The organism is Pigmentiphaga sp. YJ18 (genome assembly GCF_038066655.1).
Lineage (GTDB): Bacteria > Pseudomonadota > Gammaproteobacteria > Burkholderiales > Burkholderiaceae_B > Pigmentiphaga.
In genome coordinates this window covers 54608-110612 of record NZ_JBBUKU010000007.1, presented here as the reverse complement: position 1 = coordinate 110612, position 56005 = coordinate 54608, and the positions used below count along the sequence as shown (strand labels likewise).

Below are 56005 nucleotides of genomic sequence, written 5' to 3'. Positions count from 1 at the left end.
TGCAGTCGGCCACGCTGGTCAAGGCCGATGCCGAGGGCAATGCCAACGGCGAATACTGCGCCGTGCGCGGCATCGTCATGCCGGTCGATCCGGCCGCGCCCAACCTGGAGTTCCAGGTGAACCTTCCCACCGCCTGGAACAAGCGCGCGCTGCAACTGGGCGGCGGGGCGTTCAACGGTTCGCTGGTGACGGGCCTGGGCAAGTATCCGCTGCAACCGGCCGATTCCAAGGCGCCGCTGGCGCAGGGCTACGCGACCCTGGGCAGCGACGGCGGCCACAAGTCCAGCGCGGGCTTCGACGCCTCGTTCGCGCTGAACGCCGAGTCGCTGATGAACTTCGGCCAGTTGTCCATCAAGAAGACGCACGACGTGGCGATGGCGCTGATCAAGGCCCGCTACGGCGCCGCGCCCGAGCGCTTCTATTTCATCGGCGCTTCGCAGGGCGGCCACGAGGCGCTGGACGCCGCGGCGCGCTACCCGGGCGACTACGATGGCGTGGTATCGAACTATCCGGCCTACAACGTGACCATGCTGCACCTGGGGTCCCTGAATGCGGGCCGTGCCATGTACGGCAATGGCGGCGCCAACTGGATGAGCGCGGCCAAGGTCAAGCTCTTGACCGACGCGGTCTACGCCGCCTGCGATCCGCTGGATGGCGTGAAGGACGGCGTCATCAGCAACGTGGCCGGCTGCGACGCGGCATTCGGCATCGCCGGCGTGCGCGCCACGCTGCGCTGCGCGGGCGGCGGCGACACGGGCGACACCTGCCTGTCCGATGCGCAGATAGCGGGCGTGGAGACGATCGCCTCGCCCTACAGGCCGGGCGTGGAAATCGCCGGCATGACGCAGTTCGAGCGCTGGCCGATACTGGAAGGCGCGCTGTTCAACGTGTCGTCTTATGGCACGGTGCCCCAGCCGGCCAATCCGCTGTCGGGCAAGGAGGCGCTGCTGTACTCGGTTGGCGCGGCCACGACCAAGTACATCATCACCCGCGACGTCAACTTCGATCCCATGACGCTCGATCCCAAGACCTACGAGACGCGGATCAAGGAAGTGGGCGCCATCATGGACGTGTCCGACGTCGACCTGGCGCCGTTCATCGAGAAGGGCGGCAAGCTGATCATGATCCACGGCACCGCCGACGACTTCATCACGCCGCACAACTCCATCGTCTATTGGAACAAGCTGGTGGCGGACAAGGGCCGGTCCGCGGTCGATGGGTTCGCGCGCTTCTACGTGGTGCCCGGCCTGGGACACGGCTTCGGGCCGTTCAACGCGACCTATGACGCGCTGGGCGCGCTGACGGGCTGGGTGGAGCGGGGCACCGCGCCGGGCGTGCTGACCGCCATCGACGCCAATCCGGGCGCGGCGCGGACGCGGCCGATGTGCCGGTTCCCGGGATGGCCCAAGTACAAGGGCGCAGGGCCGGCCGGCGATGCGGCCAGCTTCGCGTGCGTGACGGAGTAGGAAGGGCAGGGCCGGGATAAACCCATGGGGCGTCCCGGCCCGCCCGCTTACTTCGACGCCGTCAGCGTGTTGTAGCTCGTGATCAGGTTGCGGTAGTCCGGGATGTGGTTGGAGAACAGGGCCGCCAGTCCTTCCACGTCGTTGCGCCAGTCGCGGTGCAGTTCGCAGGCGGCGCCGAACCAGGTCATCAGTTGCACGCCGGCGCGCGACATGCGGTCCCAGGCGGCATCGCGGGTAAGCGGATTGAAGGTACCCGACGCATCGGTGATGACGAAGACTTCGAAGCCTTCCTCGATGGCCGACAGGGCGGGGAAGGCCACACATACTTCGGTGACCACGCCGGCGATGATGAGCTGCTTCTTGCCGGTGGCCTTGACGGCCTTGACGAAGTCTTCGTTGTCCCAGGCGTTGATGTTGCCGGGGCGCGCGATGTAGGGCGCGTCGGGAAACTGGGCCTTCAGTTCGGGAACCAGCGGGCCGTTGGGGCCGTTCTCGAAGCTGGTGGTCAGGATGGTGGGCAGCTTGAAGTATTCGGCCATGTCGGCCAGCGCCAGGACGTTGTTCTTGAACTTGTCGGGGTCGATGTCGCGGACCAGCGACAGGAGGCCGGTCTGGTGGTCCACCAGCAATACGGCGGCATCGTTCTTGTCGAGGCGGATGTAAGGCTTGCTCATGTCATGCTCCTGATCGGATAAGGACTGCGAAAACCCACGGGGAAGCGCGAGGCTCCCCCGTGAGAAGGGGGCCGGGAGCGGGGCTCCCGGGACATCAGGCCGCCGCGCGTTCGAAGCGGCCGGCGTTGTAGTCGTCGATGGCCTGCTGGATCTCGGCCTGGGTGTTCATGACGAAGGGACCGTAGCCCACGACCGGCTCGTCGATGGGTTCGCCCGACAGCCACAGCAGGACGGCGTCATTATTGGCCTCCAGCGTGACACCCGTGCCGTCGCGGTCGAAATGCACGAGCTGTCCTTCGCGCGCCAGCGTTTCGCCGTTCACCAGCACCGTGCCGCGCAGCACGACCAGCGCCAGCGTGTGGCCGGGCGTGCCGTCGAAGTGGGCATAGCCGCCCTGCGTCAGGCGGATGTCCCACATGTCGATGGGCGTATGGGTCCGCGCCGGGCCCTTGCCGCCGCCGTATTCCCCGGCGATCACCCGCACGCGGCCGGCGCCGTCGGGCAGGTCGACCGAGGGAATCTGCGCGTCGAGCAGGGTCTGGTAGCCCGGTTCGCTCATCTTGTCCCGCGCGGGCAGGTTGACCCACAGCTGCACCATTTCTATGGTGCCGCCGCGTTCGGTGAAGGCGCGCGAGTGGAACTCCTCGTGCAGGATCCCGCCGGCCGCCGTCATCCATTGCACGTCGCCCGGGCCGATCAGGCCGCCGGCGCCGGTGGAGTCGCGATGCTCGACCTCGCCCTGGTAGACGACGGTGACGGTCTCGAACCCCCGGTGCGGATGGCGGCCCACCCCGCGCGGCCGGGTGGCGGGCGGAAAAGGCGTGGGCGCGGCATGGTCCAGCAGAAGGAAGGGGCTGAGGTGGCGGCCCAGGCCGTCGTAGCCGAACAGCGAGCGCACGGGGAACCCGTCGCCCACCCAATGGGGCCGGGGAGCGCTGTAGACGCCGAGTATCTTCTTCATGCCGATCTCCTGGTAGGGAACCGTGGTAACGGTTGATGGAGACATCATATGGACGGGACGAAATTCCCGGTAGATGGCAGAATTCGCATGGAGCGTTCTATATAAGGAACGATGATCATGCAAGACCTCAACGACCTTTATTACTACGTGCAGGTGGTGGACCACGGCGGATTCGCCCCGGCCGGCCGCGCCCTGGGCATACCCAAATCCAAGCTCAGCCGGCGCATCGCGCTGCTGGAGGAGCGCCTGGGGGTCCGGCTCATCCAGCGCTCGACGCGCCGCTTCGCGGTGACGGAGATCGGCCAGACCTACTATGGCCACTGCAAGGCCATGCTGGTGGAGGCCGAAGCGGCCGACGACGCCATCGCGGTCATGCATGCCGAGCCGCGCGGCATCGTGCGCCTGGCATGTCCGGTGGCGCTGCTGGGGGCGCGGGTGGCCGAGATGGTGGCCGGATTCATGGTCGCCCACCCGCGCGTGGAAGTCCACCTGGAGGAGACCAACCGGCGGGTGGACGTGGTGGGAGAAGGCATGGACATCGCCCTGCGCGTGCGGCCGCCGCCGCTCGAGGACAGCGGATTGGTCATGCGCGTGCTGGCGAACCGCGGGCAATACCTCGTGGCCTGCCCGGAACTGCTCAGGAACGGCATCCCCCGCGTGCCCGCCGACCTGGCGGGGCTGCCCAGCATGGCGCTGGGCGTGCCGCAGCAGGAATATGTCTGGAACCTGATCGGGCCCGATGGCGCGCATGCCGCCGTGCGCCACCATCCGAGGCTGATCACGCGCGGCATGCCGGCGCTGCGCGCGGCCGCCGTGGCGGGGGCGGGCGTGGTGCAATTGCCGGCGATGATGGTGCGCGACGAGCTGGTCAGCGGCGAACTGGTCCATGTCATCCCCGGCTGGGCGCCGCCGCGCGAGATCATCCATGCGGTGTTCGCATCGCGGCGCGGGCTGCTGCCCGCCGTGCGGGCCCTGGTCGACCACCTGGCCGACCGGTTCGCGGAACTGGACGAAGACTGAGGCGCCCGCCGACCATGGACGACGATCGCAAGGGCGCGGACGCCAGGAATTTTCCCGACTATCGCCAGATCAGCATATTCACCGCGCTGTACGAAGTGGCGAGCATCGCGCGCGTGGCCGCGCGCCTGGGGATGAACCCTTCCACCGTCAGCATGGCGCTGGCCCGGCTGCGCGAGATCTACCGGGATGATCTGTTCGTGCGCAGCGCCGTCGGCATGATTCCGACCATCAAGGCCGAGTCCATCTATCCGGGGCTCAAGCAGGCCCAGCAACTGCTGCAGGCCAGCGCGCTGGAGGGCGACGCCTTCGATCCCGCGGTGGCGACCCGCCACTTCCGGGTGGCGATGAGCGAGATCGGCGTCTATGTGCTGATGCCCGGCGTGCGCTCGCTGCTGGCGGGCGAGGCGCCCGGCGTCAGCCTGGAACAGATCGAGATCACGGCCGATACGCCCTGGCACCTGGAGTCCGGCACGCTGGACCTGGTGCTGGGCCACGTGCCCACCATGGGCAAGTCGGTCATCCGGCAGCGGCTGTACCGCGAGCACTATGTCTGCCTGGGGCGGGCCGGCCATCCGGCGCTGCGGGCCGGCATGCCGGTCGAGGATTTCCTGCGGCTGCCGCATCTGTCGGTGGCCAGCCGGGGCCGTAACCGGCAACGCTGGGAAGACCATGCGGCCGAGAAGCTGGGCGCGCGGCCCAACATCCGCCTGGAACAATCGAGTTTCGCCGGCATCGAGCACCTGCTGGCCGACAGCGACCTGGTGGCCGTCGTGCCCGCCCGGCTCAGCCGCGCGCTGATGCGCTTCGCGCCACTGATGGTGGTGGACCTGCCGTTCGAATCACCCAGCTACGTGGTCCACCAGCACTGGCATTCCCGGCACAGGAAGGATGCCGGCGCGACCTGGCTCAGGAAGGCGCTCGCCCGCGTTGCGCAGGGCTGAGCGCCGGGCACGGGGCTATTCGACCGTGATGTGGTTGCGTTCGATCAGCGATTTCCACATTGCGCGCTCGGCCGTCAACTGCTGGCTGAACCTGGCCGGCGTGTCCGAGACCGGGAGATAGCCCTGATCGATCAGGCGCTGCTTGACCGACGGCTCCTGCATGGCCTTGACCACGGTCTGGCTCATCTTCTGGACGATGGCGTCGGGCGTGCCGGCCGGCGCCATCACGCTGAAGGACTGCGGCACGTCGGGAAGGCCCTTGTCGGTCCACACCGGTACCTTCGGGAACAGTGGCGACTTGTTGCTGATGGCGAGCGGGACGGCCTTGCCCGACTTGATGTGGGGAAGCACCGAAGCGACGTCCGATTGCAGGAAGTCCAGGCGTCCGCCCAGGAAGTCCTGCATGGTGGGCGCCATGCCCTTGTACGGTACGTGCGTGAACGCGGCGCCGGTCTTTTCTTCCATGACCTTCACGCCCAGGAAGGTGGGCGAGCCGTGGCCGGCCGACCCGAACGCCAGCTTGCCGGGCTCGCTCTTGCCGGCGGCCAGCAGGTCGTCCAGTGTCTTGAAGCGCGAGCCGGGCGGCACGACGTAGACCAGGGGCGCGTCCACGCCGCGGGCCACCGGCACGAGATCCTTCTCGGCGTCGTAGGGCAGGTTCTTGTACAGATAGGGATTGACCGCGATCGCCGGCGTGGCCGAGACCAGGAAGGTGTAGCCGTCCGGCGTGGCGCGTGCCGCGGCCGCCGCGCCGATGTTGCCGCTGGCGCCGGGCTTGTTCTCGACCACGACGGTCTGCTTGAGCTGCTTGCCCACGCCTTCGGCCAGCAGCCGGGCATAGATGTCGGTGCCGCCCCCGGGCGACGAGGGCACGACGAAGGTGATGGGCTTGGCGGGCCAGGTGTCGGCCGCCGAGGCGGCCAGCGCGAACGAAAGCGCCAGGCCGCCGCCGATCAGGGCCAGGCCGCGCGCGAGGGGAGTGGGGGGCATGCGTATCCTCCGGATGTTCTCTTCTTGAGACCGAGTATTTCACAGGCCGGGCGCCAAGTCGGTCAGCTGGATTGATGTCGAAGATCAAGAAAATTGATGCATTCTTCGGGTGCACAATACGAAGTCGATACAACGAGCGGAACACGGGGAGCATGCTCATGAACGAAATCGTGCTGGAGGCGCGCCGCAACCTGGCGCGGGCCAACCGCATTCTTTACCTGAAGGGCATCGTCGACGGGTTCGGGCACGTCAGCTGCCGCCACCCCGAGATCGCGGGCCACTACCTGATCTCGTGCAACCGGGCGCCCAACCTGGTCAAGGAAGCGGACATCGTCGAACTGGACGAGGAATCGAACCCGGTGGGCGGCGATACCCGGCGCCTGTACCTGGAACGCTTCATCCACGGCGAGATCTACCGCACCCGTCCCGACGTCCAGGCCGTGGTCCACAGCCACTCGGCGGCCATGATCACCATCGCCGCCACCGACGTGGCTGTCAAGCCCATGTTCCACATGGCCGGGTTCCTGACGCGGACCGCGAAGTTCGACATCCGCGAGGCCACCGGCCGCGAGACCGACATGCTGATACGCGACCACGACCTGGGCCGCCACCTGGCCGATACCCTGGGGCCCGCCAGCGCGGTGCTGATGGTCGGCCATGGATCGACCATGGTGGGGACCAGCCTGGAAGAAGCCATCTACCGGGCGGTCTACGCCGAAGTCAACGCCGGCATGCAACTGGGGGCGATGCGGGTGTCGGACCGCGTGCGCTACCTGTCCGAGACCGAGTCCGACCTCGCCACCGAGACCAACCGCGGCCAGCTCAAGCGGTGCTGGGACCTGTGGTGCGAGGAAGTGGATATCGACGCCTGAGCCGTTGTTCCGGCACCGGAAGCCGCCCGTTCGCGGCGGCTTCCTTCTGATTTTCTCTTGCGTCCCGTCGCGGACGGTTCCCCATCCCCCTTGACTTCTTCCACCGGCGCGCGCACCATTTATTCGTTAATCGAAAAAATATTCGTCTAGCGAAAAAAGGAAGAGGGCATGACCGTACGCAGCACGACGAGGCCGATCGACATGGTCGGGTCCGTCATCGATATCGCCGACGCGGGGCAGGACATCCTGGGCGAGTCCATCGTCTGGGACCATCGCCACCAGAAGCTGTGGTGGGTGGACGGCATCGGGCAGTTCATCCACCGGCTGGACCCCGCCAGTGGCGACAAGCAAAGCTGGAAGCTGCACGAGGAGGTCGGCAGCATCGGCCTGCGTGCCCAGGGAGGCCTGGTGGTGGGAATGCGTTCGGGCTTCTATTTCTTTTCGCCCGAGACCGGAACCTTGTCCGAGATCGCGCGGCCCGATGCCGAGCGCCCGGGCAACCGGTTCAACGACGGCAAGGTCGACCGGCATGGCCGTTTCTGGTCCGGTACGGTCGAGGCCGCCGCCTATACGCCGCGCGGGCGGCTGTTCAGGCTGGATCCCGACCTGCGCACGACGCTGGTCATGGAGGGCATCACCGCCATCAACGGCATGTCGTTCAGCCCCGACAACCGCCTGATGTACATGACCGATTCATTCAGCTGCCGGATCGATGTCTTCGACTACGACTCGGTGGACGGGGCCATCCACAACCGCCGCCATTTCGCCGACGTTCCGCTGGGAAGGGGTATCTGCGACGGTTCGACCGTGGATGCAGACGGCTGCTTCTGGAGCGCCAACATGGATGGCTGGTGCGTGACGCGCTACGACCCGCGCGGCCGCATCGACACCGTCATCAACCTGCCAGTGCGCCGCGTGTCGAGCCTGTGCTTTGGCGGGCCCGATCTCGACATCCTCTACATCACCACCGCCAGGCGTCGCATGCAGGAGAAGGAATTGGCGCAGCAACCACTGGCCGGCAACGTATTGGCCGTCAGGCCCGGCGTGCAGGGATTGCCGGAGCCCGAATTCCTGGGATAGAGACATCAAGGAGGAGACATCGTGAAGACTTCCATCATGGGCCGCGTCGCCGGCGCCGCGCTGCTGGCTGGGGCGTGCGCCGCGCATGCCGAGCCGGCAAGCTATCCGGACAGGCCGGTGCGCATCGTCGTGCCCTATACGCCGGGCGGAGCCACGGACACTGTCGCCCGCAGCATCGCCTCGCAGTTGAGCACCCGGTGGGGCCAGCCCGTCATCGTCGAGAACCGCGGCGGCGCCTCGGGCATGATAGGCGCGGCCGCGGTCGCCAAGGCGCAGCCCGACGGCTATACCCTGGTGCTGGCGGACAGCGCGCCGTTCGTCATCCTGCCCTCGCTGCATGCGGACATGGCGTACGACCCGCTCAGGGACTTCGCGCCCATCACCGTGGTCGCGCGCCAGGTTCCCATCCTGGTCGTTTCGAGCAAGCTGCCCGTGCACAGCGTGAAGGAACTGGTCGCCTACCTGAAGGCGCATCCGAATACGCCGTACGGATCGCTCGGCCCCGGCTCCTATCCGCACGTCGCGATGGAAGAGTTCCAGCAGCTCAGCGGCACGCGCATGCTGCACGTTCCCTACAAGGGGACCGCGCAGGTCACCACCGACATGATAGGCGGGCAGGTCAGTCTCTACATCGGCACGCTGGGTGCATTCCAGCAGCAGGAGAAGGCCGGGACGGTCCGCATCCTGGCGGTGGCCACGCAGCAGCGCGTATCCCTGCGCCCGGATCTGCCCACCGTCGCCGAGGCGGGGGTGCCGGGCTTTGCCGTCAACGTCTGGTTCGGCCTGGCGGGCCGTGCCGGGACGCCGGCCGGCATCCTGGACAAGATCCACGCCGACGTGCGGGCGGTGCTGGGCGACCGGCATTTCGTCGAGGAAGTGCTTCTACCCCAGGCGCTGACGCCGGGGGGCGACAGCCGCACCGATTTCGGCGACCTCATGCGCGGCGACACCGAACGCTGGCGGCAGGCGATCCAGTCCGCCGGCATCAAGCTGTGATGCCTTTTCATCAGCAGGAATGAACCGTGAGCAATTTCGACGACTACGCAAACAAATTCGAGACCATCAGGATGGTCCGCCAGGCGGGGGTGCTGGAGATGCATTTCCACCATCAGGGCGGTCCGCTCCAATGGAACCTGCAATCGCACCGGGAATTCGAGCAAGCCTTCCTGGACGTGGGACGCGACCGCGAGAACGAGGTCGTCATCATGACGGGCACGGGCGATGCCTTCAGCGGTCCGTCCGTGGCGCCGGGGGGGCACGTCAATCGCAATTCGATGACGCCGACCATCTACGATCCGATCTATTGGGAAGGCCGGCACCTGCTCATCAACCTGCTCGACATCGACGTGCCCGTGATCAGCATCATCAATGGACCGGCGGTGCGCCATGCCGAGATTCCGCTGCTGGGCGACATCGTGCTGGCATCCGAGACCGCCACGATCCAGGACACGGCCCATTTCCGGGGAGGCATGGTGCCGGGCGACGGCATGCACCTGGTCATGCCGCTGCTGATGGGGCGGGCGCGGGGCCACTACTTCCTGCTGACCGGGCAGGAAATCGGCGCGCGGCAGGCGCTGGACATGGGCCTGGTGAACGAGGTGCTGCCGGCTGCCGGCCTAATGCCTCGGGCGCGGGAGCTTGCCGCCGAGCTGATGAAGCAGCCCCGGCTGGTGCGGCGCTATACCCGCGTGTGCCTGAACCAGGAGCTCAAGGCGCGGCTGCATGACGTGCTGGGGTATGGCCTGGCGCTCGAGGGCCTGGCCAGGATGAAGGAGCCCGTGGCCTGACGAGCGGTGTTCATGGGGGCGTGGTGGCGGCGCTGCCGGGTAAAATCCGCGCGGTGCAGTGTTCCGGATCAACGCAATCCTCATGAACGAAAGCAAGACCATCAAGGACTCGGGCGAGTTCGTCGCCGCGCTGGCCCGCGGGCTGGAAGTGATCCAGGCATTTACGGCGGAACGCCCGGAAATGAACCTGAGCGAAGTCGCGGCGGTGACCGGCATGGCGCCGGCCACCGCGCGCCGCTGCCTGCTCACCTTGAAGGAACTGGGGTTCGTCGGCATGAACGGCCGCCGGTTCCTCTTGCGGCCCAAGGTGCTGGCCCTGGGGTCCGCGTTCCTGATGTCCATGAACCTGAGGCAGGTGGCACAACCTTTCCTGCAGGACCTGGTCGAGGAGTTCCACGATTCGGCATCGCTGGCCGTCCTGGACGGGAACGACGTGGTCTACGTCGCCCACGCGCCCAGCAAGGAAACCAAGGGCTTTCGCGCCGGCGTGGGCTATCGCTCGCCGGCCTATGCGACCTCGCTGGGCCACGTGCTGCTGGCGAGCCTGAGCGAGCCGTTGCTGCGCGAATACCTGCGGGGCGGCCCGTTTCCCACCTATACGTCCAAGACCTATAGCGATCCCGAGGCGATCGCGCAGGCGCTCGAGGCCACGCGCGAGAGGGGCTATGCACGGATCCAGGACCAGTTCGAATACGGCGTGCTGGCCGTAGCGGTGCCGGTCAGGGACGGCAATGGCCGCACGGTGGCGGCCGTCAACTGCTCCAGCAATATCGCCCGGGTGGACATGGACGAACTGGTGAAGACCCGCTTGCCGCGGCTGCGCGAGACTGCGCGCCAGATCGGCCTCGCGCTGGAACGCAGCCCGTCGCTGATCCACTCCGTCATGAGCGATCCGAGATTCTGAGCCCGTAGCCGGGCGCCTTCACGCGGCGCTACGCCGGCGCCGCCGTCGGTGGTATCGTGCGATCCGGACGGCACACGGGCCGCCGCACAAATAAAACAAGGCAAGGGGACATCGCCATGAAACGGATCGTGGGAGGACTGGCCGCGCTGGTATTGGCGCTGGCCGGGGGGACGGGCATGGCGGCGGAATCAGCCGGCGTGCAGGTCGAAAAGCTGATGGAGAGCGGGGCGTCGTGGGACGGCCGTCCCTACGTGGCCTACCCGTCGGGCGCGCCGATGCTGACTGTGCTCAGGATCACGATTCCCGCCCACAGCGCGCTGCCCTGGCATACCCATCCGATCCCGAACGCGGCCTATGTGCTGTCGGGTGAACTGACGGTCGAGAAAAAGGAAACGGGCGAGACGCGCCTGCTCAAGCAGGGCGACGTCCTGCCGGAAATGGTGGGCGAGTACCACCGCGGCGTGACCGGCGACCAGGGCGTGGTGCTGATCGTGTTCTATGCCGGCAGCCGCGGCTTGCCGCTGTCGCAGCAATAGCGGGTCAGCCCGCCTGCACCGGGTTCCTGAGCTTGCCTATCCCCGCCACGGTCACGCTGACGGGCCCGCCGATCTTGTTGAGGTCGGCGTTCTGGACCGCCCGGCCGGGCTTGCCGCCCGAGGCCAGCGCCGTGCCCATCGACACCACGTCGCCCGGCACCAGCGTCATGTAGCTGGAGACGAAGGCCAGGACCTCGGGCAGCTTGTGGAAGAGGTTGGCCGTGTTGTCGCTGGCGTACTGTTCTTCGCGGACGTGGCACGAGATGTCCAGCGCGTGCGGGTTGGGGATCTCGTCGCGGGTGACGATCCACGGGCCCAGCGGGGAGAACGTGTCCGAACCCTTGTAGCGGCCGCTGTACGAGACGTGGCTTTCGACGTAGCGGATGCCTTCGCCTTCCAGCGCCGGGTGGATGGCGCGGTAGTGGAAGCTGTCCTCGTCGCGCATGGTGGGCGAGGTCAGGTCGTTGTGGATGGTGTAGCCGAATACGTGGTCATAGGCGTCGGCCGCGTCGATGTCGCGTGCCAGCTTGCCGATCACGATCGCCAGTTCGGGTTCGGGGTGCACGCGGCCGTAATGGGGCTTCAGGCGTATCGGTTCGCCGTGGCCGACCAGCGCCGACCAGGGCTTGGTGAAGACGGCCGGGTGCTTGGGGCCCTTGACGATGCGGTCGGTATTGGCGCTGTTGTTCAGGGCCAGGCAGCACAGCTTCGAGGGGCGCGGCACCGCGGGAAGGAAGCGGACCGTGTCCATGGGCAGGCGCGGCAGCCCGGCCTGGCCCAGCGCGGCATGCACCTGCCGGAGCTGTTCCCAGAAATCGGGGCCGGCCTCGATCAGCCGGTGCATGTCCAGGGGGCCCTGGAAGTCGGGGGCGAATTGGCGGCATGCGGTTTCGGCATCGACCAGTTCGGAGTCGGAGATCACGAATCCGACGCGCGCGGTGTCGGGCCGGTCGAAAGTGGCGTAGCTGGCGAGTTTCAAGCGAGGCTCCAGTCCTGAGGAGAATGGGAACGGGGCGGCGCACGGGCCGCCTCGCGGCACGACAGCTTAAGTCCGCGCGCCGGCGGCCCGGTAACGTGCCGCCGCTTCTTTCCGTGACACGGAACGCGTCAGCCTTGCGCCAGCCGCGCGCCGACGGCGGCGCAGATCTCCTGGCGCGTCCGGTCCAGGTGGCCCACGCATTCGCGCAGGCGCTCCGGGGTCAGCAGCGCGCCGAAGGTGGTCAGCGACAGCACGCCCAGTACGCGCTCGCCATGGGCCAGCGGCACCGCCAGGGTGGTGCTGGAGCCGCGGCCCTGGCCTTTGCGCAGGCCGTAGCCGCGCCGGCGCGTGACGGCCAGTTGATGCTGGATGTCCTGTTCCACCGGCGGCCACAGGCCGGGCTCGGGCAGCGAGGCCTGCATCCATTGCAGCAGGCGGTCGCGTTCGGCTTGGCCGCAATAGGCCAGGTAGGCCTGCCCCATGCCGGAATGCACGAGATCGTGGACGTGGCCGACCGTGGTGTGCTCGGATCCGATGGGGCTGTAGGGCATGGAGCTGTAGCGCACGACGATGTGGCCGCGATCCAGGGTGCCCAGGGCCAGCGGCAGTCCGGTGGCGCGGGTGTTCTTGAGCACGATGGGCGCGCCGACCTCCACCACCAGTTCGGGTTCGGAGAAGCCTTCGCTCAGGCACAGGACCTTCTCGGTCAGCGTGTACGTGCCCTTGACCACGTCGGCGCGCACGTAGCCCTCGCTCTTGAGCGTGGCCAGCAGGCGGTGGATGGTGGACTTGGGCAGTCCGGTGGCCTGGTGCAGGGACTGGAGCGAACTCTGCGGCTGGTGATTCAGCGCCCGCAGGATGTTCAGCGCCCGGACTACCGGCCCGATCGCGTTCGTTTCGGACATGCCTGCCGTTTCCTCCGTGTGCTGGCGTCCCGATCATAGCGCCGGGCCGGCCCTTCCTGGAATCGTTCCATTCCGTGGCACGGAATGCGCGCGCGCGGAGTGGCGCCGGCGGCGGGGGGCGCTCCTATACTGCGCCCCGGCGACCCCCCCAGAGGGGCGCGACCATGAAGAATGAAGGAGACCCGATGGGGACTTGCACCTTATCCCGACGCGCCATGCTGGCGCTTGCGGCCGGCTCGATGCTGCGCCCGGTTGCCGCCGCCACCGGCGCGGCTTCCGGCTATCCGGGCCGTCCGGTGCGGCTGATTTCGTCGTTCGCGGCGGGCGGCACCACCGACATCCTCGCGCGCCTGGTGGGCAAGCAGCTGTTTCCGTCCGCGGGGCAGGCCGTGGTGGTCGAGAATCTTCCCGGGGCGGGCGGAACGATAGGCGCGGCGGCCGTCGCGCGCGCGCCCGCCGACGGCTACACGCTGGAGATGGGCGGCGTGTCCACGCATGCGATGGCCGGCGCGCTGTACAAGCAACTGCCGTTCGACCCGGTGGCGTCCTTCGAGCCGGTGTGCATGCTGGTCTATGCGACCACCGCGATCGCCGTGCCCGCCTCGTCGCCGTTCCGCAGCCTGTCGGACCTGATCGCGCATGCGCGCGCGAACCCCGGCAAGATCACCTACGGCTCGGGCGGCATAGGCAGCATCAACCACCTGGCCCTGGCCTCGCTGGCGAGCACGGTGGGCATCGACCTGCTGCACGTGCCGTACAAGGGCGGCGGCCCGGCGGTGACCTCGCTCCTGCAGGGCGAGACCCAGTTGTTCGCGGGCGGCAGCTCGCTGCTGCTGCCGCACGTGCGCGCCGGCAAGCTGCGGATACTGGCGGTGACCGAGGACAAGCGCGCCCGCGTGCTGCCCGATGTCCCCACGGTGGGCGAGACGGTGCGGGGATTCCGCGTGGTCAACTGGTACGGTGTGCTCGCGCCGCGCGGCCTGGCGCCCGAGGTCCGGGAGACGCTGTGGCGGGAACTCGACCGCGTCATGCGCCTGCCCGAGGTCGAACGCCAGCTCGACTCGATGGGCCTGGAGTATCCGGGCATGTCGTCGGCCGCGTTCAAGACCGCCCTGGCCGAGGACAAGGACCGCTGGGGCCGCACCATCCGGGAACTGGGCATCCTGCCCGAATAGGAGATCGATATGCGGACCATCCTGCTTGCCGTCCTGGGGACGGCCATGTTGTCCACGTCGCCCGCGCCGCGGGCGCAGGAGCCGGCCTATCCGGCGCGGCCGATCCGGCTCATCGTGGCGTTCGGGCCGGGCAGCGTGAACGACGCGATGGCCAGGGAACTGGCCAAGACCCTGTACGGCGAACTGGGCCAGCCGGTGATCGTCGAGAACAAGCCCGGCGCCGGCGGCGTGGTCGGTACCGACTATGTCGCCAAGGCGGCGCCCGACGGCTATACCCTGGGCTTCGGGACCAGCTCGCAGCTCGTCATGAACGTCGGCTTGCAGAAGTCGCTGCCGTTCGACGTGGAACGCGACCTGACGCCCATCGCTCTGGTCGCGCGCACGCCGCTGGCGCTGGCGGTGCCGGCGAACGGGCCGGGCTCGCTGGCCGACCTGGTCAAAGCGGCCAAGGGGCGCGCGCAGTCGATGACGTATTCGTCCAGCGGCGTGGGCTCGATCAACCACATCGCCGGCGCCGCGTTCGCGCGCGCCGCGGGCATCGACCTGATGCACGTGCCCTACAAGGGCGCGGCCGTGGCCGCCGCCGACCTGGCCGCGGGCCGGGTCGACATGATGCTGGTGACGCTGCCCAGCATGGCGGGCCTGGTGGAGCAGGGGAAGGTCAAGGTGCTGGCCAACGGCATCGACCGGCGCGGCGCCTCGACGCCCAATGTCCCGACGTTCGCCCAGGCCGGCCTGCCGGCCTTCAAGGGCTACACGTGGAACAACGTGTTCGCTCCGGCGGGCACGCCCGCCGCCGTTGTCGCCAGGCTCAACGCCGCGCTGAACCGCGTCCTGGCCGACCCGCAGGTCGTCCAGTTCGCCCAGCGCCAGACGGCCGAGATCATGGCGCCTTCCACGCCGGCCCAGGCCCTGGCGTTCGAGAAGAGCGAGCGCGCGACCTGGGTGCCGTTCATCCGCAGCCTGGGCATCGAGCCCTGAGCGGCTAGCGCGGCGGGACGCGGGTAGAAAGCGGCGGCGGCTGGTAGCCCACCTGGATGCGGCAGGTCTGCTTGCCGCCGTTGCCGTAGTCCCGTTCATAGCCCTTGCACAGCTGCGCCACTTTCCCGGGGGTCGGCTTTTCCCCCTTGTCCACCCAATCCATCAGCGCGGTGAACAGGGCGGGATACTGGGGCTCGCTCAGATAGCTGTGCTCGGCTTCGTCCGAGAAGGTCTGCACCAGCTTGTCGCCGCTGCCCGCGCGGTCGACGATCTCGCGGTAGGCCGACTCGAGTTCGACGAAGGCCGTCGGATCGTGGATGGAGTGCAGGGTCAGCACGGGCATCGCGAGTCTGCCCGTCGGCGTGCTGTCCACCATCAGCCGCCCCACGGCCAGCGGATCCGCCCGATAGCGGGCCACCCCGGCGTTCAGCGCGGCATCGTCCGGCGAGCCGCCGTACACCACCTTCTCGTTGCCGAAGGGATTGCGGCCGTCCAGCCGTTCCTGCGCAAGGTCCCGGAACAGCCAGGTGGCCCAGTTCATGTTGGACACGAAGGTGCGTTCGGGAATCTTCACGACCGACAGGATGGTTTTGAGCCGGGCCGCCTGCTCGGGACTGCGTTGCGCGGCCGGCATGCCGACTCCCGTGCATGCCTTGATGCGCGCGGCCAGGTCCGCGCGGGTCAGCGTGGAATCCTTGGGCAGGCCCATCCACAGCGGGTATTGCGGCTCGTCGGGGCGCGGATGGTTGCGGCAGACGTACTGGTAGACCACCCGCAGGTCCAGGCGAAAATCGTAGGCGGTATTGCCGCCTCCCAGCACGCCGCTGGTCAGCAGCACGGCATCGTAGGGGCCGGGCCGGCCCTCGACGGTGCCGTACAGTTCGGCGGCCTTGGACGCCACGCCGCCGCCGTAGCTCTGGCCGTGCAGCAGGGTGCGGCGGGGCTGGCCGAATTGCCGGACGAACAGGCGGCGCAGACGCTCGGTGTCCTCGGCCGCCATGGTCACGCCATAGCCGCCGCGGCGGTAGGACGAGCCGGCCCAGGCATAGCCCGCCTTCACGGTCACGGCCCAGCGGGTCAGGTCTTGCTGGCTGCGTTTCAGGGTGGACGGGCCCAGGTCGGGACCGCCGTGGGCATGCATGACCAGCACCCGGTTCCAGTCGCGGGGAATCGCGATCCAGTAGTAGGCGCCTTCGCTGTCCTGCCCGTTATAGCAACGCGCGTCGGCGGGGACGTCCTTGGGGCAGGGGGCGGGCCGCGCGCGGTCGGAGGCGGCGTGGGCCGTGGCGGCGCCCAGGGCCAGCGCGGCCAGCAGGGAGAATCGGGTCAGGGTTTTCAATGGCGGACTCCGGTGGCGAAGATGGCGGTCGATCCCGTATCCGAGGCATAGCCCAGGATGCCTTGGGTGAAAAGGAAATGGTCGTTGCCCGACGCGCCCGCCTGGGCGACGCCCGGCACCGGGGTGTCGTAGGCCACGGCCGTCGTGCCGCCGTCCATGTCCAGCGTGGCGCCGGACAAGGTGGCTTCGAGATTGCGCGCGCCGGTGCCGGCGATGGTGTAGACCCCGTCGGCCGCGCCGGAAGCCAGCGACTGCTGCGGTGCGTACAGGCGCATGCCGTAGCTGGTGGCCGACTCCCGCACCAGTTGCAGCGGCACCGCGTTGCCGTTGACCAGCCCGATCACCATGGAGCCCGCGGGCGTGCCGCCGGTGGTGCTGGCCGGATCGGCGGGCGGGGTCGCCAGCAGGTCGAAAGCCCCGCGTCCGGCGTTGTAGCTGATGTATCCCTTGGCGGTGGACGTGCACGCGGCATCGTAGGTCATGAAGCCGCCGGTGACGGGATCCCGGCACAACTGGAAGGTGCCGGCGTTGCGCAGCCGGCCCGCAGCCTTGTAGGCCGCCGGCGTGCCGCCCGCGCCATGGTGGACGCCGATCAGGTCGTAGATGGCGGCGACCGGGTTGAAGACCGTGGGCGAGCCGGTGTTCTCGAACGTGGTGGCGAAGGCCAGCAGCGGTTCGAAGCCGCCGCCCGACGCCGGCAGCACGCCGCCCTGCAGGACGCCGCCCGCGCCGAACAGGTAGACCGCGCCGCCTTCGTCGCTGGCATAGGCGCAGGCCGTTTGCGCGCGCAGGCTGCCCTCGCGCACGGTGCCGGCCGCGCGTTGCAGGCTGGCGTCTATCGTGACGGTGTAGCGCAGCGAGGCCGGATCCACGGTCACCGTCAGTTCCTCGCCCAGCGTGTTGCCGCCCTTGTAGCGGGTGACCGCGGCGGGCAGGTGGGGGCAGGCCAGCGGGTCGCCCGTTTCCTGCACGCAGCTGTAGTTGACGGCGGCGTCCTGGCTGCCGCTGCCGCGGTATTTGGGCCAGGCGGGGTACTGGCACAGGGGCCGCGTGCGGCCATAGGTCCCGGCCACCGCGTCGGCCGCCACCGGCGTGCCCGGGGGCAGGCCTTGCTCCACCCAGCCTTCCAGCGCGGCCAGCGAATCCCAGTTGGGAATGAACACGCCGGTGCCATGGCCCATGCCGGGCACGGTGTAGAAGCGCACGCCCTTGTCCACGGCCTCCTGCCCCACGGCAGCCACCACGCGCTGGTAGTAGTCGATGGTGGAGTTGGGGCTGATGACTTCGTCGGCCAGGCCGTGCAGCATGATGAGCTTGCCGCCGCGGGACAGGAAGGGACGCAGGTCCGGATCGGTGGCGTCGGTGATCGCGGACACGGCCTGCACGCGCTCGGTGTACGGGCCGGGGTTCCGCGGGTCGAAGCCCCGCGTGTCGAAGCTGGCCGAGCGGGTGACGAAATACTTGACCCACTGGTCGCCGGTCACGTACATGTTGGCATCGGCCGAGGTCGCCGGGTTGCCGGGCGCGCGGCGCGTGCCCAGGTCCCGCGTGGTGTAGGGGCCGGCCACCAGCGCGCCTTCCAGGATGTTGTAGCCGCCCGCGCGGTCGACGCCGTTGGCGAGCCGGTAGGCGGAGAATTCCAGCGGCGCCTCGAGCGTGCGGATCGTCGCCAGTTGCGCGGTGGACAGGCAGTGATCGCCTTCGTCGCCGCCCGAGGGGCAGCGCATGGCCGCCAGGTTGGAGGCGTTCAGCAGCCGGCAGCTTTCCACGTTGCTGACGATGCCGTCGACCGCGCCGTCCAGTTTGTCGCAGGCCTGCTTGACCGTGTTCTGCACCATCAGCGTCTTGGCCACGTTCAGCCAGCCGGCTCCGCCGTTGGCGTACAGGGCGCGGCCGAGCGCGACGTTGGACAGCCGTGTGCCGGAGTAATTCAACGCGGGTTCGTTGGCGATGACGCCGTCGTAGTCGGTCGGCCAGCGCTGGATGTGCGCCAGCGCGTCGCGGCCGCCGGTGGAGGTGCCCAGGAAATAGGCGTGCCTGGGCGCCATGTCGTAGTAGGCCCGCACCAGTTGCGCGGCGACGTCGCGGGTTTTCTTCAGCGACTGGCCGCCGTAGTTGGACAGGGCCTCGTCGTCGGCGGCGAACTTGCCGTCGGTGATGCTGCCGCTCTGGTGGCCGGAGTCGTCGCCGTAGGTGGCGTAGCCCAGGGCCAGCGGGGCGGGCTTGTCGGCGGGACCGAAGCGTATGGTCTCGGTGCCGTCGATGAGCCGGCCGTTGAAGCCGCCGCCGCCGAAGTGGATGGTCTTGCCGTTCCAGCGCAGCGGCAGGTTCAGCGCGAAATTGATATCGGGCGAGCCGGCGTTGACCGGCTTGATGAGGCCGCGGACGCGGCAGTAGGCTCCCAGGTTGTTGCCCTCGGCATCGGCGGGGACGTCGACCGCCTCGGACACCGTCGCGCCGCCCGAGGGCAGCGTCAGCTGGGTGGGGGAAAAGCCGCGCGCGGCCAGCGAGGCGCAGGCCAGCGCGGGGGCATAGGGCGGGCCCGAGGCGGCCGGAGGTTCGTCGGGCGGATTGCCGGCGGGCGCGTCGCCATCGCCGCCGCCGCAACCGGCCAGGGCCGCGAGAGCGGCAAGCAGCAGGGGCAGGGCGGGAAAGGGGCGGGGTGCGGTCATCGTATCGTCTCCATGGCCGGCCCTCTCGAGGCGGGGCGCGTGCACGGCGGGATGATGCGAGCGCGCCGCTCGGTACGTCAAATACAATAAAAGCGGAGACTCGATATATAAAAAATATGGACTTGCGCCACCTGCGTTACTTCGTCACGGTCGCCGAGACCGGCCACATGACGCGCGCCGCCGAGCGGCTCGGCATCCAGCAGCCCCCGCTCAGCCAGCAGATCAAGGCGCTGGAGCGGGAGCTGGGGGTGGAACTGCTGCGCCGTCACCCGCGGGGCGTGGCTTTGACCGACGCCGGCCGGCACTTCCTGCGCGAGGCCGAGAACCTGCTGGAAGGCTATGCGCAGATGCGCCAGCGCATGGCGCGCGTGGCCAACGGCCAGGAAGGGCTGCTGGCCGTGGGTTTCACCAGCTCGGCCGCCGCGCACGCGTTCACGCCCGAGGCCCTGCGCCTGTACCGGCGGGACTATCCGGGCGTGGAGCTGGACATCCACGAGGACAATGCCGCGGGGCTGACCGCGGCCATCGCCGCCGGGCGCCTGCATTGCGGCCTGCTGCGCGTGCCGGTGTCGCGGCCCGACGGCCTGGTGTTCGAGACCCTGCTGACCGAGCCCGCGGTGGCCGCCGTGCCGTGCGACCATCCGCTTGCGCGGGGGCGGCAGGCAAGCCGGCCCGGCGCGATCTCGCTGGCCGAACTGTGCCAGGAGAAGATCATCCTGGTGCGCCAGCCGGGCGCCCCGGGCCTGTACGCCAACCTGCTCGCGCTGTGCGAAAGCCAGGGACTGCGGCCGCGCATCGCGGCCGAGGTCGACCGCATGATGACCAACCTGAACCTGGTGGCGGCGGGGGCGGGCGTGTCGGTCGTGCCCAAGTCCATCAGCGGCGCGCATGCGCATGCCGTGACCTATCTGCCGCTGGCGCGGGCCGAACGGCTGGACGCGCCGCTGACGCTGGTGTCCCGCCATGGCGAGGACAACCTTCCGGCGCAGCACTTCGCCGCCCTGGCGCGGCGGCTGGCGGCGGCGCGATGACGGCCGCGGGCCCGCGCGCGGCGCGCCGCCGCGTCCTGCTGGCCGCGGCCGTACTGCCGCTGGCCGGAGCGGGGGCGCGTGCCGCTGCCCCGGCGGACGGACGGGCCTGGCCGACGCGGGCCATACGCATGGTGGTCGTCTACCCGCCCGGCGGCGTGAGCGACACCATCGCGCGTATCCTGGCCGAGGCGTTGTCGCGCGACCTGGGCGTGCCGGCCTGGGTCGAGAACAAGGGCGGCGCGGGCGGAAGCGTGGGGATGGAGACCGTGGCGCGCGCCGCGCCCGACGGCCACACCCTGGCCTTTTCCGCGTTGACGCCGCTCACGCTCAATCCGCTGCTGAGCCGCCCGTCGGCCGACCATGATCCCCTGCGGGAGATCGCGCCCGTGGCCGCCGTGATGCGCACGCCGGTGCTGGTGGCCGGCACGCCGGCCTTTACCGGCCGCGATTTCGCCGGTCTGGTGGACGAGGCGCGGCGCCGGCCGGGGGCGATCCGCTGGGCCAGTTCGGGCGTCGCCACGACCGGCCACATGGTGATGGCGCAGGTGGCCGCGGCAAGCGGCGCGCGCATCACCCACATTCCGTATCACGGCGGCGGGCCGCAATTGAACGATGCGCTCAGCGGCCGCTTCGAGGTGCTGTCGACCAACGTCGCGGCCCTGCAACTGGACTACGTGCGGACGGGGCGGCTGAAGGCGCTGGCGGTGGGTGCGCCCGCCAGGCTGGGCGCGCTGCCGGCGGTGCCGACGCTGGAGGAGCTGGGCTATCCGCAAGCCAACCTGATGTCGCTGTTCGGCCTGTTCGCGCCCGCCGGCACGCCCCGGCCGGTGCAGGAAAGCATCAATGCCGCGGTCCGTCGCGCGCTGGTGGGCGGGCCGCTGGCCGCGCGGCTCGAAAGCGCCTACAACCTGCCTGCCGTGGGTAGCGTGGAGGATTTCCGCGCAGCGGTTCGGGACGACTACGAGGCGAATCGCCGGCTGGTCAGGGCGGGGGCGCTGGGCAGCGGCCAGGCGCCCTGAGCAGCGGCTTCAACGCCGGGCCGGATGCTCCACTTCCCGCGCACGCAGAACGATCAGCCAGGCCGCGCCATAGGCCGCGGCGACCACGGCCAGGCCGGCAGGCAGGCTGTCCGTCCAGTCGGGCAGTCCATGCAACAGGCTGCCCATGATGGCGACGCCCAGCAGCGTGCCGATCTGCCGGTTGGCGTTCAGGATGGCCGCGGCGCTGTTGGCGTGCTCCTTGCCGCCGGCCTGCATCACGGTCGCGGTCATGGCGGGGATGGCGATGGCCGCGCCCAGGTTGCCGCAGACCAGCAGCGCCATCAGCAGCCAGTAGGGCAGCGCCAGGCCATCGAACGCGGCCGCCGCCGTGGCGAGCGTGGCGAGGCCGGTGCCGGCCAGCATCGGGAAACGCGTGCCGTGCCGGCTGGAGAGCCGGCCGGACAGCAGGTTGCCCAGCACCAGGATGAGCATCAGCGGCATCAATTGGAAACCGGTGTCCAGCGGCCCGGCGCCGCGAGCCCGCTGCAGGTAGAGGCTGAGCAGGAACAGTTGGCCGTACACCGCGAAGCTGGCCAGGGCCCCCAGGGCATTGGCGGGCAGGAAGCGCGGCGCGGCCAGCAGTTGCCGGGGCACCAGCGGCGAGGCGGTCCGTTGCTCGCGCCAGGCCAGCAGGGCGCCGGCCGCCAGGGCCAGGACCGCCGCCAGCAGGATGGGGGGCGCGGCCCAACCCCGCTCGGGGCCCTGGATGAGCGTATAGCACAGGGCGGCCAGCGCCGTGATGCCCAGCGCGTGGCTGGCGGGATTCAGCGCGCGCGGCCGGGCGGGAGCGGGCCGCACCAGCTTCAGGGTAAGCAGCGCGCCGGCGATGCCGATGGGAACGTTGATCAGGAAGACGCTGCGCCAGCCGAAATGCGCGATCAGCAGCCCGCCCACCAGCGGTCCGGCCGCCACCGACAGCGTGACGATGGCCGACCAGAGCGCCACCATCCGCGCCCGGACGCGTTCGTCGGCATAGGTGTGGACCAGCAGGCTGAGCGAGCTGGGAACGAACAGGGACGCGCCAAGGCCTTGCGCCAGGCGCGCGCCGACCAGCGCCAGGCCGTCCTGGGCCAGGCCGCACGCCACCGAGGCCAGCGTGAAGACGGCCAGTCCCGCCAGATACACGGCGCGCGCGCCCAGGCGGTCGGCCAGCGCGCCGCCGACCAGCAGCATGGCGGCGAAGGCCAGCGTATAGCCGTCGACCACCCAGACCAGGCCCGACAAAGAGACCTCCAGGCTGCGCGCGATGTCGCTCAGCGCCACGTTGACGACGGTGACGTCGAGCATGGCCATGATGAATCCCACCGCCAGCGCGGCCAGCGGCATTGGGTCGGCCGATGCCTGGCGCGCGGGCGCCGGGGGGAGGGGAATGTTGGGGCAGGGATACCGCACGATCGTCGTCCGAAAAGCAAGAGAAGGCGTTATCCTAGGCCCGGGAATGATGCGGAAAAAGAGGTGAAAATGCGGTGCCGTGATGCAAAAATGCATTGCCTGGAAAGACGCCCGGCCGGTGCGAAGCGCGCATGATGAACTGGGACGATGCCCGGATTTTCCTGGCCATCCGGCGCGCGGGCACGCTGCGAGGCGCCGCGGCGCTGCTGGAAGTGGACCAGGCCACGGCCGGCCGCCGCCTCGCCGCCCTCGAGGCCGCGCTGGGCGCCCGCCTGTTCCTGCGCACGCCCAACGGTTACGTGCCCACGCCGGCCGGAGAACTGGCCGGCGCCGCCGCCGAACGGATGGAGCAGGCCGCCGACCAACTGCAGCGGCAGATGCAGGGCCTGGACGACAAGCTGTGCGGCGTGGTGCGCGTGGCCACCTCGGACACCATGGCGAGTTTCTACGTGATCCCGGCGCTGCGGACGCTGCGCGAGGCCCACCCCGACATCAAGGTCGTGCTGGGTACGTCCACCCAGGTCACCAACCTGACCCGGCGCGAGGCCGACATCGCCGTACGCACGGTCAAGCCCACGAGTCCGGACCTGATCGCGCGGCGGCTGGCGCGCAGGCAGATAGGCGTCTACGCCTCGCGCGACTACCTGTGCCGCCGGGGCGTGCCGGCGATGGACGCGGCGCTCAAGGGCCACGACGTGATCCGGTACGACCGCGCGATCGGGCCGCTGGACGGCGCCCGGCTGGGCGGGGTGTCGACCGGCAATGCGCGGGTGGCGCTGGAAGTCAATTCGGGTTTGATGATGCTGGAGGCGGTGCGGGCGGGCCTGGGCCTGGGCGAACTGGCCGTGCTGATGGCGCAGGACGATCCGGACCTGGTGCGCGTCTGGCCCGAGCGGACCGAGCGCCTGGACGTCTGGCTGGTGCTGCACGCCGACCTGAACCGCACGGCCCGCGTGCGGGCCGTGGCCGATGCCATCATCGCCGCGTTCAAGGGCGAAGACTGAGCCCTACAAGCCCAGCTGGAAGCGGGGCTCCATCAGCGGGTCGGGCCCGGGATGGTAGCGCGTGACCACGCCCTTGTCGGTGACGTAGACGTACATCAGCGAATTCCACACGCCGTCCTCGCGGAAGCGGTAGCCCCAGACGATCTGCTCGCCCTTCAGGCCGACGCGGGTGATCTCGGCCGGGGGGCCGAACTCGAACAGCAGCCGCTCGGTATCCCAGTGTCCCGAGTCCAGCATGCGGAAACGCTCGCTGGTCAGCGCCTGGGTGGTGCCGATGACCTTGCCGTCGGGGCCGACGTCGGTGATCCAGGCGTATTGCCCCATGGGCTGGCTGGAATAGATCAGGCGCTGGCCGCCGTTCGGCAGGGGGCGCTCGAGCGTGGGCCGGCCCAGGCGGGCCGTGACGGCCGAGCCGGATTCGCCCGGCTGGATGCCGGCCGGGCTGGCGCAGGCCGCGAGCAGCGCCGCCATGCCCAGCAGGCAGGCGCCACGGCGCAAGATGATGGCGATACTCATACAATTCACCTAGTTCTTGGATTGACGACCGGAGATGACCGTGTTTCTGTCACGCAGGCGTGGCTGTGTTTCGCTGATTGTAGGACTTGTGCTGGCTTGCGCGGGTTCCATGCCCGCCTGGGCGCAGGGAGACGCGGGCGCGCCGGTGCGCATCGCCGTGATCGAGGCCATGTCCGGACCCTTCGCCAATACCGGCGAGGCCATCATGCGCAACCTGCGCTTCGCGGTCGAACGCGTCAACGCCCGGGGCGGCGTGAAGCTGGCCGACGGCGCGCACCGGCTCGAGCTCGTCCCCTTCGACAGCAAGAACCAGATCGACGAAGCCCTGCTGCTGCTGCGCGGCGCGGCCGACCAGTCCATCCGCATCGTCATGCAGGGCAACAGCTCGGCCGTGGCGGCGGGGCTGATCGAGGGCGTCAATCGCCACAACCAGCGCAATCCCGGCCAGCGCATGGTGTTCCTGAACTACTCGGCCGTCGATCCCGCATTGACCAACGAGAAGTGCAGCCCCTGGCACTTCCGCTTCGATGCCAGTTCCGACATGCGGATGGCGGCCCTGACCGAGGTCATGCGGCGCGACCGCGAGGTGCGCAAGGTCTACCTGATCAACCAGGACTACAGCTTCGGCCAGGAAGTGGCGCGCAGCGCCCGGGCGATGCTGGCCGGGAAGCGGCCCGACGTCGAGGTCGTGGCCGACGAGTTCCACGCCATCGGCAAGGTCAAGGATTTTTCGCCCTATGCGGCCAAGATCCTGTCCAGCGGCGCCGACACCGTCATCACCGGCAACTGGGGCAACGACCTGACCCTGCTGGTGAAGGCCGCGCGGGAAGCGGGATTCAAAGGCAGCTTCTACACCTTCTACGGCAATGCGCTGGGCGCGCCGGCCGCGCTCGGGGATGCCGGCGTGGGCAAGGTGCGGGCGGTGGCCGAATGGCACTACAACGCCGGCGAGCCCGGCATGGACCGCGCCTACGATGCCTATCGGCGCATGTTCCCGCGGCCGGGCGACGACTACCTGAACGCGCGCATGCTGCACATGACCGATATGCTGGCCGCGGCGCTGGAGCGGGCGGGCAAGGTGGACGCCGCCGCCATCGCGCGCCAGTTGTCCGGCATGCGGTGGACGGCGGAGGGAGCGGACCTGTGGATGCGCCCGGACGACCACCAGGCGATCAAGCCCCTGTATGTTTTCACCATGCAGAAGATGGGCGCCGGCACGGTCAGGCGCGACGTGGAAGGCAGCGGCTACGGTTTCGAGACCACGCTGAAGGTGTCCGCGGCCGACCTGACGCTGCCCACGCGTTGCAAAATGGCAAAAATCCCTGAATAAGGCTATACTTACCGGCTAACTTTCAGTTTTTTCCGATTTTTAAAACTGATGGTTAATCTGCCGGCCGCAGCCAGATGAAAACGCGGCGGCCGGATCATCAACTTTCACGGCAGGGCGCCTCGGCCTTGCCGCCAGTCCGAGAGGAAAAAAATGTCCGTCGCCGACATCAACAAGGCCAATATCGTTACCGAATTCCAACGCGCCCAGGGTGATACCGGATCCCCCGAAGTGCAGGTCGCTCTTCTGACCGCCCGGATCAACGAATTGACCAGCCATTTCAAAGAGCACACCAAAGACCACCATTCCCGTCGCGGGCTGCTGCGCATGGTCAGCCGTCGCCGCAAGCTGCTCGACTACCTGAAGGGCCGCAACGCCGACGCGTACCGCGCCCTGATCGAGAAGCTCGGTCTGCGTAAGTGAATTTCCAGGGGATCGGGAACCTGGCGGGCGCTGCCGTCGCAGCGCCGCTCCGTGTTTCCGGTGGTTGCCGGTTTCGTCGCTTCCTGTTCGGGCGCGACGCAGCCGGCACTCTAGCAACCCCCTCCTGAAATATGAGAGTGCCTGTGTCAGGGACCGCCTGTCACAGGCATTTTCGTTTCAGAAGGGCAATCGCAAAGGATGCCTGTCATGTTCAATAAAGTCACAAAAACCTTCCAATATGGCCAGCATACCGTCACGCTCGAAACCGGCGAGGTTGCTCGCCAGGCTTCGGGCGCGGTAATGGTGTCCATCGAGGACACCGTCGTGCTGGCAACCGTGGTCGGGGCCAAGAAGGCCAAGCCCGGCCAGGATTTCTTCCCGCTCACCGTCGACTACATCGAGAAGACTTACGCCGCCGGCCGCATCCCGGGCGGGTTCTTCAAGCGCGAGGGCAAGCCCTCCGAAAAGGAAACGCTGACCTCGCGCCTGATCGACCGGCCGCTGCGTCCGCTGTTTCCCGAAGGCTTCTACAACGACGTGCATGTGGTCATCCACACGCTGTCGGTCAATCCCGAGATCGATCCCGACATCGCCGCGATGATCGGTTCGTCGGCCGCCCTGGCCATTTCCGGCATCCCGTTCAACGGCCCGATCGGCGCCGCGCGCGTGGGCTGGATCGATGACCAGTACGTGCTGAACCCTACCGCCTCGCAGCTCAAGACCTCCAAGCTGGACCTGGTGGTGGCCGGCACCGACGCCGCCGTGCTTATGGTGGAATCCGAAGCCCAGCAGCTGTCCGAAGAAGTCATGCTGGGTGGCGTGGTCTACGGCCACGAGCAGATGCAGACCGTCATCAACGCCATCAACGACCTGGTGCGCGAAGCCGGCAAGCCCGAATGGGACTGGAAGCCCGCCGCCAAGAACGATGCCCTGATCGCTTCGGTGCGCGCCGTGGCCGAGGACAGCCTGAAGGCTGCCTACCAGATCCGCTCCAAGCAGGAGCGCACCACCAAGCTGCGCGAAGTCTATGCCGACGTGCACGCCAGGCTGGCTGCCCAGGCCGAGGCCTCGGGCGCCGCGGTGGATGGCGTCGAAGTGGACAACATCCTGTTCGACTTCGAAGCGCAGATCGTGCGCGGCCAGATCCTGAACGGCGAGCCCCGCATCGACGGCCGCGACACCCGCACGGTGCGCCCGATCAGCATCCGCCTGGGCGTGCTGCCCCGCGCGCACGGCAGCGCGCTGTTCACCCGCGGCGAAACCCAGGCCCTGGTGATCGCCACGCTGGGCACCAAGCAGGACGAGCAGATCATCGACGCGCTGATGGGCGAGTACCGCGATCGCTTCATGCTCCACTACAACATGCCTCCGTTCGCCACCGGCGAAACCGGTCGCATCGGCGTGCCCAAGCGCCGTGAAGTTGGCCACGGCCGCCTGGCCAAGCGCGCCCTGGTGTCGCTCTTGCCCGCGCCGCAGGACTTCCAGTACACCATCCGCGTGGTGTCGGAAATCACCGAGTCGAACGGTTCGTCGTCGATGGCGTCCGTGTGCGGCGGTTCGCTGGCCATGATGGACGCCGGCGTGCCCGTCAAGGATCACGTGGCCGGCGTGGCCATGGGCCTGATCAAGGACGGCGGCAAGTTCGCCGTGCTGACTGACATCCTGGGCGACGAAGATCACCTGGGCGACATGGACTTCAAGGTGGCCGGTACCGTCGGCGGCGTGACCGCGCTGCAGATGGACATCAAGATCCAGGGCATCACCAAGGAAATCATGCAGGTGGCGCTGGCCCAGGCCCGCGAAGGCCGCCTGCACATCCTGGAAAAGATGCGCGAGGCCCTCGAAGGTTCGCGCGGCGAGCTGTCGGCGTTCGCGCCGCGCATGCTTTCCATGAAGATCAACCCCGAGAAGATCCGCGACGTGATCGGCAAGGGCGGCGCCACCATCCGCGCGCTGACCGAGGAAACCGGCACGCAGATCGACATCTCGGACGACGGCACCATCGTCATCTCTAGCGCCGACCTGGACCGCGCCAAGGAAGCGCAGCGCCGCATCGCCGACCTGACCGCCGACGTGGAAGTGGGCCAGATCTACGAAGGCGCCGTGCTGCGCCTGCTGGATTTCGGCGCCATCGTCCAGGTGCTGCCGGGCCGCGACGGCCTGCTGCACATCTCGGAAATCGCCAACCATCGCATCGCCAACATCAACGATGTGCTGAAGGTCGGCCAGCAGGTTCGCGTCAAGGTCATCGAGGCCGATGACAAGGGCCGCCTGCGTCTGTCGATGAAGGCGATTGCTGCTGAAGGGTAAGTCCCCCCCTACGCGCTGACGCGCCCCCCCCGGGAGGCGGCACTGGCGGACCGGCAAAGCCGGATCCGCTGTGCCCTGGGTTGGGGGAGGGGTGTAGTGCTGACGGCGTCCTGCGGGGCGCCGTTTTTTATTTGGTGGGACGTTTCCGTCCTGTGGGGAGGCGACTTTGGTTTAGGGGACGGTGAGAATCCGAAGTTGGCGTGAACATTCGATACGTCAAGCTCAAAGTATATGTTCTTGTGCTATAGTTTTCTATGCTAGGGAATGCCACTTGCGGATTTTCAAGACCAAAGGCGTATGTCGGTTTGCCCGGCGTGAGCGGATCGCCGATGTCAGTCTGAAAGCCGCCATCGAGCGGGCGGAGCGCGGTTCCATCGATGCGAATCTGGGCGGAGGCTTCCATGGACATCGTTGGGCAAGCGTTGGCCGATGGTGATTTGCAGGAGATTGAACATGACGACGAGCAAGCCTGGCCGCTTGGCCAGTGATCTGCTGGAAATGGCCGACTCCCAGCACCGGGAGGGGGTCATGGACAGGGCGACGCATCAGAAAATCACTGCCCGCCACCTGGGAGCGGATGCGCTGCCTACCTCGGAGCCTATTACCGCGGCTCAAGTGCGGGAAGTGCGCGAGAAGGCTCATCTCAGTCAAGCCGCGCTTGCCCGGTATCTCAATATGACGCCGGGCTATGTCTCGCAGCTCGAGCGCGGTGCGACGCAAGCGAAAGGTCCTGCGCTGGCACTGTTGAACGTTATCCGGCGCAAGGGAATCGAAGCGCTTCTCTAAATGTCAGGACCCGGAGCGAGCGATGGGATCGTGTTGCGATTTTCTTCACAAGCCACCGTGGTCCTACCGGGTGATCAGGAGTTCGACGGGGGTTTGACCAGGCTTTCGGCGGGGATGCCTAGCCCTTTGTGCAGATTCCAGATCATTTGCAGTGTCAGGCCGCGCTTGCGATTCAGGATTTCGTAGACGCGGTTGCGGCGGCCGATCATGGGCTCGAGGTCTTTGGCGGTCAGGCCGGCTTGCTCCATGCGGAATTTGATTGCTTCGACAGGGTCGGGGAGGTCGATGGGAAAGTGCCTGGCTTCGTAGGCTTGCACCAGCGTAGCCAGGATGTCCAGGCGATCGCCATCCGGCGTTCCGGGTTCAGGATCGCTTTCCATGAGGCGTGAGATGTCTTTCAGGGCCGCCTTGTAGTCCGCTTCGCTACGGATGGGGCGAATCTCCATGTCTTACTCCATTTCTATGGTCTTGGCATCGATCGCGTCATATTCCCGGTTGCGTCCACGTGGCTTGGCTTGCTTCATCCACCCAAGCCTTGAGGGGTTGCTCCGCGTCCGGATGGGTTTTTCAGAACTGGCGCAATGTGCTGACGGCAATGACCCGCATGAGTTCATGCTAGTCCCAAATTGGAGTTTCGCAAGTGGTTGTTCGAAGCACCAGCGGCACCCTACGGCAGCGGCGGCACGCCGGCGTTGCCGGCAAGATGCGTCAGCAGGTCCCGGACCGGGGCCGACAGGCCGGCCCAGTCGCGCAGGCACAGGCACAGGCGGCGGTGGGCCCAGCCGTCCGCCAGCGCGATGCGCTGGTAGGGATGGCGGCGGCGATGGCTCTGGGCGATGCTGTCGGGGACGATGGCCACGCCCACGCCATGCGACACCATCTCGCACAGGCCGCCGAAGGTGTTCATCCTGATGCGCAGGGCCAGCGCCTGGCCGGCGCGCCGCGCATGTTCGTCGATGTGATCCTGCAAGGCGCTGCCCGGGGCCAGTCCCACGAAGGGTTCGCGCAGGACTTCCGAGAACGGGACCACGCGCCGTTGTGCCAGGGCATGGCCGGTGGCGGCGATCAGGACGAGATGGTCGGTGGCGACGGGGTGCAGGCACAGTCCCTGGGCGTCGACCTGATCGGAGGTGATGCCGGCCTCGACCAGCCCGCTGGCGACGGCCTTGACGATCTCCTTGCTGGTGCGCTCGCGGATGTCCACGTTCAGGTGCGGGCGGGTGGCCATCCACGGGGCCAGCTTGCGCGGCAGGAAGGCCGTCAGGGCCGCGGTGTTGGCGTGGATGCGGATGGTGCCGCGGGCGCCGGAGGCGAAGTCCAGCAGTTCGCCCTGCATCAGTTCCCGCTGGCGCAGGATCAGCCGGGCATGGTGGGCCAGCGCCTCGCCGGCTTCGGTGGCGATCACGCCGCGATGGCGGCGCTCCAGCAATTGCACGCCGGCATCGGCCTCGATGTTGCGCAGGCGTTCGCTGGCCGAGGCCAGCGCCAGGTTCGCGCGCGCGGCGCCCTGCGTGATGCTGCCGGCATCGACGATGGCGAGGAACAGGCGCAGGTCCGCGAGATCGAGGCGCATGGACATTCTCCGTGGCGGATTGCCTTCGGGACAACCGAAGGCTCGGGGCATAGAACCGCATTGTGCCAAAGCGCGCCGACAGGCCCAATAGGCATGTCAAAGGAGACGGCAGTGACGCGCTCGCACATCTTTCCCCGCATGGTTCTTACCCTGGCGCCGTGGCTGTTTGCCGCGGCCGTCCTGGCGCCAGCCGCCTCGGCGGCGGCGCCGCTCTCGGAGATCGCCACTTCCGAGCAGTTCTATCAACTGGCGCTGGAGGCCCGTTCGGAAGGGGACTACGCCGCCATGCTGATGCGGCTGCGGCAGGCCGCCACGCGTGGCGACCTGGAGGCCCAGGAAATGCTGGCTTCGGTCCTGCTGGCAGGTCCGGCGCTGTATGGCGCCGGCGTGAAGGCGGATCCGTGCGAGGCGATGCACTGGGCCCACCTGGCCCTGGAACGGGGCAGCGCGACCGCACGGCATCAATGGATGGTCCTGAACGGCCTGCGCGACGTGCCGCGCATCCGCAAGGGCTGCCGGCCGCCGCCCCTGTACCGATAGGCCGGGGCCCTGGGCGCCGGAGAGGGGCGGTCTACAATGGCGCCTCCTGTCCACCCGCCCCGTCCCCATGGCCGTTCCTCGACTCGAACTGCGCGGGATCACCAAACGGTATCCCGGCGTCCTCGCGAACGACGAGGTCTCGCTGGCCATCGCGCCGGGCGAGATCCATGCCGTGCTGGGCGAAAACGGCGCGGGCAAGTCGACCTTGATGAAGATCGCGTACGGCGCGCTGGCGCCGGACGCGGGGCAGATCCTGTGGGATGGCCGGCCGGTGGCGCCGCGCGCGCCGGACGATGCGCGCGCCTTGGGCGTGGGCATGGTGTTCCAGCACTTCGTGCTGTTCGACACGCTGACCGTGGCGCAGAACGTGCTGCTGGGATTGCCGGCCGGGCTCGCGCGCGAGGTTGCGCGCGGCGCCGCCCCGAGCGCCTGGCTGGCGCCGCTGATCGAACGCTATCGCCTGGATCTGGATCCGGATGCCTATGTGGGCGATCTGTCGGTGGGCGAGCACCAGCGCGTCGAGCTGCTGCGCGCCCTGGCCGCGCGGCCGCGCCTGCTGATCCTGGACGAACCCACGTCGGTGCTGTCGCCCGAGGCCAGGACGGCCTTGTTCGCCACCCTGCGGCAACTGGCGGCCGAGGGGTGCAGCGTGGCCTACATCAGCCACAAGCTGGCGGAGATCCGCGAATTGTGCGATCGCTGCACGGTGCTGCGGGCGGGCCGTTCGGTGGCTGTGGTCGATCCGCGCGACATGGCGCAGGACGAACTGGCCACCCTGATGCTGGGAACAGCGGTGGACGACGTGCGCAGCGCTTCGCCGCGTCCGGCGGGCGATACGGTGTTGAGCGTGAAGAACTTGTCGATGCCCGCTCCGGCGGGCCAGCGCGTGGGCTTGCACGACGTGTCGTTCGAGCTGCGGGCCGGCGAAATACTGGGCGTGGCGGGGGTGTCGGGCAACGGCCAGTCGCTGCTGCTGTCGGCGTTGTCGGGCGAAGAGATCCGCATGCCGCACGATGCCGTGCGCCTGATGGGGCAGTCCATCGGCCGGCTTCGGCCGGCCGCGCGGCGCGAGCTGGGACTGCGCGCGATTCCCGAGGAACGCCTGGGGCGGGGTTGTGTGCCCGAGATGGGGTTGGACGAGAACATGCTGCTGACCCTGGCACCCGGGCAAGCGTCATCCGGAGGCTGGATACGGCGGCGCGCACTGGTCCAGGCCGCCGCCCGCGTCATCGGGCGCCACGGCGTGCGGGCGGTGTCGCCGCGCGCGCCGGCACGCAGCCTGTCCGGCGGCAATCTGCAGAAATTCATGGTGGGCCGCGAGCTCGATGGCGAACCGCGCGTGCTGCTGGCGGCGCAGCCGACCTGGGGCGTGGACATCGGCGCCGCCGCCCGCATCCACCAGGCGCTGATCGATCTGCGCGACGCCGGTGGCGCGGCCCTGATCATTTCCGAGGATCTGGATGAGTTGCTTGCGCTGTGCGACCGGCTGGCCGTGATGGCGGGCGGGCGGTTGTCGCCGGCGGTGGCGCGTGCCCGGGTCACGGCCGACATGCTGGGACGGTGGATGGAAGGACGGTGGACCCATGATCCAGCTTGAGCCGCGCGCCGCCGCCTCGCGGCTGGCGGCCTGGCTGTCGCCGCTGGCCGCGCTGGCGCTGACCATGCTGGGCGGCGCCGCGCTGTTCGCGATGCTGGGGATCGACGCCTGGCAGGGGCTGCGGCTGTTCCTGGTCGAGCCTTTCAACGGGGTCTACGCGTGGGGCGAACTCGCGGTCAAGGCGGTGCCGCTGGTTCTGTGCGCGGTGGGACTGTCGCTGTGTTTCCGGGCCAACGTCTGGAACATCGGCGCCGAAGGGCAGTTGATCGCGGGCGCCATCGCGGGCGGCGGCATGGCCCTGCTGGCCGGGCCGGACACGTGGCGGGGCTACGTGGCGCTGGTCATGGCCGCGGGCATGCTGGGAGGCATGCTGTGGGCCGCATTGACGGCCTGGCTCAAGGACCGGTTCGGCGCCAATGAAATGCTGGTCAGCCTGATGCTGACCTACGTCGTGCAACTCCTGCTCGGCTATCTGGTATTCGGGCCCTGGCGCGATCCTTATGGCTACAACTTCCCGCAGTCCCGATCATTCGACGAGGCAGCCGTGCTGCCCGTGCTCTGGGAAGGCACACGCGCCCACGCCGGGTTGTGGCTGGCGCTCGTGGCCACCGGCGCGGTCTGGCTGTTCCTGGCGCGATCCCATCCGGGCTTCCGCCTGCGCGTGACGGGCGCCGCGCCCGCCGCCGCGCGCTATGCGGGGTACTCCCCGCGCCAGGCTCTGTGGACGTCCATGCTGGCGTGCGGCGCGCTGGCCGGACTGGCCGGCATAGGAGAAGTCGCGGGGCCGATGCAGCGGCTCACCACCTCGGTGTCGCCGGGCTATGGCTTCGCGGCGGTGATCGCGGCTTTCCTGGGGCGCCTGCATCCGGCCGGCGCGCTGCTGGCCGGCCTGGTCATGGCCGCGCTTTACATCGGCGGGGAACTGGCGCAGTCGCGCCTGGGCCTGCCGGCTTCCATCGTCGGCGTGTTCCAGGGGCTGGCGCTGGCGTTGCTGCTGCTGGGCGATACGCTGGTGCGCTACCGCATCCGCTGGCGCCGCCCCGCGGCCGCGGCAAGGTGAGCGGCATGGACAGCCTGTTGCCACTCCTGGCCGCGACGCTGAACGCCGGCACGCCGCTGGCGCTGGCGGCGCTGGGGCTGGCCATCCACGAACGCGCGGGCGTGATCAATCTCGGGGCCGAGGGCATGATGCTGCTGGCCGCCGCGGCCGGCTTCGCGGTGGCCTTCCACACCGGTAGCCCCGCATGGGGACTGGCAGCGGGGGCCGCGGCGGGAGCCGTGCTGGCCGCCGTGTTCGCGCTGCTGGTCGTGGTGTTCAATGCCAGCCAGTACGGCAGCGGCCTGGCGATCATGCTGCTGGGGTCGGGGCTGTCGGCCTTCGCCGGCGTGTCCTATGCGGGGCGTTCGCTCGCGCAGGGCCAGGCCGGGCTGCCGTGGCTGCGGGACATACCCGGACTGGGCGGCACCGTGTTCGCACTGCATCCGCTGGTGTATGCGACGATGGCGCTGGCCTGCCTGCTGACCGCATTCCTGTATCGCACGCGAACCGGCATGCTGCTGCGGGCGGTGGGAGAGTCGCCGGAGTCGGCGCATGCGCTCGGCTATCCGGTGGGCTGGATACGCGCGCTGGCGATCCTCGCGGGCGGCCTGTGCTGCGGGCTTGCGGGGGCGTACCTGTCGGTGGTCTACACGCAGTTGTGGAGCGAAGGCATGGTGGCCGGCCGGGGCTGGATGGCGCTGGCGCTGATCGCCTTCGGCATGTGGCATCCCCTGCGCATCCTGCTGGGCGCGTATCTGTTCGGCGGCCTGACCATGCTGCAGTTCCAGCTGCAAGGCATGGGCGTGCAGGTGCCCTCGCAATTCCTGGCGATGCTGCCCTATGTCTGCACCATCGCCGTGCTGGCTCTGCGGGGCGGAAACCCCGGCTGGATGCGCCGGAACATGCCGCGTTCGCTGGGCCGGCCTTTCCTGCCCGAACGCTAGGGCGTGCCATGCCGGCCCGTCAGCGGCCGGAGGCGGGAACCAGCGTCAGGCGGTGGACATCGGGGCCGGGCAGGAAAGGTGTGGCCTCGCCATCCGTCCACGCCGAGTGGCCGGCCAGGAAGAAGGGCGACAGCGGATGGCCCGAGGCGCCGCCCGGCATTTCCATCAGTCCGTGTTCCTCGTGTCCCGGCGACACCACGAAGCGCTCGGACGCGCCGAACGAGGCGCCCTGGATGCGCGGCATGTGGATGTCGCCCGGCATGGGGCGCACGGGCGTCGACAGCCACGGCCTGACGGCCGCGGGCAGCACCCGGGCCAGCGGATGTTCCATGGCGAGGCGGTTGCGGTCGCCCCAGCGGATGTCGTCCAGCGGGCGACCACCGGCGGCGACCGAGGCGATGGCCGTGTCGATGCGTTCGAGCATGAAGGCGCGCCAGTCCGCTGCATAGGCCGGTTTCCAGGCCCGGGCGCGCACCAGGCTTTCCATGGTGGCCAGCACGCGTGACGAGGCGCGGCGCATCGACAGTCCGCCATCGATGTCCGCCAGTTTCTCGTCCAGCGCGCCGAACCAGGCGTCGTACAAGGCGTCGTGGTAGGCGCGCAGTAGCGCGTAGCCGGCGCTGCCGGCATCGGCGCGCCCGTTCCAGGCCTGCAGGAGGCGCCGGAAGGCGGCCCGTTGCGGATGGCCGGCGACGGCGGCATGGTCCAGCTCGGCCAGGGCCTGATCGCGCAGGAAAGCAACCCAGGCGGCGCGGTCGTCCAGCTGGATGGCCAGCAGGTCGCGCTCGTTGAAGCGTTCGCCGGCGAACAGCGCGTTGCGTATCTGCGTTCCGCGGGCGCCGACATCGGCGCCGCCGTCGCCTATCTTGCGCTGTGTGTCGTCGTCGGCGAGCTGGGTGCTGTTGGCCGTCCAGAGCCGGCCGTAGGCCGGCGCCTGGATCGCGGGATAGTCGGTGGGCGTCAGGCGCCCGAGCGGCGCGCCTGCATGGCCGGCCGCGACCGGGAAGCCCAGCGGGTCGAGCGTGGCGGTGGGCAGCGGTCCCGCCAGCGTCCAGCCTATGTTGCCGTCGCGATCGGCCACCACCAGGTTCTGCGTGGGGATGCCGGCGGTCTGCGCGACGTGCATCGCCTGGCCGACGTCGCGGGCGTCCTCCATGCCGGCCAGCCCCACGTTGGCGGCATCGGGCAGGTAGGCGATCCAGCGTATCGCGTAGGCCTTGCCGTTGGCCTGCCGCAGCGGACCCCATGGGGTCTCGCGCACGGGCAGCATGACCGGCGGCGCGCCTTTCACCTCGATGCGCTCCATCGTTTCCGATGCGGTTTCCCACGTTCCTGCCGGACCCCGGTAGCGGGAAGGATCGGCCGCATCGGTCTCCAGACGTACCAGATCGATGAAATGGCCATAGCTGTTGGTGAAGCCCCAGGCGACGTCGCCATTGCTGCCGGCCACCACGATGGGGGCGCCGGGCAGGCTGACGCCACTGATGCGCCGTGCGCCGGAGCCCGACGGAAATTCCAGGGTCAGCCGATACCAGACGTTGGGCAGGCGCAGGCCCAGGTGCATGTCGTTGGCCACCAGCGCGCGGCCGTCGGCGCCATGGCGTGCGTCGATGGCCCAGCCGTTGCTGCCCAGCGCCGACGAGGCGGTCCCGGCATCCACCATCAGCTCGGCGGGAATCACGCCGCGCGTGCGCGGCGGACGGGGCGTGTCTATCCAGTCGGGATGCGCATCGACCAGCGCGGTGTCCGGCGCGGCCGGCCGCGCGGAATAAGGCGGGCGGTCCAGGGGCGCATCCCAGTGACTGCGCGTGGGCAGCAGCGCCGAGAGCAGCGGAGCGGGCAGGAGGTCGCGCAGCGCGTCGCGCGAGCGCACCCGCAGCAGCTCGCCGCCTTGCAGGTCCAGGTACATCGCATAGATCGCCAGCAGCGTATCCACGGGCCGCCAGGGTTGCGGCGGCGCGCCCAGCAGGACGTATTCGAACGGCCGTGCGTCCAGCGCGGCCAGGCCGGCATTGACACCGTCCGCGTAGCGTTCCAGCAAGGCGCGGTGGGCGGGCGGCAGCGCGGCGTAGGCCTGCTCCGCGCGGGCGCGGAAGCGGTGCACGCGCACGCGCCGGTCCAGCGGCACGGCGGCCTCGCCCACCAGCGCGGCCAGCTCGCCGGCGGCCGAGCGCCGCACCAGGTCCATCTGGAAATAGCGGTCCTGCGCATGGGCGAAGCCCGTCGCGTAGGCGGCGTCGGCACGGTTGGCCGCGCGTATCGTGACGCTGCCCTGGGCGTCGCGCGCGATCGTGGCGGGCCGTGCCGTACCGGCCACGCTGAGTTCGCCGTCGACCTGGGGCAGGCTGGCGCGCAGGGTGAGCCAGGCAGCCGCGATGGCGGCGATGCCAAGGATGAGCACGCCTGCCACCGTGAACAGGGCGAGACGGGCGGGGCGTTGGGGGCTGCGGAGTTTCATGGTGCGCGGCTTGCCGTCCAATGTGTTTGCCGGGCACATTGTGCCCGTTCTGTTTCAAGCGCACGACACCGTGGAGGGTTCGTAAAAAGGCCGCACGTCGCCGTGCGGCCCGGCAGCGGGCCGAAGCCCGCCGGATACCGATCGCCGGCCAGACTAGACAGCGAGTCCCAGCCCCTTCGCCACGCCTTCCCCATAACGCGGATCCGCCTTGGCGAAATGCGCGATCTGGCGTTCCTGGATCTCGCGCGGCACCGTCTTCATCGCGTTGACGATGTTCTCGATCAACAGGGCCTGCTGGTCGGCGCTCATGAGGCGGAACAGGTCGCCGGCCTGGGTATAGTCGTCATTGCCGGCGCGATGGTCGTAGCGGTCGGCTTCACCCGACAGCGGCAGCGGCGGTTCGCGGTGCGCCGCATCCTGGCGCGGCGCGCCGGCCACGCTGTTCGGCTCATAGTTGGCCGCGCCGCCGAAGTTGCCATCGAAGCGCATGGCGCCGTCCCGCTGGTAGGTCCGCACCGGAGCATGAGGGCGGTTGACCGGCAGGGCCTGGTAGTTGGTGCCGACGCGGTACAGGTGGGCGTCATGGTAGGCGAACAGGCGGGCCTGCAGCATCTTGTCGGGGCTGAAGCCCAGTCCGCGCACGATGGACGACGGCGAGAACGCGGCCTGCTCGACCTCGGCGAAATAGTTCTCCGGATTGCGGTTCAGCGTGATCACGCCGACCTCGATCAGCGGGAAGTCCGCGTGGGGCCAGACCTTGGTCAGGTCGAAGGGATCGTAGGGCGTGGCGCGCGCCTGCTCCTCGGTCATGACCTGGATGCAGAAGCGCCACTTGGGATAGTCGCCTCGTTCGATCGCCTCGAACAGGTCGCGCTGGGCGTAGTCCGGGTCCTGGCCGGCAATCCGCGCGGCGTCGCGCGGATGCAGGTTGCGGATGCCCTGCAGGCTGAGCACGTGGTACTTGACCCAGACGCGCCGGCCCGGGGCGTCGATCATGCTGAACGTGTGGCTGCCGAATCCGTGCATGGCGCGATAGCCGTCGGGCGTGCCGCGATCGGAGAACAGGGTGGTGACCTGGTGCAGCGATTCGGGCGACTGCGACCAGAAGTCCCACGTCGCGGTGGGGTTCTTCATGTTGGTGCGCGGGTCGCGCTTCTGGGTGTGGATGAAGTCGGGGAACTTGATGCCGTCGCGGATGAAGAAGACCGGCGTGTTGTTGCCCACCAGGTCCCAGTTGCCTTCGTTGGTATAGAACTTGATGGCGAAGCCGCGCGGGTCGCGCTCGGTGTCGGCCGAACCCTTCTCGCCGCCCACGGTGGAGAAGCGGATGAAGACGTCGGTCTTGCGGCCCACCTGTGCGAACAGGTCGGCACTGGTGTAGCGGGTGATGTCGTTGGTCACCTCGAACACGCCGTAGGCGCCCGAGCCCTTGGCATGCACCACGCGCTCGGGGATGCGTTCGCGGTTGAAGTGCTGCAGCTTCTCGACCAGGTGGAAGTCCTCGATCAGCACGGGGCCGCGCGGGCCGGCGGTTTTCGAGTTCTGGTTGTCGGCGACAGGCGCGCCCGTTGCGGTGGTGAGAGTCGTCATTCCTAGCTCCGAATTGTCGAGGCCCCACGATAGGCCGCCCAGGTTCATTGGTAAATTGAATTGAATAAATCGCGGCAATAGGTCGTTTCAATGAATGATAAAATGCCGAGTTCGTTCGTGTCCGTCCCGGCGTAGCTTCCCGCCGGCCGGATCTTTTTCCCGGAAGCCGTGTTCGAGGAGAACCAGCGTGAAAAACCTCGTTTCGGTGCCGCTTGCGCACCGTGAACAACCTTGTCCCCACGAAATGGAAGCCATGGCCGGCCCCGCCAGCACGGGGCGCCGCCGCGTCCTGGGCTGGCTGGCGGCGGGCGCGCCCATCGCCGGCGCGGCCCTGGGCGCGCCGCGCCTGGCCTGGGCGGCCGATCCGCTGTCCGTGGGTTTCGTCTACATGTCGCCCATTACCGATGCGGGCTGGACGCGCCAGCACGAGGACGGCCGCCTGGCCATGGTCGCCGCGCTGGGGTCGCGGGTGGCCACGCGCGTGGTCGAGAACGTGCCCGAGAATGCCGACGCCGAGCGGGTGATACGCGATCTCGCGCGCCAGGGCTGCAAGCTCATCTTCACCACGTCCTTCGGCTACATGGACGCGGTGCTGCGGGTGGCGCGCGAGTTCCCGGGCGTGGTGTTCGACCAGGCCTCGGGCTATCGCCTCGCGCGCAACCTGGGAGCCTACAACATCCGCTTCTACGAGGGCCGCTACCTGGCCGGACTGGTGGCGGGGGCGATGACGCGCAGCCATGTCCTGGGCTATGTCGCGGCCCTGCCGATCCCGGAGGTGATCCAGGGCATCAACGCCTTCACGCTGGCCGCGCGCAGCGTCAATCCCAAGGTCCAGGTGCGCGTGGTCTGGACCCAGAACTGGTTCGATCCCCCCCGCGAGCGCGATGCGGCCCAGGCCGCCCTGCGCCAGGGGGCCGACGTGCTGACCAATCACTCGGGATCGTCGGCGGTGGCGCAGGCCGCCGAGGCGGCGGGCGCCTGGATGCTGGGCTATACGTCCGACATGAGCCGCTATGCGCCAACGCGCCAGCTCGGCGCCGTCGTGCACCGCTGGGGCGACCACTACGTCCAGGCTGCGCGCGAAGTGCTGGACGGCACCTGGACCTCGCGGTCCATCATGGGCGGCCTGAAGGACGGCATGATCGCGCTCGAGGCGCTGTCGCCGAAGGTTCCCCAGGCGGTGCGCGCGTCGGTGGACGAGGCGCGCCGGAAGATCGCGGCGGGCGCGCTGCATCCCTTCGGCGGCCGGCTGGTGGACAACCAGGGCAAGGTGCGCCAGCAGTCCGGCGTGCCGAGCCAGAAGGACGTCGACCACATGGACTGGTTCGTCGAGGGCGTGGTGGGCAAGGCGGTGGCCTGAGGGCGCCGCGCGCTCCGGTAAAGTAGCGGGGACGCGTGAACCGCGGGCAGCCGGCGCGGTCCTATCCGGGGCTGCCCGGGCGCGCCGCGCGTGCCGCGGGCCCGCATCGCCCGGGCGCTCGCCTTCGATCCACTTTCTTTCCCGCCGGCCATGACCACCGACATCCGTTCGTTCTCACCGCTGTCCCTCCTGGCCCAGGCCTGGCGCATGACCGTGCGCGACTGGCGCGCCGGGGAACTCAGGCTGCTGGCGATGGCGCTGGTCATCGCCGTGGCCTCGGTTTCCAGCGTGGGCTTCCTGGCCGACCGCATCCGCCAGGCGCTCGAACGCGACGCCGCCCAATTGCTGGGCGGCGACGTCGTGCTGATCTCCGACAATCCGGCCGGCCAGGCGCCGCGCGACGAAGCGCGCCGGCTTGGGCTGTCGGTGACCGAGAACCTGCAGTTCCCGTCCATGGCCAGCGTCGGGACCGGCGACGCCGCGCGTTCGCAACTGGCGGCCTTGAAGGCGGTGCGGCCGGACTACCCGCTGCGCGGCAGTCTGCGCGTGGCCGACGGCCCCACCGCGCCCGATGAACCGACCCGCGAGATTCCCGCGCCCGGGACCGCCTGGGTGGACCCGCAGCTGCTGTCGCTGCTGGACGTGCGCGTGGGCGACGACCTGCAGCTGGGCGACCGGCATTTCCGCATCGCCCGGGTGATCACGGTGGAACCCGACCGCGGCATGAACTTCATCAACGTGGCGCCGCGGGTCATGATCCGCGAGGACGATCTGGCGTCGACCGGACTGGTGACTTTCGGCAGCCGCATCACCTACCGCCTGCTGGCGGCGGGGCAGCCGGCGGCGGCGCGCGAGTATGCCGCCTGGCTGCAGGCCCATCCGCAGCGCGGCCAGCGCGTGGAAACGCTGGACTCCGGCCGGCCCGAGATGCGCCGCACCATCGATCGGGCGCAGCAGTTCCTGTCGCTGGTGGCGCTGCTGGCGGCCTTGATCGCGGCGGTGGCCGTCGCGCTGGCCGCGCGGCGCTTCACGCTGCGGCATTTCGACAGCGTGGCGGTCATGCGCTGCCTGGGGGCGACGCAGGCCACGCTGACCGGGCTGTTCGCCGCCGAGTTCCTGATCATCGCGCTGGGGGCGGCCGCCGTCGGCAGCGCGCTCGGCTATGCCGCGCACGAAGGCCTGATCGCCGCGCTGGGCGGCCTGATCACGTCCGACCTGCCGCGCGCCGGGCCGCTGCCCGCGATACAGGGATTCCTGGCCGGTGTCTGGCTGCTGATGGGCTTCGCGCTGCCGCCGCTGGCCCAGTTGCGCCACGTCGCGCCCGCCCGCGTACTGCGCCGGGACACCGGCGTCGCTCCGGTGCGGACCGCGCTGGGCTATGGCGTGGGCGCGGTGGGCTTCGCGCTGCTGCTGCTCTGGTTTGCGCGCGACCTGAAGCTGGGCCTGATGGTTGCCGGGGGATTCCTGGGCGGCTTCCTGCTGTTCTCCGGCATCTCGTGGCTGGGGCTGCGCTGGCTGGAGCCGCTGCGGCAATGGCAGCGCGGGCCAGTGGCCCTGCGTTTCGCGCTGGCAGGCGTGGTCCGCCGCCGCGGCGCCACGGTGGCGCAGATCTGCGCGTTGGCGGTGGGGCTGATGGCGATCCTGCTGCTGTCCATCACGCGCGGCGATCTGGTCGAGGGCTGGCGCAGCGCCGCGCCGCCCGATGCGCCCAACCGTTTCCTGATCAACATCCAGCCGGATCAGCGCGAGGCGGTTACGCAGCGTCTGGCGCAGGCGGGGCTGGGCCACGTGCAGCTCTACCCGATGATCCGCGGGCGGCTGATCGAGATCAACGGACGGGGGGTCGGGCCGGCCGACTACCAGGACGATCGCGCGCAGCGGCTGGTGGACCGGGAGTTCAATCTTTCCTACATGGACGAGTTGCCGGGCCACAACCGCGACGTGGCCGGCCGCTGGCTGGATCCGGACGCCGCCGAGGTATCGATGGAGCAGGGCATCGCGAAGACCCTGGGCGTGAACCTGGGCGACATGCTGCGGTTCGACATCGCCGGCAACGCGGTCGACGTGAAGGTGACCGGCCTGCGGGCGGTGGACTGGGATTCCATGCAGGTGAACTTCTTCGCCATCCTGTCGCCGGCGGCGTTGCGCGACATGCCGCAGAGCTGGATCACCGCGCTGCACCTGCCGCCCGAGAAGGCGGATCTGTCCAACGCGCTGATCCGGGAATTTCCCAACCTGACCATCTTCGATACCAGCGCCATCCTGAGACAGGTGCAGGACGTGCTGGAGCAGGTAGTGGCGGCGGTACAGTTCCTGTTCCTGTTCACGCTGGCCGCCGGCTGCCTGGTGCTGTATGCGGCGCTGGCCTCCACCCGCGACGAGCGGGTGCGCGAGGCGGGGCTGCTGCGCGCGCTGGGGGCCACGCGCCGCCAGCTGTCGCTGGCGCAATGGCTGGAGCTGGCCGCCATAGGCGGCGCGGCGGGCGTGCTGGCCGCCGCCGGCGCGTCGGTGATCGCATGGCTGCTGGCCCGCCATGTGTTCAACTTCGCGCTGACGCCCAATCCGTGGGTGTGGGCGATCGGGCTGCTGGTGGGCGTGGCGTGCGCCTGGGCGGGGGGATGGATGGGCCTGCGCGGCGTGCTGCGCCAGCCGCCGCTGGCGACCCTCAGGGAGGTATAGCCCCCCCTGCGCGCTTCGCGCGCCCCGGCAAAGCCGGATCCGCCGTGCCCGCGCAACTACCAGGCTGATGAGAGGGCGGTGTTTTTTCCGCTTCTCGATGGAAACGACATGAACGACAAGACGATATTGATACGCGAGCCCGAGGAACCGGCTCCGGCCGGCCAGACCCTGTTCGACGTGATAGGCGGCGAAGCGCGCGTGCGCGAACTGGTCGACCGGTTCTACGACCTGATGGACCTGGACGCCGACCTGGCCGAGCTGCGTGCCGCGCATGGCCCGTCGCTGGACCAGGCCAGGGAGAAGCTGTTCTGGTTCCTGTGCGGCTGGATGGGCGGCCCCGATTACTACATTCGCCGCTTCGGCCATCCCCGCCTGCGGGCACGCCATCTGCCGTTCTCGATCGGCACCACGGAGCGCGACCAGTGGGTGGTCTGCATGGGCCGGGCGATGCAGCAGGTCGGCGTCGAGCCGGCGTTGGCCGACAAGCTGCTGGCCTCGTTCTACAACACGGCGGACTGGATGCGGAACCGGCCGGAATAGGCCGGGCTCAGGCGCCGCCGCCGGGTCTTTCCCAGGGCGGCGTGCCGCCCAGGTGTTCGCGCAGCCAGGCCAGCAGCAGCTCCATGCGCGGCAAGGCGCGCTTGCGGGCCGGGATCAGGGCCTTGAGCCAGACGTCCTGCAAGGGGTGGTCCTCCAGCAGCGACACCAGGCTGCCGTCCGCCAGCGCGCTTCGCGCGACATAGGTGGGCAGCACGGCGATGCCGTTGCCGGCGCGGGCGGAGGCATACAGCACGTAGTTGTCGTTGGCGCCCAGGCGCGCGGGCACGTCGACGCTGATGGGGCCGCTTGCGCTGTTGAAGTGCCAGCTGTGGCCGGTGGGGTTGAATACCAGGCAGTCGTGGTCGGCCAGGTCGCGCGGATGGCGGGGGGCGGGCCGGCGCGCCAGGTAGTCGGGCGCGGCGCAGACGACCTGGCGCAGCGGGCACAGCGGCTCGTCCACCACGCCCTCGTAGCTGTCGGCGCGGCCGCTGACCGAGATGTCGAAGCCTTCCTCCGCGGGATTGGCCGACCGGTCCAGCAGCGCGACTTCCAGGGTCAGCCGTTCGTGGCGGCGCTGGAAGGCCGCGAGGATGTCGGCCAGGTACAGCACCGTGAGCGAGGTCGGGGCCCGCAGCCGGATGTGGCCGTCCAGCGCGTCCTGGTCGCGCTTGAGTTCCGAGGCGATGTCGTCGAAATCGCTGACCAGCGCGCGTGCCCGGGCGTGGAACTTGTGGCCGGCCTCGGTCAGCGTCACGCGGCGGCTGGAGCGCTCGAACAGGCGCGTGCCCAGGGTCCATTCGAGATGGCCGATGCGCTTGGCGACGACCGAGGGCACCGTGTCGAGCTGGCGCGCCGCTTCCGAGAAATTGCCGCCGCGCACCGTGGCGAGGAAAGCGCGCAGGTTGGCCAGGGTATCCATCTTCTTTTCCAAAACGCGAAAGCTGGTTCGTCGAATTAGACCAGATAATCCGTTTTGAAATAGATAACATGTCCGCATTCTCTGAACGACAAGGTGAAGCAATGACAGCGGCACATCCGGCCAGCGTGACCGAACCCGCGCGGCAGACTCCCGTGCTGGGCGAATTCGACGTGGTGGTGCTGGGCGGCGGGCCCGCCGGGATGACGGCGGCCGCGGCGGCGGCGCGCCATGGTTGCCGCACCCTGTTGATCGAACGCTACGGGTTCCTGGGCGGCATGGGTACGGCCGCCGGCGTGACCAATTTTTGCGGCCTGCACGCCAACGTCTTCGGCGACAACCGGCGCGTGGTGCACGGCCTGGCGGACGAGCTGCTGGCCACGCTGGAAGGGCTGAGCGGGCTGTGCGAGCCGCACCGCATGTTCCAGGACAAGATCATGGCGCAGGCCTACGACAACGCGGCCTACAAGCTGGCGGCCGATGACCTGGTGGTCTCCAGCGGCAGCCAGTTGCTGTTCCATGCGCAGGCGGCCGGCGTGCTGATGCGTTCGCCCGGCGAGATCGCCGCGCTGCTGGTCGAGACCAAGTCCGGCCGTGCCGCCGTGGTCGGCAGGATCTATATCGATTGCTCGGGCGACGGCGACATGGCGGCCGCGGCGGGCGTGCCCTACGAGAAAGGCGACGGCCACGGCGGCATGCTGTATCCGTCGACCATGTTCCGCGTCAACAACGTCGATCCGGCCCGCGCCGGCAGGGCCTGGGAACATTTCGGCCGCCTGATGGAGGAAGCCGCGCGCAACGGCCGCCGCTTCGCGCGCAAGACGCCCATCGTGCGGCCGCAAAGGAATCCGGTCGAATGGCGCGCCAACGTGACCCAGCTCAGCAATCCGGACGGGACCGCGATCGACGGCACCGATGCCTGGCAATTGAGCGAGGGCGAACTGCAGGGCCGGCGCCAGGCCCGCGACTTCTTCGAGTTCCTGCGCGAGTACGCGCCCGGCTTCGACGCCTCGTACATCCTGGAGATCGCGCCGCAGGTGGGCATACGCGAGACGCGCCGCATCGTCGGCGAATACCAGCTGACCGAGGACGACGTGCTGGGCTGCGCGAGCTTCGAGGACACCATAGGCGTGAACGGCTGGCCGGTCGAGGCCCACGTCGCCGGCGACATCGTGTTCAAGTTCGTCGACGTGCCCAATGTGCGGGGCTTCAACCACCTGCCGTACCGCATGCTGCTGCCGCTGGGCGTGGACAACCTGCTGGTGGCGGGGCGCTGCGCTTCGATGACCCACATGGGCCAGTCAGCCGCGCGCGTGACCGGTCCGTGTTTCGCCATGGGCCAGGCGGCCGGCACGGCGGCGGCCCTGTCGCTGCGCGCCGGCGTGGCGCCGCGCCGGCTGGACGTGGCCGCCTTGCAGCAGGTCCTGGAGCGGGACGGGGCCTACCTGGGCCGGGACATGTAGCGGCGGCGCCGGGCGAGATCAGGCGCGGCCGCCGATGAAGCCGGTGGCGTTGATCTCGACCTTCAGGGCGGGCGTGGCGAGTCCCGTCACCTCGACCAGGGTGCAGCAGGGGAAGTCGCCGGTGAAGAATTCCTTGCGCGCCCGCCAGACCTCCTGTCTTTCCTCGATCCGGGTCACGAACACGTTGAGCTGGATGATGTCGTCCATGGCGGCGCCGCAGGCCTCGACCAGGTGCCGGATCTTCTGGAAGGTCCGCCGCGATTGGTCGTACATGCTGCCGTCGCCTTCCACGCCACCGGAAAGATCGTGGGCGGTCATGCCCGAGATGAAGAACTGCCCGTTGTGGACCTTGCAGTTGGTCCAGGTCTGGGGCGGCGCGGCTTTGACTTCGGGCGCATGGATGCTTTTCATGGCTGGGGACTCTCCTGTGGTGGACGCGAGGCTTCAGGCCACCGCGTCGGCCTGCGTGGAAGGATGCGCCGCGGCGAAGGGCGGCAGTGATTCGCAGCGCCGCGCGATGGCGGCGAGCCGGGGATAGGGGCGCAGGTCGCAGCCGAACCGGCGCGCGTTGTAGAGCTGGGGCACCAGGCAGACGTCGGCGAGGCCCGGTTCATCGCCGCAGCAATAGTCGCCATCCCAGCCCCAGTGTTCCAGCGAGGCTTCGAAGGCCTGCAGGCCGGCGGCGATCCAGGTGGCGTACCAGTCGTTGCGGGCGGCCTCGTCCAGGCCCAGGCGCTGTTCCAGATGGCGCAGGACCCGGACGTTGTTCAAGGGATGGATGTCGCAGGCGACGATGTTGGCCAGCATGCGCACGTAGGCGCGTCGGCGGACGTCGGTCGGCAGCAGGGCGGGCGAAGGATGGCGCTCCTCCAAGTATTCGAAGATCGCCATCGACTGGGCCAGTTCGAAATCGCCGTCCTGCAAGGCCGGGACCAGGCCCTGCGGATTGGTGCCGAGAAACGGCGCGGCCCGGTGGTCCATGCGCGGCAGGCTGACGTACTCCGGCCGGTAGGGCAGGCCCTTCCAGTTGAGCATGATGCGCACCCGGTACGAGGTGGACGAACGCCAGTAGGTGTAGAGCGTGAGCATGACGGCGTGTCCCTTCAGCGCCGGTTGCCGGGGGCCCAGGGCAGGAAGCGCCGTTCGAATTCGTCCACGACCGTGAAGAAGATCCAGCCCAGCGCGCCGATGACCACGATGCCGACGAACATCGTTTCGATGTTGAAGGTCTGCCAGGAATCCCAGACCAGGAAGCCGATGCCGCTTTTCGAGCCGACGAACTCGGCGCTGACCAGCACCAGCAGCGACACGCCCAGGCTCAGCCGGATGCCGGCGATGATCATGGGCAGCGCGCCGGGAAGCGCGATGGTCAGGATGCGGCGCAATCGGCCGACCCGGAAGCTGTGGCCGACGTCCCAATAGATGCGTTCGACATTCAATACGCCCGCCGCCGAGTTGATCGCCATGAAGAAAAACACCGCGATCGCCACCAGGACGTACTTGCTGACCTCGCCTATGCCGAAGATCACCATGATCAGCGGGAAGATGGCGATCTTGGGAATGGGGTAGAGCGAGGCGATGACGGGCGACAGCACGGCCCTGACCAGCGGCGAGAGCCCGATGGCGACGCCGGTGAGCACGCCGGGAATGGCGCCCAGCGCGAAGCCTATGCCTATGCGCACCAGCGAGATGCCGACGTGGCGCGCCAGTTCGCCCGACTGCGCCAGCGCCCAGAACGTGCCGGCGATCTGGCTGGGCGACGAGAACAGCCGCGCGTCGACCAGCCCCGCGCGGACCAGGGCTTCCCACGCCGCCAGGATGATCAGGGGCGTGGCGACGGACAGCAGCCGTTCCAGCCGCTGGCGGCGGCGTTCCGCGTGCCCGATGTCGCGCGAGGGTTCGATGGGGATCAGGTCCTCAGCCATGTCCGTCTCCTGTCTGGTCGGACTGGGTTTGCAGGAAGGATTCCTGGATGTGCGCGGCCACCCGCGATGCGAGATCGACATAGGCGCGATCGGCGCGCAGGGCCGCGTACGAACGCGGGCGGGCGAAGGGCGAGGCCAGCGTGGCGCGCACGCCGCCCGGGCGCCCGCCCAGCACGACGATGCGGTCGGCCAGGAGGACCGCCTCGTCGACGGAGTGGGTGATGAAGACGACCGTCTTGCGCGTTTCTTCCCAGATGCGCAGCAGCTCTTCCTGCATGACCGCGCGGTTCTGCTCGTCCAGCGCCGAGAACGGTTCGTCCATCAGCAGGATCTCGGGATCGTTGGCGAACGCCCGGGCGATGGAGACGCGCTGCTTCATGCCGCCCGAGAGCTGGTGCGGGTAGGCGTGGGCGAAGGGCCGCAGGCCCACCTTGTCGAGATAGTAGTCGACCCGCCGCTTCATTTCCGGCTTGGGCATGCCGCTGGAGCGCACGCCGTAGGCGACGTTGTCGTACACGCTCAGCCAGGGAAAGATGGAGTGTTCCTGGAACACCACCGAGGTCAGCGGCCTGCCGGCCGGGGCGGGCCGTACGGCCAGCTTGCCGTCGGTATGCGTGTCCAGGCCGGCCAGGATGCGCAGCAGCGTGGTCTTGCCGCAGCCCGAGGGCCCGACGATGCAGACGAATTCCCCGTTCAGGATGTCGAGATCGACGCCGCGCAAGGCCGTGTATTCGCCCTTGCCGGCCAGAAAGCGTTTGCCCAGGTTTTCCATGACGATCGCGCGCCGGCGTCCGGGGTCCGCCGGCGCGCCGGGGGAAAGCGCGAATTCGGGCATCGCTTTCATCACCGTCTCCTAGGGCGTGAAGGTGGATCCGACCGTCTGGCGGCCGTCGTGGTCGGGATAGGGTTGTTCGCGGTACATGCCCAGCGTCCGCATGACCGGCTCGTCGGTGATGCAGAACAGGATGGCATCGCGGCCGTGCGGATTCACGTGTTCGTGCCAGGCCCAGTTCGGAATGACGAAGACGTCGCCGCGGGCCCAGTCGAAGCGCTGGCCATCGACGATGCTGCTGCCTTCGCCCTCGATCACGTAGTGGACGGTACTGGCCGTGGCGCGATGCGCCCGGGTGTGCTCGGCGGGTCTCAGGAGTTGGGCGCGGCAGGACATCGTCGGCAGGGTGGGGCCGGAGGTCCGGGGGTTGACGTACTCCAGCAGGATGCCGTCGTGGGGGCTGCCGTCTTCGCGGCGCAGGCGTTCGAGGGACTCGCGCATGTCGAGCCAGCGGTAGCGCATGACGGGCTGGGGATCGGGGTCGCCGTCCCAGCCCGCCGGCCGGGCATGGCCGTAGCGGGCCGTCGTATAGCCCTCGGGCCGGGGCGGCGCCGAATCGTCGTCGCCCGGTTCGAACCAGCTTGCCTGCAGCAGGTTGACCAGCGGATAGTCCAGCGCATCCAGCCAGACGATATCGTGTTCCGTGTCGTTCCTGTGCCCATGCCAGGTGCCCGAGGGCGTGAGCAAGAGGTCGTTCTCTTCCATGCGCAGCGGTTCGCCGTGGACGCAGGTGAACACCTCGCCGCCGTGGCTGCGGGCCGCGAACCTGACCGCGCCGGCCTGGTGGCGGTGGGCGGGCGCGCGTTCCCCGGGGCGCACCAGTTGCAGGGCGGTCGCCAGGGTATGGGAGGTCGAGAATTGGGCCCGCAGGTCGGGATTCGTATGTTCCATCGATCGCCGCTCGGCGCCGCGCTCCAGGGTCACGAGATCCCCCGCCCGCATCAGATGGGCAAGTACGTGGTCCCATTTCCACAGGAAGGGCCGGTACGTGACGACAGGCTGCATGGATACGAACTGCGAGACGTATTTCCACGTGGGCACCAGGCGCGCCCGTTCCATGTCGGCATGCAGTTGTTCGAGGCTGTCGGAGGCCATGTCAATTCACTCCTTGCCTGGGGCCCTTGCGGCCCAGGCGATCCAGGGCATGGTCCAGGTAGCGGTAGTCGACCAGGTCGGTCAGCCGGGGCTGCGTCTTGAGCAGCCCCAGCCCCGCGTACCATGCCATGCTGTCCTTGATGGTCTGCAGGTTGAGGTAGCCGTCGGGGTTGAATCCCGGGTAGACCACTTTCTTCAACAGCTCCTGGTTCTTGAAGACTTCGATGTGGCGGCTGAGCGCCCGCTCGGTCACGTCGCGGGAGCCCCGGCCGTCCAGCGAATCGAGGTAGTCGCGGATGCCGCGCACGTAGGCGACCATCCATTTCCTGCCGACGTCGGAATCGGCCTGGGTCAGGCTGGGGCCATAGATGATGCCGGCGATCTGGAATTCGGGCGAGGTCTGGTCGAAGCCCAGCAGGCGCGCGCCGATCTGCCGCTGGGAGACGACCGTGACCAGCGGCTCTATCATCAGCGCGGCGTCCACCGCCTTGTTCGCGAGCGCCGCGACCATGCTGGGAAACGCGAGCTGCTCGAAGCCGACGTCGTTCAGGCCCAATCCGGCGGTGCGCAGCGCCGTGTCCAGTTGCAGTTCCATCGGGGAATGGCGCGACGGCGTCGCCACCTTCATGCCCTTGATGTCGCCTATGCCCTTGACCCGGCCGGAATCGACCAGATCCTTGCGCACCACCAGCGCGTTGAACCCGTGGCCGGGAGAGTTGCGCCCCTTGTCGGCGACCAGCTTGAACGGCAGTCCGCGCAGGGCGCCGTTGAACAGCGCCAGCGTGGGTGCGCCGGAGGCGACGTCGAGCTGGCGGGCGCTCAAGGGGGCCACCATGTCGGCGGTGTTGCTGAACGACACGAATTCCACGTCCAGCCCTTCTTCCTTGAAGTAGCCCTGTTCGTACGCGATCAGCGCGGGCGCCTCGGACAGGCTGTCGAGCATGCCGACACGCACCTTGCGCAGCGCCTTGTCCGGCTGCGCGGCAAGCACGCGCGTCCACGGCGGCAGCGTGGCCAAGGCCAGGCCCGACAGGGCGGCCAGCCGGCGCCGGGTGGGCGAGGGGGCGGCGGGAGGAGAACGGCGTCTGGTATTCATGGCGGCTCCTAGGCGAGCGAATGGTCAACCGACCGCGTACGCGGCCCCGTCTGCCCGGGGATCGGCAGCGGCGACGAAACCCCCGGATGGCGCGATCCCCAGTACCTGCGCCGCTCCCAGCATGCCCAGCGACTTGTCGCTGATCGTGTGGCCCAGCGCGCGGAGCCGGTCGACCAGCGTGGCGTCGAGGCGCCGATCGACGCGGATCTCGTAAGGGTGCGCGAGATGGGCGGGGTCGCTGCCGGGAAAGAGTTCCCAGCGCGGCTGGTCCACCGCCTGCCGCAGCGACAGGCCGCGGTTCAGGACGGCGTCGAGGATCTGCAGGTTCCACTGCGGCTGGCCGTCGCCGCCGGCAGTGCCTCCCGCCATCACCAGCCGCCGCTGGCTGTCCAGGGCCATGTAGACGTGCAGCGTGGACATGGTGCGCTTGCCGGGAGCGAGATGGTTGGGCGAGTGGGCGTCCGGGGAAAATCCCCGGCCCGCTCGGTTGTTGAGCAGCACCCCCGTGCCGGGCACGACCACGCCCGCGCCGAACGGCGTCGAGATGCTGGTGATGTAGCTCGCCACGTTGCCCTGCGCATCGGCTGCCACGAAGCAGGTGGTGTCGCCGCTGCCGAGCGACCAGCGGGCGCGCGGCAGCGCCGTGGCGGCGCGCGACCGGTCGATGGCGGCGGCGATCCGGTCCAGGCGCGGCGCCGCCAGCAGTTGAGGCAGCGGATTCTCGGTGAAACGGGGGTCCCCCAGGAAGTCGTTGCGGTCGGCAAAGGCATGCTTGAGCGCCTCGATCATGCAATGCGCGCGCAGCGCACCATCACCCGCGGGGAGATTCAGCCGGTCCAGGATGCCCAGGGCCTGCAGCAGGACGGTGCCCTGGGCGACGGGCGGGTTGCTGAGCACCCATCCGTCGCCGTAGGGAACCTGGATCGGGGCGGCGGCCTCGGCGAACACACCGTCGAAGTCCGATTCGCGGAAGGGACCGCCTGTCTGGCGGCTGAGTTCGACCAGGCGGGCGCCCAGGCCCGCGCCATAGAAATCGTCGCGGCCGCGCGTGGCCAGGCGTTCCAGCGTGCGCGCGAGGTCGGGTTGCCGCAGCGATTCGCCTTCGCGCGGCACGCGTCCGTCTATCAACAAGGCCTGGCGCGCGCCGGGATCGGCCGCCAGGAGCGCTTCGTTCAGGGCGAAGAACCTGGCGCAGAAGTGCGGGGTCTCGCATCCCCGCTCCGCGAGTTCGATCGCGGGCGCCAGCAGCTCGCCGAAGGACAGCCTGCCGCTGGCATGGCGGTCGTAGGCCAGGCACATCGCATCCACCGCGCCGGGAACCGAGGCCGAGCCCAGGCCGCGCATGGGCAGGGGGCGCGCCGGGTTGTCCGCGGCCGCCGCGGGCGCCGGGCCCGCGCCGTTGATCGACGTGATCCGGCCCGTCGCGGCGTCGTACCAGAGGATGAAGCTGTCGCCCCCCAGGCCGCTCATCATCGGCTGCGCCACGCCCAGCGCCGCCGCCATCGCGATGGCGGCGTCCATGGCGTTGCCGCCGCGTTCGAGCATGGTCCGGCCGGCCGCGCTGGCCGCCGCATGGGCGCTGGCCACGACGCCGCGCCCGGCGGCCGACAGCGGCCGGGGCGGCGATACCGACGTAGCGGGTTCAGGCAGTTGCATGGGAGCCTCGCGTCGCGGCGGCCGCCTCGATGAACTCCGGGGCGATCCACGCCTGCAGGTCAAAGTCCTTTTCCAGCAGCCCCAGGCCGAGCAGGAAGTCTTTCTGGGCGGCGACCGCCTGGATATGGGTGGGGTCGAGCACCGGCGCGAGTCTGGCCGCGACATCGTCGCCATGGGCCGCGACCAGCCATTCCTTCGTGGTTCCTACGTCCTCGGACAGAATGGCGGCTGCGCCCGAAGGCTGGGCGCGGGCCCAGTCGGCAGCGTCGAACAAGGCCGCCAGGTAACGGACAACCAGATCGGGCTGGGTACGTGCCAGGCGTCCATCCACGGTCAGGATCGTGGGCACCTGGTTGTTGCTGCGCAGCGCCGGAGACGGCGCGGCACCGATGTCGACCACGACCTGGGCGCCCAGGAATGCGGTCAGCTGCGCGCCGGCCGGGCTGGCGGTATAGATGGCGTCGACTTCGCCGCGCGCCAGGGCCAGGGCTTCGCGGCTCTGCCGCCGGGCCCGGGGCGCGCCGTGCCACAGCGAGCCGCGCTGCGAGGCGCCGCCCGTGGGAATCTGGCCCTCGTGGATGGGCAGCGCGACGAATTCCACGTCGGTGGGCGCCAGGCCGGCAAGCTGGAGCGCGCTGTGATAGCCGCGCAGGCACATCGCCCGCCAGTAGTCGATCTGTTCGCCCGGCCGGCAGGGGACGCCCAGGCGCCTGCCGCGCAGGTCGCCGCCGTCGCGGATGCCGCTGTCGGGCAGGGCGATCACCGCCTGGTATTCATCGATCCAGCCGGTGGCGATGACGAGGGTGTCGGCGCCGCGCGCACGGCTCCAGATCGGCGGGATCATGCCGCCCTGGCGGAACAGCCCGGGCTGGCCGTGATCGAAATGGGCCTCGCGGACCTGGTGGTCGAGCGAGGCGTTGAGCGATTGCACGGCGATGCCCAGCGGCGCGAACGCGGCGTCGAGCAGGCCGCGTTCGATGGCCACCCCCGATGCGGTCGGCAGCGGGCAGCGCGTGTACCACAGCGTCCGGGCGGCGGGCATGTCAGCGTGCCCCGCCCGCCGTCGCCGCGTCGAAATCGAACAGGCGCGAGGCGTTCTGGTGGAACATCTTCTCCAGCAGCGCGGGGCTCAGGTCGTCCCGTTCCTCGTATTCCTCGGCGATGCTGTCGTGCGCGGCCTCGTCGAAGTGCGGCATGTCGCTCGATACCAGCAGCGCCTGTTCGCCCAGCACCGAGGCCGCGTAGTTGATGTCGTCGTCGGGTTCGCTGCCGACGTGGATGCGGCCGCTGGCGAAGTAGTCGGCGGCGTTGGCCTTGCCGCCGCGTTCGATGGTGCGCAGCGCGGCGGCCATCCAGGTGCATCCGCCGCCTTCCAGGAAGGCCCATTTCAGGCGCGGGAAATCGTCGAGCAGCGTGCCTTCCATCAGGTTGTAGAAGGCGTACTGGACGGTCAGGGTGCTGAGCAGTCGCCGGGAGTAGGGCGGATAGAAGGTCTTGCGCTCGGCCGGCGGGTGGGGCAGGCCGTCGAACATGCCGTACATGGCGGGCGACCCCAGGCCCAGGTGCACGACGATGGGCAGTCCCTGGCGTTCGGCTTCGGCGAAGATGGGGTAGTGCCGGGGATCGTCCATGGGGCGGTCCCACTCCAGGCCGCGGGCCAGGACGCTGACCGCGCCGCCCAGCTTGCGCACGCGGCGGATTTCCTCGACCGCGACGTCCGGCTGGCGATACGGCACGACGGCATTGAAGAAGATGCGTCCGCCCGACTCGGCGCAGGCGCGGGCCATGAAGGTGTTGTAGCTGCGGATCAGCGCGGCTTCGAGATCGGGATCCTCGCTCAGGGTCGAGAGCACGAACGACGGATGGACGATCTGCTTGCCGACTTTCATCCTGTCCATGGCGGCCACGCGCGCCGGCACGTCGGTGATCTGCTGGACGCCCGGCGAGAAGGTCTTGCGCGCCGCCATGGCGTTGCCGGCGATGGGGGTGGCGCCGAAATGGCGCAGTTTCCGGTCGATGACCCAGAAGGTGTTCCAGTCCTGGAAGCCCGTGTCCGTGGGGGCGGCGAAAGGCAGGGGCCGGCGGGCGTGGTAGGCGGGATCGAGATGGGCCCAGGTCGCTTCGGATTCGATGACGTGGGAATCGGTATCGATGATCATGGGAGGCCTGCTCCGGGTGAGGGAAATATCATGTTGATCAATATTGCTTGAGCGTGATTCAAATCAATATATGATGTCCCCCAGGCCGATCCATGCTGCTGGACGGGGTGCCCGAATGGAACATGATTGGCCAAGCATAGACCAGGCCATTCCGCGGGTAGAAGTTGATTTATTGATCAATATCCAGCGCCGGAATGCATGGGGAACAGGAGCCAGGACATGCCCGGAATCGACGAGGTCCACTACATGACGGCCGACGACGCGGCCAAGGCCTTGCGCGTCAAGAAGCAGACGCTCTATGCCTACGTCAGCCGGGGGTGGATACGGCGCCAGCGCCAGGGCGACGACGGTCCGGTCATGTACCTGCGCGAGGACGTGGAGCGGATGGGATCGCGCAGCCGCGCGCGGGCCGAAGGCGGACCCTCGAAGGGGGGTAGCCACCAGCCGCACTGGTCGGAGCCCATCATCCAGACCGCCGTGACCGAGATCACGCCGCGGGGGCCGGCCTACAGGGGATTTGCCGCGGTCGACCTGGCGGCAAGCGGAGAGCGGTTCGAGAACCTGGCCGAGCTGCTGTGGACCGGCGTGCGCCCGGAGGAGCCCGAAACCTGGCCGCCCGAGCCGCTGCCGGCGCTGGCGGTGCACGTGTTCCGCAAGCTGGACGGGGCCATGGAGCCCATCCAGTACTTCAGCGCGGCGGTTTCGCTGCTCGCGGTCGCGGGCGACTCGCGCCACGACACGCGGCATGGCACGACCCTGGCCGACGCGCGCGCCGCGCTGTCCCTGTTCGCGGGCTGCCTGGGCTACCTGGGCCCGGAAGCGGGGTTCGTCGTAGGCCGCGAAGGGGAGACACTCGCGGCCCACATCCTGAGGGCCGTCGGCACGCCGGCGAACCCGGTCCGCGAGCGCGCCGTCAACGCCGCCCTGGTACTGCTGGCGGATCATCACCTGACGCCCCAGGCCGTGGCCGTCCGGCTTGCCGCCTCCAGCGGCGCCAGCCTGCCGCACTGCCTGAACGCCGCGCTCAGCGTGCACAGCAATTCGCGCAGCCGGCGGGTGTACCGGCGCATCGAGGACCTGTTGCTGGAAGCGTCCGACGAGGCGGGATTCCTGGCGCGCATCGAGGAGTCGCTGCGCTCCAGCGGCCGGGCGCCGGGATTCTTCCATCGCATGTACCCCCAGGGCGATCCGCGGGTCGCGCCCCTCCTGTCCCTGGCGGCGGGCGCGCAGCCCACGCGCGGGCGCCGGCCGGACTGGACCGGGTACCTGGCCGCGGTCCAGGCGCGCACCGGCATGGCGCCCACCGCCGAGGCGGCGCTGACCGTGCTGTGCCATGCCCTGGGCCTGCCGCGCCGTTCGTCGGGGGCGCTTTATGCGCTGGCGCGCTCGGCCGGGTGGATCGCCCATGCCATCGAACAGCGCATGGCGGGGG

51 protein-coding genes (2 of these 51 cut by a window edge) are annotated in these 56005 nt (G+C 69.1%); 28 read left to right on the top strand and 23 right to left on the bottom strand.

The annotated features are described in order from the left end of the window. On the top strand, positions 1-1466 hold the 3' portion of the coding sequence (locus WKR98_RS28780; RefSeq protein ID WP_341435360.1) for a tannase/feruloyl esterase family alpha/beta hydrolase. The gene continues 190 nt to the left of window position 1, outside the view; 1466 of the gene's 1656 nt are visible here — the last part of the coding sequence; its start codon lies off the left edge, out of view; the stop codon is at positions 1464-1466. A 47-nt stretch (positions 1467-1513) separates the two neighbouring features. Here the strand turns inward: WKR98_RS28780 and ycaC are convergent, their stop codons facing one another. Both ycaC and WKR98_RS28770 read right to left on the bottom strand, forming a co-directional pair. Further along, on the bottom strand, positions 1514-2140 hold the full coding sequence (ycaC, locus tag WKR98_RS28775; RefSeq protein WP_341435359.1) for an isochorismate family cysteine hydrolase YcaC: 627 nt from the start codon (positions 2138-2140) through the stop codon (positions 1514-1516). A gap of 94 nt (positions 2141-2234) precedes the next feature. After that, positions 2235-3101 carry a pirin family protein gene (locus WKR98_RS28770; RefSeq protein WP_124690093.1) on the bottom strand — a complete coding sequence of 289 codons (867 nt, stop codon included), beginning with the start codon at positions 3099-3101 and terminating at the stop codon, positions 2235-2237. Between the two features lie 117 nt (positions 3102-3218). Between WKR98_RS28770 and WKR98_RS28765 the strand changes: the two genes are divergently transcribed. Together WKR98_RS28765 and WKR98_RS28760 are read left to right on the top strand one after the other, a co-directional pair. Continuing rightward, the gene (locus WKR98_RS28765; RefSeq protein WP_124690092.1) at positions 3219-4121 is read left to right on the top strand and encodes a LysR family transcriptional regulator; all 903 of its coding nucleotides are present in this window, start codon (positions 3219-3221) and stop codon (positions 4119-4121) included. A gap of 14 nt (positions 4122-4135) precedes the next feature. Further along, the gene (locus tag WKR98_RS28760; protein ID WP_124690091.1) at positions 4136-5062 is read left to right on the top strand and encodes a LysR family transcriptional regulator; all 927 of its coding nucleotides are present in this window, start codon (positions 4136-4138) and stop codon (positions 5060-5062) included. Between the two features lie 15 nt (positions 5063-5077). Here WKR98_RS28760 and WKR98_RS28755 read toward each other — a convergent pair whose 3' ends face one another. Next, positions 5078-6052 (bottom strand): Bug family tripartite tricarboxylate transporter substrate binding protein, encoded by a 975-nt coding sequence (locus tag WKR98_RS28755; RefSeq protein WP_341435358.1) that lies wholly within the window; start codon positions 6050-6052, stop codon positions 5078-5080. Positions 6053-6210: 158 nt separating this feature from the next. Between WKR98_RS28755 and WKR98_RS28750 the strand changes: the two genes are divergently transcribed. The 6 genes from WKR98_RS28750 to WKR98_RS28725 all read left to right on the top strand — a co-directional run bounded on the left by WKR98_RS28750 (position 6211) and on the right by WKR98_RS28725 (position 11231). After that, complete coding sequence (locus WKR98_RS28750; protein ID WP_238160053.1) at positions 6211-6924, top strand: class II aldolase/adducin family protein; 714 nt, start codon at positions 6211-6213, stop codon at positions 6922-6924. Positions 6925-7092: 168 nt separating this feature from the next. Then, positions 7093-8004: an SMP-30/gluconolactonase/LRE family protein gene (locus tag WKR98_RS28745; protein ID WP_341435357.1), complete on the top strand. Its 912-nt coding sequence runs from the start codon at positions 7093-7095 to the stop codon at positions 8002-8004. A 21-nt stretch (positions 8005-8025) separates the two neighbouring features. After that, positions 8026-9000, top strand: coding sequence for a Bug family tripartite tricarboxylate transporter substrate binding protein (locus WKR98_RS28740; RefSeq protein ID WP_341435356.1), 975 nt, complete (start codon positions 8026-8028; stop codon positions 8998-9000). Positions 9001-9026: 26 nt separating this feature from the next. Continuing rightward, a complete protein-coding gene (locus WKR98_RS28735) occupies positions 9027-9791 on the top strand; it encodes an enoyl-CoA hydratase/isomerase family protein (protein ID WP_341435355.1) in 765 nt (254 codons plus the stop codon). Between the two features lie 82 nt (positions 9792-9873). Further along, positions 9874-10695, top strand: coding sequence for an IclR family transcriptional regulator domain-containing protein (locus tag WKR98_RS28730; protein ID WP_341435354.1), 822 nt, complete (start codon positions 9874-9876; stop codon positions 10693-10695). Between the two features lie 116 nt (positions 10696-10811). Further along, positions 10812-11231 (top strand): cupin domain-containing protein, encoded by a 420-nt coding sequence (locus WKR98_RS28725; RefSeq protein WP_124690088.1) that lies wholly within the window; start codon positions 10812-10814, stop codon positions 11229-11231. A 4-nt stretch (positions 11232-11235) separates the two neighbouring features. On the opposite strand, the gene WKR98_RS28720 is transcribed toward WKR98_RS28725, so the two are convergent. Together WKR98_RS28720 and WKR98_RS28715 are read right to left on the bottom strand one after the other, a co-directional pair. Further along, entirely contained in the window at positions 11236-12210 is a 975-nt protein-coding gene (locus WKR98_RS28720; RefSeq protein ID WP_341435353.1) for a fumarylacetoacetate hydrolase family protein, read from the bottom strand. Between the two features lie 128 nt (positions 12211-12338). Then, a complete protein-coding gene (locus WKR98_RS28715) occupies positions 12339-13115 on the bottom strand; it encodes a helix-turn-helix domain-containing protein (protein WP_124690087.1) in 777 nt (258 codons plus the stop codon). A gap of 215 nt (positions 13116-13330) precedes the next feature. On the opposite strand from WKR98_RS28715, the gene WKR98_RS28710 reads away from it, so the two are divergent. Both WKR98_RS28710 and WKR98_RS28705 read left to right on the top strand, forming a co-directional pair. Continuing rightward, the gene (locus tag WKR98_RS28710) at positions 13331-14290 is read left to right on the top strand and encodes a Bug family tripartite tricarboxylate transporter substrate binding protein (RefSeq protein ID WP_238160047.1); all 960 of its coding nucleotides are present in this window, start codon (positions 13331-13333) and stop codon (positions 14288-14290) included. 9 nt (positions 14291-14299) lie between these two features. Then, positions 14300-15271 (top strand): Bug family tripartite tricarboxylate transporter substrate binding protein, encoded by a 972-nt coding sequence (locus tag WKR98_RS28705; RefSeq protein WP_341435352.1) that lies wholly within the window; start codon positions 14300-14302, stop codon positions 15269-15271. A 4-nt stretch (positions 15272-15275) separates the two neighbouring features. Here WKR98_RS28705 and WKR98_RS28700 read toward each other — a convergent pair whose 3' ends face one another. Further along, positions 15276-16610 (bottom strand): hypothetical protein, encoded by a 1335-nt coding sequence (locus tag WKR98_RS28700; RefSeq protein WP_341435351.1) that lies wholly within the window; start codon positions 16608-16610, stop codon positions 15276-15278. Then, on the bottom strand, positions 16607-19282 hold the full coding sequence (locus WKR98_RS28695; RefSeq protein ID WP_341435350.1) for a tannase/feruloyl esterase family alpha/beta hydrolase: 2676 nt from the start codon (positions 19280-19282) through the stop codon (positions 16607-16609). The genes WKR98_RS28700 and WKR98_RS28695 overlap by 4 nt, the downstream gene beginning before the upstream one ends. Positions 19283-19398: 116 nt before the next feature. Between WKR98_RS28695 and WKR98_RS28690 the strand changes: the two genes are divergently transcribed. Together WKR98_RS28690 and WKR98_RS28685 are read left to right on the top strand one after the other, a co-directional pair. Next, positions 19399-20313 carry a LysR family transcriptional regulator gene (locus WKR98_RS28690; RefSeq protein ID WP_124690083.1) on the top strand — a complete coding sequence of 305 codons (915 nt, stop codon included), beginning with the start codon at positions 19399-19401 and terminating at the stop codon, positions 20311-20313. Further along, entirely contained in the window at positions 20310-21332 is a 1023-nt protein-coding gene (locus WKR98_RS28685; RefSeq protein ID WP_341435349.1) for a Bug family tripartite tricarboxylate transporter substrate binding protein, read from the top strand. The genes WKR98_RS28690 and WKR98_RS28685 overlap by 4 nt, the downstream gene beginning before the upstream one ends. Positions 21333-21341: 9 nt before the next feature. Here WKR98_RS28685 and WKR98_RS28680 read toward each other — a convergent pair whose 3' ends face one another. After that, positions 21342-22679: an MFS transporter gene (locus WKR98_RS28680; RefSeq protein ID WP_341435348.1), complete on the bottom strand. Its 1338-nt coding sequence runs from the start codon at positions 22677-22679 to the stop codon at positions 21342-21344. 200 nt (positions 22680-22879) lie between these two features. Between WKR98_RS28680 and WKR98_RS28675 the strand changes: the two genes are divergently transcribed. Beyond that, on the top strand, positions 22880-23749 hold the full coding sequence (locus WKR98_RS28675; protein ID WP_341435376.1) for a LysR substrate-binding domain-containing protein: 870 nt from the start codon (positions 22880-22882) through the stop codon (positions 23747-23749). A gap of 3 nt (positions 23750-23752) precedes the next feature. Here WKR98_RS28675 and WKR98_RS28670 read toward each other — a convergent pair whose 3' ends face one another. Beyond that, the gene (locus WKR98_RS28670) at positions 23753-24265 is read right to left on the bottom strand and encodes a hypothetical protein (protein ID WP_341435347.1); all 513 of its coding nucleotides are present in this window, start codon (positions 24263-24265) and stop codon (positions 23753-23755) included. A 109-nt stretch (positions 24266-24374) separates the two neighbouring features. Between WKR98_RS28670 and WKR98_RS28665 the strand changes: the two genes are divergently transcribed. The 5 genes from WKR98_RS28665 to WKR98_RS28650 all read left to right on the top strand — a co-directional run bounded on the left by WKR98_RS28665 (position 24375) and on the right by WKR98_RS28650 (position 29111). Further along, the gene (locus WKR98_RS28665) at positions 24375-25595 is read left to right on the top strand and encodes a branched-chain amino acid ABC transporter substrate-binding protein (RefSeq protein ID WP_341435346.1); all 1221 of its coding nucleotides are present in this window, start codon (positions 24375-24377) and stop codon (positions 25593-25595) included. A gap of 150 nt (positions 25596-25745) precedes the next feature. After that, positions 25746-26015, top strand: coding sequence for a 30S ribosomal protein S15 (gene rpsO / locus WKR98_RS28660; protein WP_124690079.1), 270 nt, complete (start codon positions 25746-25748; stop codon positions 26013-26015). Between the two features lie 207 nt (positions 26016-26222). After that, positions 26223-28325 carry a polyribonucleotide nucleotidyltransferase gene (gene pnp / locus WKR98_RS28655; protein WP_341435345.1) on the top strand — a complete coding sequence of 701 codons (2103 nt, stop codon included), beginning with the start codon at positions 26223-26225 and terminating at the stop codon, positions 28323-28325. A 181-nt stretch (positions 28326-28506) separates the two neighbouring features. Next, a complete protein-coding gene (locus WKR98_RS29300) occupies positions 28507-28761 on the top strand; it encodes a type II toxin-antitoxin system RelE/ParE family toxin (RefSeq protein ID WP_445936172.1) in 255 nt (84 codons plus the stop codon). A gap of 17 nt (positions 28762-28778) precedes the next feature. Then, entirely contained in the window at positions 28779-29111 is a 333-nt protein-coding gene (locus WKR98_RS28650; RefSeq protein ID WP_341435344.1) for a helix-turn-helix domain-containing protein, read from the top strand. Positions 29112-29185: 74 nt separating this feature from the next. Here WKR98_RS28650 and WKR98_RS28645 read toward each other — a convergent pair whose 3' ends face one another. Both WKR98_RS28645 and WKR98_RS28640 read right to left on the bottom strand, forming a co-directional pair. Beyond that, positions 29186-29557, bottom strand: a complete 372-nt coding sequence (locus WKR98_RS28645) for a helix-turn-helix domain-containing protein (RefSeq protein WP_124690075.1) — start codon at positions 29555-29557, stop codon at positions 29186-29188. Positions 29558-29778: 221 nt separating this feature from the next. After that, on the bottom strand, positions 29779-30684 hold the full coding sequence (locus WKR98_RS28640) for a LysR family transcriptional regulator (RefSeq protein ID WP_124690074.1): 906 nt from the start codon (positions 30682-30684) through the stop codon (positions 29779-29781). A gap of 111 nt (positions 30685-30795) precedes the next feature. Here WKR98_RS28640 and WKR98_RS28635 point away from each other — a divergent pair, with 111 nt between their 5' ends. The 4 genes from WKR98_RS28635 to WKR98_RS28620 all read left to right on the top strand — a co-directional run bounded on the left by WKR98_RS28635 (position 30796) and on the right by WKR98_RS28620 (position 34804). After that, on the top strand, positions 30796-31224 hold the full coding sequence (locus tag WKR98_RS28635; protein WP_238160040.1) for a sel1 repeat family protein: 429 nt from the start codon (positions 30796-30798) through the stop codon (positions 31222-31224). Positions 31225-31291: 67 nt separating this feature from the next. Continuing rightward, complete coding sequence (locus WKR98_RS28630; RefSeq protein WP_341435343.1) at positions 31292-32821, top strand: ABC transporter ATP-binding protein; 1530 nt, start codon at positions 31292-31294, stop codon at positions 32819-32821. Further along, positions 32808-33881, top strand: coding sequence for an ABC transporter permease (locus tag WKR98_RS28625; protein WP_341435342.1), 1074 nt, complete (start codon positions 32808-32810; stop codon positions 33879-33881). Before WKR98_RS28630 ends, WKR98_RS28625 begins: the two co-directional genes overlap by 14 nt. A 5-nt stretch (positions 33882-33886) precedes the next feature. Beyond that, positions 33887-34804: an ABC transporter permease gene (locus tag WKR98_RS28620; protein ID WP_124690071.1), complete on the top strand. Its 918-nt coding sequence runs from the start codon at positions 33887-33889 to the stop codon at positions 34802-34804. Positions 34805-34823: 19 nt separating this feature from the next. On the opposite strand, the gene WKR98_RS28615 is transcribed toward WKR98_RS28620, so the two are convergent. Further along, positions 34824-37262, bottom strand: a complete 2439-nt coding sequence (locus tag WKR98_RS28615; RefSeq protein WP_341435341.1) for a penicillin acylase family protein — start codon at positions 37260-37262, stop codon at positions 34824-34826. 153 nt (positions 37263-37415) lie between these two features. Further along, positions 37416-38852, bottom strand: coding sequence for a catalase (locus tag WKR98_RS28610; protein WP_124690069.1), 1437 nt, complete (start codon positions 38850-38852; stop codon positions 37416-37418). A gap of 187 nt (positions 38853-39039) precedes the next feature. Here WKR98_RS28610 and WKR98_RS28605 point away from each other — a divergent pair, with 187 nt between their 5' ends. From WKR98_RS28605 to WKR98_RS28595, 3 genes are all read left to right on the top strand, one after another. Next, on the top strand, positions 39040-40212 hold the full coding sequence (locus WKR98_RS28605; protein WP_341435340.1) for a BMP family ABC transporter substrate-binding protein: 1173 nt from the start codon (positions 39040-39042) through the stop codon (positions 40210-40212). A 150-nt stretch (positions 40213-40362) separates the two neighbouring features. Next, positions 40363-42891, top strand: coding sequence for an ABC transporter permease (locus WKR98_RS28600; RefSeq protein ID WP_341435339.1), 2529 nt, complete (start codon positions 40363-40365; stop codon positions 42889-42891). A gap of 108 nt (positions 42892-42999) precedes the next feature. Further along, positions 43000-43431, top strand: coding sequence for a group II truncated hemoglobin (locus WKR98_RS28595; RefSeq protein WP_124690068.1), 432 nt, complete (start codon positions 43000-43002; stop codon positions 43429-43431). 7 nt (positions 43432-43438) lie between these two features. On the opposite strand, the gene WKR98_RS28590 is transcribed toward WKR98_RS28595, so the two are convergent. Continuing rightward, a complete protein-coding gene (locus WKR98_RS28590) occupies positions 43439-44350 on the bottom strand; it encodes a LysR family transcriptional regulator (RefSeq protein ID WP_124690067.1) in 912 nt (303 codons plus the stop codon). Between the two features lie 101 nt (positions 44351-44451). Here WKR98_RS28590 and WKR98_RS28585 point away from each other — a divergent pair, with 101 nt between their 5' ends. Next, positions 44452-45810 (top strand): FAD-dependent oxidoreductase, encoded by a 1359-nt coding sequence (locus WKR98_RS28585; RefSeq protein WP_341435338.1) that lies wholly within the window; start codon positions 44452-44454, stop codon positions 45808-45810. 18 nt (positions 45811-45828) lie between these two features. Here WKR98_RS28585 and WKR98_RS28580 read toward each other — a convergent pair whose 3' ends face one another. The 9 genes from WKR98_RS28580 to WKR98_RS28540 are packed head-to-tail and all read right to left on the bottom strand — an operon-like array spanning position 45829 to position 54573. Next, complete coding sequence (locus WKR98_RS28580) at positions 45829-46221, bottom strand: RidA family protein (RefSeq protein WP_124690065.1); 393 nt, start codon at positions 46219-46221, stop codon at positions 45829-45831. A 33-nt stretch (positions 46222-46254) separates the two neighbouring features. Continuing rightward, the gene (maiA, locus tag WKR98_RS28575; protein ID WP_124690064.1) at positions 46255-46899 is read right to left on the bottom strand and encodes a maleylacetoacetate isomerase; all 645 of its coding nucleotides are present in this window, start codon (positions 46897-46899) and stop codon (positions 46255-46257) included. A 14-nt stretch (positions 46900-46913) separates the two neighbouring features. Next, entirely contained in the window at positions 46914-47735 is an 822-nt protein-coding gene (locus WKR98_RS28570) for an ABC transporter permease (protein WP_161567851.1), read from the bottom strand. Further along, entirely contained in the window at positions 47728-48579 is an 852-nt protein-coding gene (locus tag WKR98_RS28565) for an ABC transporter ATP-binding protein (RefSeq protein WP_238160032.1), read from the bottom strand. Before WKR98_RS28565 ends, WKR98_RS28570 begins: the two co-directional genes overlap by 8 nt. Before the next feature lie 9 nt (positions 48580-48588). Further along, the gene (mabB, locus tag WKR98_RS28560) at positions 48589-49662 is read right to left on the bottom strand and encodes a 5-aminosalicylate 1,2-dioxygenase (protein WP_124690062.1); all 1074 of its coding nucleotides are present in this window, start codon (positions 49660-49662) and stop codon (positions 48589-48591) included. A gap of 1 nt (position 49663) precedes the next feature. Beyond that, positions 49664-50758 (bottom strand): ABC transporter substrate-binding protein, encoded by a 1095-nt coding sequence (locus WKR98_RS28555; protein ID WP_341435337.1) that lies wholly within the window; start codon positions 50756-50758, stop codon positions 49664-49666. 24 nt (positions 50759-50782) lie between these two features. Further along, on the bottom strand, positions 50783-52414 hold the full coding sequence (locus WKR98_RS28550) for a gamma-glutamyltransferase family protein (RefSeq protein WP_341435336.1): 1632 nt from the start codon (positions 52412-52414) through the stop codon (positions 50783-50785). Next, on the bottom strand, positions 52401-53456 hold the full coding sequence (locus tag WKR98_RS28545) for an ABC transporter substrate-binding protein (RefSeq protein WP_341435335.1): 1056 nt from the start codon (positions 53454-53456) through the stop codon (positions 52401-52403). Before WKR98_RS28545 ends, WKR98_RS28550 begins: the two co-directional genes overlap by 14 nt. 1 nt (position 53457) lies before the next feature. Beyond that, a complete protein-coding gene (locus WKR98_RS28540; protein ID WP_341435334.1) occupies positions 53458-54573 on the bottom strand; it encodes an amidohydrolase family protein in 1116 nt (371 codons plus the stop codon). A 219-nt stretch (positions 54574-54792) separates the two neighbouring features. On the opposite strand from WKR98_RS28540, the gene WKR98_RS28535 reads away from it, so the two are divergent. Next, positions 54793-56005, top strand: partial view of a citrate synthase gene (locus WKR98_RS28535; protein WP_161567848.1) — the 5' portion only. The gene runs 35 nt beyond the window's last position; only the first 1213 of its 1248 coding nucleotides appear in the window; its start codon is at positions 54793-54795; its stop codon lies off the right edge, out of view.

Excerpts from the sequence above, each read along its gene's own strand:
- WKR98_RS28750 (WP_238160053.1), top strand. The coding sequence starts at position 6,211 with ATGAACGAAATCGTGCTGGAGGCGCGCCGCAACCTGGCGCGGGCCAAC.
- WKR98_RS28540 (WP_341435334.1), bottom strand. The coding sequence starts at position 54,573 with ATGATCATCGATACCGATTCCCACGTCATCGAATCCGAAGCGACCTGG.
- WKR98_RS28625 (WP_341435342.1), top strand. The coding sequence starts at position 32,808 with ATGATCCAGCTTGAGCCGCGCGCCGCCGCCTCGCGGCTGGCGGCCTGG.
- WKR98_RS28585 (WP_341435338.1), top strand. The coding sequence starts at position 44,452 with ATGACAGCGGCACATCCGGCCAGCGTGACCGAACCCGCGCGGCAGACT.
- WKR98_RS28610 (WP_124690069.1), bottom strand. The coding sequence starts at position 38,852 with ATGACGACTCTCACCACCGCAACGGGCGCGCCTGTCGCCGACAACCAG.
- WKR98_RS28595 (WP_124690068.1), top strand. The coding sequence starts at position 43,000 with ATGAACGACAAGACGATATTGATACGCGAGCCCGAGGAACCGGCTCCG.
- mabB (WP_124690062.1), bottom strand. The coding sequence starts at position 49,662 with ATGGCCTCCGACAGCCTCGAACAACTGCATGCCGACATGGAACGGGCG.
- WKR98_RS28550 (WP_341435336.1), bottom strand. The coding sequence starts at position 52,414 with ATGCAACTGCCTGAACCCGCTACGTCGGTATCGCCGCCCCGGCCGCTG.
- WKR98_RS28670 (WP_341435347.1), bottom strand. The coding sequence starts at position 24,265 with ATGAGTATCGCCATCATCTTGCGCCGTGGCGCCTGCCTGCTGGGCATG.
- WKR98_RS28710 (WP_238160047.1), top strand. The coding sequence starts at position 13,331 with ATGCTGGCGCTTGCGGCCGGCTCGATGCTGCGCCCGGTTGCCGCCGCC.
- WKR98_RS28600 (WP_341435339.1), top strand. The coding sequence starts at position 40,363 with ATGACCACCGACATCCGTTCGTTCTCACCGCTGTCCCTCCTGGCCCAG.
- WKR98_RS28770 (WP_124690093.1), bottom strand. The coding sequence starts at position 3,101 with ATGAAGAAGATACTCGGCGTCTACAGCGCTCCCCGGCCCCATTGGGTG.
- WKR98_RS28705 (WP_341435352.1), top strand. The coding sequence starts at position 14,300 with ATGCGGACCATCCTGCTTGCCGTCCTGGGGACGGCCATGTTGTCCACG.
- maiA (WP_124690064.1), bottom strand. The coding sequence starts at position 46,899 with ATGCTCACGCTCTACACCTACTGGCGTTCGTCCACCTCGTACCGGGTG.
- WKR98_RS28665 (WP_341435346.1), top strand. The coding sequence starts at position 24,375 with ATGCCCGCCTGGGCGCAGGGAGACGCGGGCGCGCCGGTGCGCATCGCC.
- WKR98_RS28685 (WP_341435349.1), top strand. The coding sequence starts at position 20,310 with ATGACGGCCGCGGGCCCGCGCGCGGCGCGCCGCCGCGTCCTGCTGGCC.
- WKR98_RS28630 (WP_341435343.1), top strand. The coding sequence starts at position 31,292 with ATGGCCGTTCCTCGACTCGAACTGCGCGGGATCACCAAACGGTATCCC.
- pnp (WP_341435345.1), top strand. The coding sequence starts at position 26,223 with ATGTTCAATAAAGTCACAAAAACCTTCCAATATGGCCAGCATACCGTC.
- WKR98_RS28755 (WP_341435358.1), bottom strand. The coding sequence starts at position 6,052 with ATGCCCCCCACTCCCCTCGCGCGCGGCCTGGCCCTGATCGGCGGCGGC.
- WKR98_RS28715 (WP_124690087.1), bottom strand. The coding sequence starts at position 13,115 with ATGTCCGAAACGAACGCGATCGGGCCGGTAGTCCGGGCGCTGAACATC.
- WKR98_RS28675 (WP_341435376.1), top strand. The coding sequence starts at position 22,880 with ATGAACTGGGACGATGCCCGGATTTTCCTGGCCATCCGGCGCGCGGGC.
- WKR98_RS28690 (WP_124690083.1), top strand. The coding sequence starts at position 19,399 with ATGGACTTGCGCCACCTGCGTTACTTCGTCACGGTCGCCGAGACCGGC.
- WKR98_RS28765 (WP_124690092.1), top strand. The coding sequence starts at position 3,219 with ATGCAAGACCTCAACGACCTTTATTACTACGTGCAGGTGGTGGACCAC.
- WKR98_RS28640 (WP_124690074.1), bottom strand. The coding sequence starts at position 30,684 with ATGCGCCTCGATCTCGCGGACCTGCGCCTGTTCCTCGCCATCGTCGAT.
- WKR98_RS28645 (WP_124690075.1), bottom strand. The coding sequence starts at position 29,557 with ATGGAGATTCGCCCCATCCGTAGCGAAGCGGACTACAAGGCGGCCCTG.
- WKR98_RS28580 (WP_124690065.1), bottom strand. The coding sequence starts at position 46,221 with ATGAAAAGCATCCATGCGCCCGAAGTCAAAGCCGCGCCGCCCCAGACC.
- WKR98_RS28565 (WP_238160032.1), bottom strand. The coding sequence starts at position 48,579 with ATGAAAGCGATGCCCGAATTCGCGCTTTCCCCCGGCGCGCCGGCGGAC.
- WKR98_RS28745 (WP_341435357.1), top strand. The coding sequence starts at position 7,093 with ATGACCGTACGCAGCACGACGAGGCCGATCGACATGGTCGGGTCCGTC.
- rpsO (WP_124690079.1), top strand. The coding sequence starts at position 25,746 with ATGTCCGTCGCCGACATCAACAAGGCCAATATCGTTACCGAATTCCAA.
- WKR98_RS28650 (WP_341435344.1), top strand. The coding sequence starts at position 28,779 with ATGACGACGAGCAAGCCTGGCCGCTTGGCCAGTGATCTGCTGGAAATG.
- ycaC (WP_341435359.1), bottom strand. The coding sequence starts at position 2,140 with ATGAGCAAGCCTTACATCCGCCTCGACAAGAACGATGCCGCCGTATTG.
- WKR98_RS28615 (WP_341435341.1), bottom strand. The coding sequence starts at position 37,262 with ATGAAACTCCGCAGCCCCCAACGCCCCGCCCGTCTCGCCCTGTTCACG.
- WKR98_RS28545 (WP_341435335.1), bottom strand. The coding sequence starts at position 53,456 with ATGCCCGCCGCCCGGACGCTGTGGTACACGCGCTGCCCGCTGCCGACC.
- WKR98_RS28695 (WP_341435350.1), bottom strand. The coding sequence starts at position 19,282 with ATGACCGCACCCCGCCCCTTTCCCGCCCTGCCCCTGCTGCTTGCCGCT.
- WKR98_RS28760 (WP_124690091.1), top strand. The coding sequence starts at position 4,136 with ATGGACGACGATCGCAAGGGCGCGGACGCCAGGAATTTTCCCGACTAT.
- WKR98_RS28570 (WP_161567851.1), bottom strand. The coding sequence starts at position 47,735 with ATGGCTGAGGACCTGATCCCCATCGAACCCTCGCGCGACATCGGGCAC.
- WKR98_RS28730 (WP_341435354.1), top strand. The coding sequence starts at position 9,874 with ATGAACGAAAGCAAGACCATCAAGGACTCGGGCGAGTTCGTCGCCGCG.
- WKR98_RS28725 (WP_124690088.1), top strand. The coding sequence starts at position 10,812 with ATGAAACGGATCGTGGGAGGACTGGCCGCGCTGGTATTGGCGCTGGCC.
- WKR98_RS28620 (WP_124690071.1), top strand. The coding sequence starts at position 33,887 with ATGGACAGCCTGTTGCCACTCCTGGCCGCGACGCTGAACGCCGGCACG.
- WKR98_RS28680 (WP_341435348.1), bottom strand. The coding sequence starts at position 22,679 with ATGCCGCTGGCCGCGCTGGCGGTGGGATTCATCATGGCCATGCTCGAC.
- WKR98_RS28590 (WP_124690067.1), bottom strand. The coding sequence starts at position 44,350 with ATGGATACCCTGGCCAACCTGCGCGCTTTCCTCGCCACGGTGCGCGGC.
- WKR98_RS28555 (WP_341435337.1), bottom strand. The coding sequence starts at position 50,758 with ATGAATACCAGACGCCGTTCTCCTCCCGCCGCCCCCTCGCCCACCCGG.